A 57,671-nucleotide genomic window follows, 5' to 3' on the forward strand; every position below is an offset into this window, starting at 1 on the left:
AGCCTATAAAAACGCAATCTTTCCAGTTAAAAGAAAATGGATTTTAGAAAATGAAGCAAATGCTATGTTTGTCCCTTTGTGCACAAAAAATGTTTTTGTAAAATATTATTCCAATAAGTTTGACCAAGTTATGTTTTGGCAACAAAATGATATAGAAGATTATCAAGACTGTATAAAATCTACATTGAAATTTTACCTTAATTAAAAAAAACAAAATGAAAACCGGAGAAAAACTTACGCTTACCGATATATTTACAACCAAAGATTTATCTGTTCAAATACCAATTATACAAAGAGATTACGCACAAGGAAGAAACAATAAAAAAAGTATAAGAAATGAATTTTTAACTGTTTTGTTTAAAGCATTGCAAGATGATAAAATTGTTGATTTAGATTTTGTTTATGGATATTTAGAAAATTCTAAATTTATTCCATTAGACGGGCAACAACGTCTAACTACACTTTTTTTATTGCACTATTTTTTGGCAATAAAGGATAAAAAATTTGATTCATTTAAAACAATTTTCCAACAAGATAATATATCTAAATTTACATATCAAACTAGGCACAGTTCAAGAAGTTTTTTTGATAACCTTGCAACAAATGGAGAGGTGGATTTAAATGAGAAAATAACTATTTCAAAATTATTAGAAGACCAAAAATGGTATTTTTATGAATGGGAAAATGACCCTACAGTTACAGGTGCTCTTACTATGTTGGATGCTATTGAAGAAAAATTTAAAAACTCGTCTGGTTATTTTGAAAAACTTGTCAATAATAAATTAATCAGTTTTGAATTTCTCAATTTAGACGAATACAATCTTTCTGATGATCTTTATATCAAGATGAACGCTCGAGGTAAATCATTAACCTCTTTCGAGAATTTCAAAGCGAGATTTGAAAGTATTATTGAAAGCGTGGATTCTGATCTAAGAAAAGTATTTGTAAATTCTATTGACACTACTTGGTGTGATTTATTTTGGGAATTATCAAAAGTATATACGCCTGATAAGCCTGCTGTTGATCAATTATTTTTAAACTATTTTACTTTCATTACTGGGCTTTTATTCAATAAGGATGAAGAAGTTTCTTCAAATAATGAGTATGATTTTAATAATTTTGAAATCATAAACTTGATTTATTCTTCAAAAGACAACCTTAAATTCTTAATCGATTCTTTGAACCTAATTTCGGCTTCAAAAGATGATGTAAAAGAAATCAATTTATTTTTTGATAATATATTTACTAATGAAGCAGATAAAAATAAGGTTAATATTTTTGAAGAGGAAACTAATTTATTAACTAAACTTTTATTCAGCTTTAGTTCTATTACACATTTAGATAGGTTTTTGCTGTACTCAATCATCGAATTTCATTTAAAATTTGACTATCAAAAACTCTCAGTAAATAATGAAATTATTGAATTATCAAGATTAGTCAGAAATTTTGTTGTAGATATTAATCAAAAAGGAAATGATAATTCAAGAGATGATGTTGTTCCTAATATTCGTTTCTCTAATTACCCTGAAATTGTTGGTTTTATAGATAAAATCATCAGTAAAAAACCATTTGACCAATTTGTTCATAATACATCGAGTTCAAGTTATAGAAAAGAATTTGTTCAGAGAGAAATTGCAAAAATTACTTATATTAATCTGAATCCGCGGTTTAGAGAAGCTATCCAGTTGTTAGAGAATCATCCGAACTTAAAGGGAAATTTGTCAAGTTTTGATTTAATACTTCAGAGTAATTTAGATATTACCAACGTAGCAAATAATTTTGTGGAATTATGGAAAACAGTAGAAACAAATGATATTGTAAGATGTTTATTATCTTATGGTGATTATTCCGTTCACGTGGGAAAATGCTATTTTGGAGATTTATGGTATTTTGGAAATAAAAATAAGTGGGAAAGAATATTTTATGCAAATGATAAACTTCCAACAATCTTATTTGATTTATTTACCGATATCGAGAGTACGAAACAAAAAACCGTTAAAATAGCACTTCAAAAACTTAAAAAGAAAAACGTAGATGAGGAATGGAGAAAATTATTTATAAACTATCCTAAAATGTTAGTTTCAGACACTAATATTTATTCTTTTAGAGATGAAAAATATTATAAAATCGATGCTTTAGATAAATATACTTTGAGAGGATATCATATAAATTCTTTTGTAAATGCAGTTCTACACGATTCAAAACTTTTATCTAGTAAAAAAATAAAAAATAATGGTTGGGAAGTAGATACTAATGAAAGTGTTATTCAGCTGAAGAATTCAGCATATATGACACCAATTAATGACGGTTGGTTTATTAGTCATAACACAAAAGACATTATGAACTCTTTAAATGGATTATCTTTTAAAGAACTTGATAAAAAAGGTATTTTAATTACTCCATCAAAGAAAGAAAACATAATTGAAGTTGCAATTATGTTTTTGAATAATTATTACAAATAAAACATTAATGTTGTTTGGGAAATTTTTGTATTAAATTCTTTAGGGCAATTAGATGATTTTATTGGAAAGAAAATATTAAATAATTAATAATTAGAAATTGCTGTATTACCACTATAGATTGCATGTCAAAAGTAATGGTGCAAAAAATAAAAACAGAAACCAAAGATAATTCGCTACCGAGCCCACCAGCTTAAATTCTGTCAAGGTCAAGCCCTCCGGATTTTCAGAAAAACTTTTTACGTATAAAATCTACGCAAAAACTTTTTCCAAAAACCTTGACAGAATGCCACGCTCATTTTCAAAAGGCTTTCTTTTTTTCTTTTTTTTAGATTTTTTTTCTTCGTTTTCTTTAAAAATATTTCAACTGAGAAATTTCAGGTCGAACAGAAGGATAGATTCTTGGTTTGAATTCTAAAAAACCTGTTCAAATTTTGGACTTTTTACTTGCAGATTTGAGCAAAAATTTTTAGCTTTACTACGTAAAATTTAAATTAGGATTTTACCACTTTTTTGCCAATGTCCTATTTAGGGCCACTTACAAAGATGCTACAGCAAACGCTTATCAATAAAGCCATGAGGAATGGGTACAAAATCCCTCACTCTCCGCCAGGTTAGAAACCAAAATAAGCTAAAACGCTGTAAACATTGATGTTTACAGCGTTTTTTGTTTTAGCGCAGTATCAAAAAAAAATCAAAATAGGTCACGATTTATATGTCCTATTTCGTGTCCATTCGTAAAACTGGAAAATGGAACACAAAAAATCCGGAAAGATCAAATAACCGGAAAACTTAAATCAGAAAATGGAAAGTATTACTTAGAAATCATTTCATAGACCTTATATGCAATCATGATCAAGGGAAACGAATAGCTGTATCTTATTCAGATCGATTTCTCTTTGAAAACAAATATCAATCATCTATTGAGCATGTATCTTCTTTTTTTGATAAAGAAATCCTACAATAATCATCACGAGGGCGGGTAAGAAAAATAGTAACCCCTCATTTCCGACATATTTATTTACCAATAAAGCAACGGTACACAAAATCAGTCCTGACAAAAAATAATAATTTGCTACTCTGAAATTTTGATATGCAGGGTCATTTTTGTGGTAAGGGATAATTATAAAGCTGATATGAGATAGTATGGCTCCCGTTACAATATCAATTAAATGATGCTGATACGTGGTTAATGTAGAAAGTCCCAAAAGAATCAGCCAGGTCAGTAAGAAAACCCTCCATTTGGAAAGATCTTTGAACACAGACCAGAATATAAATGCAAAAGCAATATGCAGCGATGGCGACTGATTGAAGGGCGAATCAAAGGCTTCTAAAAACAGAAAAGGCAGCTTGAGCATACTATGCGAAACTTCAGGTTTTGCAAACGAAAAACGTAAAGGAACCGTAATAAAAAATAGTCCTGCTACCACAATGACAAAAAGCATTCTCCAGGTTAATATTTTCAACTGATTTTTATTTTGACATAAAAAAAATACCAGGCAGAAGAAAATACCGCTTGCCATATAAGGAATAATCGACAATGGCAGAAATGGAACCGATTTTTCGAAGTCAAAGGTGAATGACGGCACGTGGTCCAGGGAAGAGGCATACCAGGTCGTAAGCTTGTACACCGTTATGAATACAAAGGTACAGACACTTAATGCGAATGCCTGTTGCCGTATTTTCAATTGCTTTTCAGTCATTTTCCTTTCTTAAGATCCTGATTTTTAAAAACGAAAAGAGAAAACCAGCTTTTGAATACCTGTCCGGTTTTATTTTAAGAAGAAAAAATTTTCCTCTCTGATTATTCCCTATCCTGTTAGAAAAGTGTATTGTAACACAATTATTAAAAACCATACTAAATTCAATTTGCTGATACTTTATTATTTCTGTTGCCGCGGCTAGTACGTACTTCCAAATCGTCGAAACCGCTAAATACGTCTATCAACCACTATACCTCTTTTCCGTTTCGTATGATTTTTAACACAAAAAAATAAAAAAAACATTAAATAAGACATTTTTATCCGATTTAATAATACCTTTGCAAAAGGACATTAATATGCTAACAATGAAGAGAAAATACTTACTACTCATATCCTTATTATCGCTGTTTCTTAATGCGGGGCTGCTGTATGTGTTCTTTTACAGAGGCGATAAAGCAGTTGTAAGTGCGGACGGAAGAACGGAAATAAAGATGCCGGAAGAAAACCGGGCTTTTGTTATGAAAGAAATGCGCGGTTTCCTTGAAAGTGTACAGCAAATAAACGAAGGTATTGCTAAAAACGATCCGGAACTCATTGCCCAAGTCGGTAATCAGTCCGGAACATGTAAAGTGAACCAGGTTCCTCAGGGAATGATCAGATCCTTACCGTTTGAATTCAAACAAATGGGATTCGGAACTCACGAGCTCTTTGATGAGATGGCAAAAATGGCAAAAGAAAACTACAACCGCCAGCAGACACAGGAAAAACTCAATCAGCTGCTTAACAACTGCGTGGCATGTCATAAAACATTTAAAATAACTGCTGAATAATCTTTTACAATGTATAGTCATACCATTATTGCAGGTCTTTTATTCACGTCAGGAATAGCTCACGCGCAAATCGACAGTCTGAAAATGAATATGGACCTTAGAACCAGAGGTGAACTTGACAACGGTGTCAAAACCCTTATTGCAAAAGGAAAATCTGCTGAAACAACGGTTGTTTCACGGGCCCGTTTCGGAATTAATTATTATTACCAAAAGCTGGAAATATATATATCCGCGCAGGATGTAAGAACCTGGGGTGAAACCAACTCTGCTGCTGCAAAAAATCAGAATTTCACCTTACATGAAGCCTGGGCAAAATATCCGTTTTCTGAAAAATCTGCGGTCAAACTTGGAAGACAAACCTTGGCTTACGATAATGAGAGGCTGATTGGTGCCTTAGATTGGGCCATGCGGGGAAGAAGCTTTGATGCCTTGAAAGGAATATATACAATTAATCAGAACTCAAAGATTGAGGCTGTATTAACGTATAATAACGATGACAATGACACAAATGATCTTCCTGATAAGGAAATTTACAGCATTGCAGACGGCGGAGAAATAACAAAATCGCTACAGGTGATCCACTACCAGTTTTCCGGACACCATAAATTCCTGTTTTCTGCTATTGCCATGAATACTGTTTTACAGAATCCTTCCGGAACGCATTACGATATGATAACGGTTGGTATTAATTCTAAAAAATATGTTGATGGTATAGGATTTTTCGGATCTGCGTACTACCAAGCCGGCAAAAATACAGGCGGGCAGACCAAGAATGCATATGAGCTTTCTTTAAATGCAGATTTTACTGTTTTACCGACACTTCATCTGACAGCGGGCGCCGAATGGCTGTCGGGGAATAATTATAATACAGAGCAAGGAAAGAATCAGTCTTTCAGTCCGTTATATGGAACCAATCACCTGTACAATGGTCTTATGGACTATTTTTACTCCGGTACCAGTCATTTCAACACGTATGGTCTGAATGATTATTATCTCACTTCTACTCTGACCCTGAATTCAGATACAGATTTAAAAACCGCGCTTCACTCATTTACAACAAACGGAAAAGTAGAATATAACAAATCCGGAAACGATTTATCATCCTATCTGGGATCTGAGCTGGATTTGATTTTCACTAAAAAAATAGGAAAAATCATTACCGCTAATCTTGGCCATTCCTTTATGCTCGCAGGAAGTACGATGGAAGTACTGAAAAACAATCCTGACCCTAAAAAACTGCAGACCTGGACCTGGCTTGCATTTAAAATCAACCCTAATTTCAGGCTGAAATAATAATTGCTGAGGTTTGAGTAATCCGCACTCGTTCTTAAATTCATTATCTTTACATTCACAAACCATATGAATGCTGATATTTTCAAACACCTGCCAATATGCCATTAAAGCCTGTATCGTCCTCGCAGAAGAAAGAGGAAAAATAGGGATTCGGGATGTTTCTGAGAAAATCGGAACACCTGCTGCTTTTACGTCCAAAATCCTGCAGCATCTGGTAAAAAAAGACCTCATCTCTTCCGGAAAAGGAAAAGGCGGAGGTTTCTATATGACCGAGGAACAGTATGAAAAGCTCAGCATCAGGGATATTTATGAGCATTTCGAAGGCAGAGAAGTCCTGGATTCATGTCTGCTGGGGTTGAAAAAATGTGACGGAAATAATCCCTGCCCTATTCATCATCAGGCCGCTGAAATAAAGCAGAAAGTCGTCCTTATGTTTCAATATAAAATCAAGGACCTGAAAGATTTTGGGAGTGTTATGATGCAGGAATGATTTCTTTCAGGAACGAAGCAATAGATAGCATGATCAGCACAGAAACAAAAACAAGTGCAGAGGATGCATACGGAAAAGGGATATAATAAGCGGAAAGTGTACCCACCGATACTAAAATAATTTCATTAAAAACAATACCGAAAATCATAAGCATAATACTTTTTTGAAGCATTCTGCTGACTTTTACAGTGTACAACTCTACAGTCACCCAAATCAAAAAAAGACTTACTCCCATCAGCAGCACCAGATGAAGATAGGCAATAACGATATTAATATTGCCGAATACTATAGTACCTAATGCGGAAACTGTCGACAAAGTCTGGAGGATACATTTCAAAAAAAATGCGAATCCGGAAACAAACAAAAGAATTTTCTTTATAAAATCCTGGCTCTTAAATACATTTGTTTTTTTACACCACACCAGCAGCTTCATCATTCCCAATACCTGAAGAATAGAGATAAAGCTGAAGAATATCCGCCAGATGTCTTCCATTTCGATCCACAGTACGGAAAGACCATAACCGAATAAACAACTGGTGAACATAAGGTAAAAAATGTTTCTGTTGAGTTTTCCCGGGATGCAGATTTTATACTTCTTTAGTACGGTCAGAAACAGTCCGATACACGAAAATATAAAGAAGCCATTGTACTGATAATGCAGATAAAAATAGGTTGATGCCCTAAACAAGACATCATATTCATCTTTTTTTTCTGAAAAATACGCCAGTCCAAAAATTCCTATTGAAGAAAAGACTGCGAAAAAAGCACCTGCTTTCAGCCAGATGACTTCAGGGTTCCTGTTTTTTTTGGTGTCCATCATCAGAAATATAAAATAGGCAAAACCGGCAAACAAGACCACCGAAGAGAAAACAATGGAAAGCCAGAAATAGCCTCCGTAGAGAAAAGAAAACAGCATTCCGTAAGATCCCAGCTGGTTGAAGAACATCAGAATTTCATATTTTCTGATTTTAACTTTATTGATATGCTCGCTGAGGTACTTAGCAACAAAAATATAAATGGCCGCACTCACCCAACCGTAAAAAGCAAAATGGGAATGCGACTCCTGCATAAATGTATGGGAAATTCCCGGAAGAGAAAATGCCATTCCGTACCTCATCATCACACCGATAACCGATACAATAAAGAAATTAAACATGCAAAGCTTTATCCAAAATCCGGAATTTTTCATTATTCCGGGCTTTTGCTTATTGTTCTGCATTTCACTTTATCGCCTGTTTTTACAACCGAAACATCGAGATATTGTACCGCTCCGCAGCTGGCAGCTTCAAACTGTTTAGCTTTTTTGTCTGCGTATTCGTAGGTATATCCGATTCCCATTATAACCTTGTGACCATTGCACTGTCCCATAGCCAGATAAAGATATTCTCCCAATTCGGGCTTGATTATCGTATTCATTTTTATCCAATATTTAAGTTTACATATATTTAATTTTCAGGTCTTTGACAGCTGATTTTTATACACTCATTCAGCACAACTTTCATCGTATGATTTTTAATTTACTTCCAAAATTCGTCCTGATAGCTATCTTCCTCTTTTCGATGAAACTGCAGGAGATGTTCTCCAATGGTATCCAGCTCCTCTCCGGAAAGTTGCTCTTCCAGAAAAGGGAAAATCATTCGTTCTTCAAACCGGATGTGTTTATACAAAGCATCGGCAAAATCAGACAGTAATTCCCTGTTGCCCGAGTGAGTGATACTTTTAATCAGCTTCCTGATCTGCCTGTGTTCATCTTCCATCTGGCTCTGCAAAGACTCATTATTAACTTCAGGAAGCACAAAGTCTTCGATGTCAAAATGCCGGCTGAGATTTTTTCCCCAATAATCGGCGACATAATTTTTAATTCTTTCATATGGAATATCTTTTTTAATTCCTTGTCTGATTTTCCAGCAGCACAGCAATCCAAAGTGATGGTCACGGGATAGAGGCACTAAATTTTCGTTTCTTTTCATACAGATATTTTTTAAATTAACTCCTTATCTGCTCTGTTGTTAAAAGCAGGAAAAGAACCGCCGCTGCTTTGCAGCGGCAGTTCTATATCAGATGATAACTGATTATCGTTTTTCTTTTAATGACCAGCCTGTTTTTAGCCCGATAATGAAAATCACCAGCAGTAATTCACCGACTGCAAGCAGAATATCACCAGGTACGCGTAACCAACGTAAGGTTTTCATAAGATCAGTCTGCATAAATTCTGCAGAGCGTGCATACCAGTATCCTTCTTTAATGGAAGCGACAGATTGCATAATGCCTATCGGCAGCAGACTGATGGTCACCATCACCAGGAGCCCGATATTGGTAAGCCAAAATGCCCATCCAATTAGCTTATCGTTCCATTCCCTGTCGGGATATAAACCTCTCAGCATAAACATCATCAGACCGATTCCCAGAATTCCGTATACCCCAAAGAGGGCGGCGTGGCCGTGAACTGCCGTGGTATTCAGACCCTGAATGTAGTAAAGTGCAATCGGAGGATTAATGGCAAATCCGAAGATTCCGGCACCCAGAAAGTTCCAAAAACACATTGCGATAAAGCAGTAGATCGGCCATTTGTATGCTTTAATCCACTTGGTAGATTTGCTGAGCTGATAATTCTGCCAGGCTTCAAAGCCAATCAGTACCAGCGGAACAATCTCCAATGCGCTGAATGTTGCTCCCAATGCTAAAACAGCCGTTGGGGTTGCACTGAAATACAGATGGTGAAACGTTCCCAGAATACCACCGGCAAGAAAAATAATCGTAGAAAATAATACAGCGTGAGTTGCTGATTTCAGCCTTAATAATCCCAGCCTTGTAAAAAGAAAAGCTGCTACGACAGTAGCGAACACTTCAAAAAAGCCCTCTACCCAAAGATGAACCACCCACCATCTCCAGTATTCTGCGATAGCCATATGGGTTTGTCTTCCGTACATTAGCCCTGCTCCGTAAAACATCGCAATGGCTACTGATGAAAGGGTGAACAGCAATAGTAAATGCCTGTCTCCGTCTCTCTTTTTAAGTGCCGGAAGCAATGCCCGGATCATTAAAACCAGCCATAGAATAAGGCCAACCAGTAATAAAATCTGCCAGATTCTGCCTAATTCCACGTATTCATAACCGGAGTGGCCCCAAAGGAAATTATCAACATACCCCAGTTTCTGCATTACTCCCATCCATTGTCCTGCTAAAGAGCCAAAAACAACAATCAGCAGTGCCCCGAACAATATATTGACACCTAATACCTGATATTTGGGTTCGTATCCTGAAACAGCCGGCGCAATATACAATCCGGTAGCGAGCCAGGAAGTGGCAATCCAGAAAATAGCCAGCTGAACGTGCCAGCTTCTGGAAATGGACTGGGGAAGAATTTCATCAAGCGGAATTCCGTAAAAGGCATTTCCTTCCACTCCATAATGAGCCGTGACTACTCCGGCAAGCATCTGAACCAGAATAAGCAGTGCCACAACCCAGATATATTTTAATGTTGCTCTCATCGAAGCCGTAGGTTTCATATTTCTGAGCGGATCTTCCAGAGGCAGCATGTCCCTGTCATTGATTTCTTCTTCTTTATTTCTGGCGTGATACAATACCAGCAGGCCGACGCAGCCAAGAAGCAGCAGTACACTGAATCCGGACCAGAGGTGCAGCGATGGCGGCGGAACATTTCCTATGGTCTCATCGTGCGGCCAGTTGTTGGTATAGCTGACATCATCACCCGGACGGTCTGTGATGCAAACCCACGCCGCCCAGGAGAAAAAAGCATTCATTTTAGCCATTCTCTCCGCTGTTTTCACGGTATTTTTCGGAATAGCATACTGATCGCGCAGCTTGGCCATTTCAGGAGCATTCATGAAAATTTTAGCATAATATTCGGCTAATGCTGCCTGTACTTTTGCCCGTTCCGGGGAAATGACAATTGTATTTGTCGTCTCATCCAGTGTATTTTTCCGAAGTTCCTTTTTCAGAAGCACTTTGTATCTTGCCTGCTCATCGTCCGGTAAATCCTTATATACTTTACCGTCTTTTTTAGCAAGTTCTTCCAATAAAAGCAGTGATTCCCTGTGAAGATAATCGGCACTCCAGTCGGGTGCAATGTAGGCTCCGTGGCCCCAAATGCTGCCGACTGTCTGTCCTCCAATCGATTGCCATACATTTTGTCCGTCTTTGATGTCTTGCGCGGTCGTAACTGTTTTTCCTTCGGTAGTTATTACCTTATCGGGTATCGGCGGAATTTTCCGGTAGATTTCCACGCCGTAGAAAATCAGGACTATAAAGGAACCTATGATTACAGCGGCAAGCCAGGTCCATAATTTTTTAGGTGTCATATTTTTTTATTTTAATTCTTAGAATTGCTTACATGATCAAAGTGCTGATTCTGTGTTAAGAATTTCTCATTTTTACACACTTAATGATCAATGTTAAACAAACCGCGTGTTAATATGTTGCTGAAAATTCTTTTTCCAATTCGATGGCTTTCGGAAAGAGGATGTTATTCTCAAGATGAATATGTCGGTGAAGATCGTTTTCAAAGTCCTGAAGCATTGCAAAGGCTACTCTGTAGGTATTGCAGGCATCCGCAGGCGGTGTATAGTTATCGGTGAGTTCAGCAATTTCACTCAGGCGCTCGCCTTCTGCCGTGTGCTCGTGCTTCATCATATTGACGGGATTTTCCACGGTACCGAAATGGGGCTGCTGAATGGCGCTTCCGTCGATCTTTGCTTTAACCATATTTTTGATAAAAGGGAAAAGCATGAGCTCTTCTTTTTTCATATGGGCACCCAGATCCTGAGCGGAAGCGTAAAAAAGTTCTCTGATCCGGAACAGTTCCGGGTGACGTTCTCCGTGTACTTTGCAGAGTTTATCTAAAAACTGTAGAAGGACAGGCGTCTTTTCCGCTACATAGCGATGGTGTGTTTTCTCAATATAGTCTGCCAGCAAATCAAGCGGCCAGCTTTTAAAATCAATGGATGATGCAGCATTTTGCGGGAGATTTTCAATCTCTTTATAGATGTTTTGTGTATCCAGCTTTTTGGTTTCACAGGCATTTTCTATTGTTCTGTCCCCTTTGCAGCAAAAGTCGATACCATGTTTCTTGAAAATTGCTGCCGTTCTGAAATCTTCAGCAACGATCTCTCCTATAAAATCTGTTTTTATATTCATAATTAAATACTTTTTTATCTTTTATTATTATAAATTTTTTTATTTTTTTCACCTGTAAAACTACCCGGTATTAATTGGTTATGGCTAATCCTTTTAACCATTATTTTTTCATTGAAAGGATATATTTCACCATTTTTTGTGCATTCTCTTTACTGAGTCCTGCATGCGGTGTCATCGGAATTTCTCCCCAAACACCTTTTCCTCCGTCAATAACTTTCTGTGCAAGGTGATCTATATCAGCATCCGTATATTTTGCAGCAACATCCTGGTAAGCCGGACCTACTAATTTGGAATCTACTTTATGACAGGAGAGGCAGTCTGCCCCTTCCACAAGAGCTTTTCCTTCGGCTTCGGGAGATGCGGGTGCTGCTTTTGCGGCAACGGCGGCCGAGTCTACCGGTTTCGGCTCTTCCAGCATGGTATTGGATTCGGCAACAGGTACAGGATCGGGATCTTTTTTATCTGAACAGGAGATGATCGTGAGCGATAACAGCATTGCTGTCATAAATACATTTTTCATTGTTTAAAATTTTTAACGGGTTACAATTCTATTTGTTTTCTAATTTCTTTTACGATGGCATCATCATCCGTGTCCAGCCCTTCCTGCTGAAAAGCAAGTGTTCCTTTTTTAGAATAAACACTGATGATATTGGAGTGCGAAAATTCTATGGGAGAAATTTCTTTGTATTTCACTGCCATTATATTGGCAAGTTCACGGGTGTCGGCTTCATTGCTGCGAATGAAGGTCCACTTTTTGTCATCAAATCTGTTGACTGCGAGATAGGTTTTCATCACTTCCGGTGTATCGGTTTCCGGGTCAATGGAAATCAGCACGAAACTGATATCTTCCGGATTTGTTTTTCCCACTTTTTCTGAAATTGCTCTCATTTCGGCTGTCAGTCTCGGGCAGGCCGTTTTACAGGAAGTAAAAATCATTGCAGTAACAATCACTTTTCCTTTGAAGTCGGAAAAAGTAATGGCATTACCGTCCTGTTTCTGCCATTTTGAACTGACGTTATAAATGGAATCCGAGCTTATTTTTTCATTTTTTTTACTGCAGGATAACACTGTCATCGCAAGCAGAATGTATAGTATACTTTTCATTATTTAAAATTTTTATAATCTTTGGCACATCTGAAACCGAGATTGTTGAGACAGTAATTTGCTTTTAGGCTTCCTCTCAATGCATAGCGTACGAATGCAGCATAATTCCTGAGGTCTGATGAGGTAACTGCTGCTCCTGCACAAAAAAGATTCTCATTGGTAGTGTTATCTTTTCTCGATTCCCCGCTCATCATTACCGAATTAAAGTCGTAGGTCCATTCCCAAACCATACCGTACATATTGTAAATACCGTAATAATTGGGCTTTTCGTGTTTTACCAGCTGTCTGGTTTTGTCTTTTTTCTGATAAGATTTCAGCACATAGTCAGTAAACTGCGGGTTTTTTGACGCATTGCGCGAATTTTGATCGGCCAATCCAACGTATTCCCATTCATCAATGGTAGGAAGACGTTTTCCTACACTTTGCGCATAAGCTTCCGCTGCAAACCAGGATACATTGGTTACCGGCGCTTCGGGATCAAGGTTTTCAGGTATTTCATAATCGTTTTTCCAATGCTTCAGATAGGTACTGTCTGCATATAAACGCAGCACTTTGCTTCTTGTCCACTGTGGATTTTTCTTCAGGAATATGAGATACTCCGAATTTGTTACCGGACTGTCGTCCATATAAAAAGATTCTACTTTTATAATTCTCCCTGTATCTTTACCAATGAAAGCTTCATATGTCCCGCCCTGAATTTTTACCATTTTCTTAGCATCTGCCACAGGCTTCAGTACAAAAATCTGAGGTTTCGCATCAGGAATAATTTGGTTTTGTCCACAGGAAATTAATACGGCACCTGTAAACACGCTTAATATGCTGATCAGAACTTTCATCTCTCCGGAATTAAAACCTCAGTACACACTATTAACTATGGATTTTTTTTGTAAACAGCAGTATTTTCCGGCCCGGTCACTTTTATTTTGCCTAATGCGCCTTTATTGAAGGCCCTGAAGATCGCATGATCCACAATTACATATTCTCCCGGAACCGTTGCTTTGAACTCTACAATAGAAGCCCCGCCGGGAGGAATTACTGTTGTCTGCACATTTTCATTAATCCTGCTGCCTCCTTCCATATATACTCTGTCGAAAATTTCTCCGATGACATGGAAAGATGAAGTAAGATTGGGTCCGCCATTCCCTACGAAGAAACGAACGGTTTCCCCTACTTTTGCCTGCAATTCTCCATCTCCCAACAGGGCGCCCGTTTTTCCGTTAAAAACGACATATTCAGGATGTTCAGCAATTGCTTTATCCATATCAAACTCCTGCAAACCTTTGTCCCCGAATTTTCCTTTAGTATAGAAATCTCCCTGCATGATATAGAATTCTTTATCCACTTTCGGAAGCCCGTCTTCAGGTTCAATCAGGATGAGGCCGTACATTCCGTTGGCGATGTGCATTCCTACAGGTGCCGTTGCGCAGTGGTATACGTAAAGCCCCGGATTCAACGCTTTAAAATTGAATATTTTTTCTGTTCCCGGAGCAACAAAAGTAGCTTCTGCCCCTCCGCCGGGACCATTTACCGCATGAAGATCGATATTATGCGGAAATGTATTGTTTTCATTATTCTTTAGGTGAAGCTCGATCTCATCTCCCACTCTTGCGCGGATAAAGCTGCCCGGAACCGTTCCGTTGAAGGTCCAGAAGTGATATTGTGTTCCGTCTGCAAGGTCTCCTGTCTTTTCAATGGTCTCCAGCTTTACAATCACTTTTTTCGCAGCACGGCTGCCAACCGGTGCGGGAACATTTGGCGGTGCAACAGGCTGCTGTATTTCTATTGTTCCGTCTGTTTTTATTTTTTCAGTATCAGTATTTTTTTCGGAATTGTCGGAAGCATTTTGCCCACAGGAAATAAGGCTGATGAATGATGACAAAATAGCGGCGATGAACAGTGTCTTTCTCATGATGATTATTTATAGTAATTTTTAACTTATGGATTTTTATTATATAAATTATTTTTAATAAGATAAAAACACCTTTTAGTATTTTATTAAATTAATTTTTTTTATTTCTTGAGGAATGTAAGCTTTAAATCCAGATTTTCAACAAACAGCTGGATCTTAGATCCTTCAAGCATTATCTGTATGGCCTGCCTGATGTGTTTAAATTCATTATGAATTGGACAGGGATGATTTTCCGAGCATTCTTTTAATCCTAAGCCGCAACCGGAGAACAGCTTGTCACCATCAATCTCTCTCACAATATCAGCGACTGATAATCCTAAATTATTATCGTCCATATAAAAGCCGCCGTTTGGCCCTTTGGCTGATTGTACAAAGCCTTTCCTGCTTAAATCCTGAAGAATCTTTGCAATGAAATATTCCGGTGAATCAATCCCCGATGCAATATCTTTAATCCCTATCCTGCTTCCGTCTTTAGACTTCTGCGCGACATATATTAGTGCACGGATGGCATATTCACAGGTTTTGGAAAACATTCTGTTATTTTTATATGACAAAAGTAAAATAAGTTTTTTAAATAAAAGAGTAAAAGGTATTTTATTTAAATGATTATTGTCATGATTTTCGGTTCCGCTTATGACTCTTCTGTTTAATAATCCTGTAACCTCAACAAAAACAATCAGATATTGGTCTAAGTTTATGGATGTAACCTCCTTCTTGTAATTGCATCCGGTAATACTTCCGTTATTAATGGTGATAATTTAGTATCTAAACCTTAAATATTGATTAACATGCAGATCACTATTAAAGTTGATATCAAACAAAAGTGCTGCAATTTTCTTGCAGCACTTTCTGTATTGTATTTATTAGATTATAATACTTACTGAGCGATGATCGTATAGGTAAGTTCGGTTGTATATACTGTAGGATCCTGTCCTGCAATATAGTTATCGATGTAAGCATTTGCTCCTGCACCTTTGTATTCGATGCTGATTTTCTTATTGGCAGCTCCTATTGTGGAGGTTACCAAAGTTGTTGCGCTTGCAGAAAGGGTGGCTCCCTGTGCATATTGTGCTCCGTTTATAGGATCTGTACCTGCACTGGCTTTAAGCTGAATAGTGTTCGCCTTGATGTTTTTGCTTCCGCTTTGCAGAATAGCGTTTGCATTTTTAACCTTCACCTGAAATCCTCCGGTACTGAAGATGGTTAAATGATCTGCATTAAGGGAAGAAACTCCGTTTGCATAATCATCCTTCGTTACATAGTCTAAGTTTACAATTTTCTGAGCATTGTTTACCACCAAAGTCTGGATTGGTTTTAGCCTTACGTTTAACGTAACATTTTGTGCTCCGATTGTGATGAACCCTAATAAGGCAACAGAAGCAAACATACACTTTTTCATAAGTGATTATAATCTTTTTAATATTTAACTCTAAATTTGAAGGTGCAAATGTATAGACTTATAACGACACGGTTATTGTAAAAAATGACGAATCTTTTGTGTTTCTTTATGCTTAATAATAAGATAAATTTCAGTCCAATCGTTGTGAAAATTTCAAAATTACATTTCGTTATAATCAGAAAAATAACTCCACAAACAGCGACTTGTTTTCTTATAATTTAGAAATGCTTTATCTGCTGTTCATTTTGCATAGAAAGTTGACGATAATGTAGAAAAACATCCAAATTGTGAAAACAGAAGTCATCTATATACCTTTGTCATTCTTCACCAGATTCTTTCGATTGTATTGAGATGAATATAAATATCTTAAGGAATTATTATAGATAAATAAGGCCAGCATTACAGGGGTAACGCGGCTATATACTGCACAACGGTAAAGTCAGGCTTTATTAAAATTTGCAGCCGATTTATTTGTTTATCAGCTATTAAAGATATCCACAAAAACTTTTATTTATAAAACAAGCCTTACGCCACCCAATTCATCAACCCTGTAGCTGAACCTGTCACCCGGACTGCTAATGAACATGAAGTTTTTGGGAATATTCCATTTCTGGCTAAGTTCCTCTACAAGTTCGGGGGTAAACCGACCGACAAGAGTTATATATTCCATATCGACGTCCGGATATGCCCTATCCAGAACCTCGAAATCGGCCAGAAACTTAGGGTCGGGATTTTGCTCTTTTTCAAGAACAGTAACAATTTTCATTTTATTAGTCACTTCATTTTCATGAAGATACATCATTACTTTATTTAAGGTGGCAATATCATCCCCTTTTGAGAAGAACACAAAATTCTGCTCATAGAGTTTTTTAAGCTTCCTGTTCAGAAATCGTTGTCTTGTAACCGTATATTTCTTATATCCCCGGGATACAGATTCCAGCATATCGACCACAAAGTGCATAATATCTTTTCGCATCAGCATCGCAAGAATAATCAGCACAGAAGGAATAAAATATTGCAGGAAGGTTACCAAATACTGGGGTTTGGTCTTAATATTCCCATAGAGGGCAATAATAATGGCAAACAATGCGATGATCACAGCTCCGGGCCTCGCACTCTCAGGTCGCGGAAGGCGTGAGCGTCTCAGCTTCAACAAGATATTTCCTAAAGCAAACGAAGCCATCACTGTTAAAAAAGATAATGCGTATACTGCCGCTAAAGGTCCAAGCTGGCCACGGGTAACCAACAGCACCGAACAGCAGAGAAGAAAAAATAAAATGAGAATCCTGTACGTGCTTCCTCTCTTGTTTTCTTTCAGGAAATAATTGGGCAGGATTCGATCCAGAGTCATTCTTTTGATCAATCCGTTTACTCCCACAAAAGAGGTGAGAACCGCTCCGCTTAAAACAGAAACTGCATTGATCGAGATAATCGTAGCCAGCCAATTACCTCCCGTAAGTGTACCTACATAGCTTAGGAAAGAATTTTGATGTGATTCGACCTGTGATATAGGAATAATGCAGATGGCAAGAAACGCAATCACTGGATTTAAAATGGAAACAGCAATCCACATATTACGTAATGTTTTGGTAAATACACCTCTCTTCTGCTCCTCAACAAAATTAGATGAACTTTCAAAGCCTGAGATTCCCAGCATTGCGGCTGAAAATCCGAAAAAGATAGCTGTCATGATGCTTCCGTTCCGCACCGGCAAGTGGAAATTCTCCCTCAATATGGTAAAACCGTTCTCAAAAACAAAATATGCACATGAGCCGATAAGCAGGGCCATCGTCGTGAGATGAAAGATAAAAATGACTAGTGCAACAACTGCGCTCTCGGAGATTCCAAGAATGGTAAGTCCCAGAAATATCAATAACAGCACAAATGTAGCAATGTTTACATTGAAGTAAGGCAGGATGTGATGAAGATAATGCATCGCTTCACTGGAGGAGATCACCGCCGTGGCCATGTATGACAGTATTGTAAGACAGGCTGCCACAGATGCATTGCTCTTGGATGTTGTATTCAGCAATACATTGTAGGCCCCGCCATTCAGAGGAAGCGCACCCACAACTTCACCATAGATCTTTCTGAATAAGTACAATACCGCGGCTACCAGTAAAAGGGCGATCCAGGCATATTGGCCAGCCGAAACAATTGCCAAAGCCGAAACATATAAACAGGATGAAGTGATATCATTCCCGCAGATTGCGGTGGCATACCATTCGCCAAGTTTTTTTTGTAGACATTATCTTTAATTTATATTTTGATCTGTAATATTATAAATTAATTTATTGCCGATGCTATTTTTTATTTCAAAATTTTTATTTAAATTTTAATATGCAATGTTTTAAAAATCAAATTATTCCCTGAATGCTTTGGGTATTAAACGGAGCAGGTAAAATTGGCTGCCGTGGTATAATAACGGGAAATCACCACCAAAAATCGTAAATTTACAATTATGTACAAAGAAACGATGAGCAATAACTACAATCAGAAACCGATAGACAAGATCGTACAGCCTATGCAAAGATTTATTCAGCAGGAAAAGTCTGGAGGACTGTTGTTGGGAATCAGCGTTATACTGGCCCTTATTTTGGCAAATACACCTCTTTCTCATGGCTATCATGAAGTTCTGGAACAATCTTTTGGCTTCCAGTGGAACAATGAAACCTATTTTAATTATACCATTCACCACTGGATCAATGACGGTCTTATGTCCATATTTTTCTTTGTGGTCGGTTTGGAGCTGAAGCGGGAGATTATCGGTGGGGAGCTATCCAATGTCAGAAAAGCTCTATTACCTATTGTTGCCGCAGTCGGAGGTATGGTAATGCCGGCCCTTATTTATCTTCTTTTCAATCCTTCAGGTGAACCGCATCAAGGCTGGGGAATCCCGATGGCTACAGATATTGCTTTTGCTTTGGGGGTGCTTTACCTGCTGGGAAATAAAATACCGTTGGCTCTCAAGGTTTTTTTAACAGCCCTTGCTATTGTCGACGACCTTGGAGCAGTACTGGTTATCGCATTTTTCTACACCGCTGAAATTAATATGACATTTTTACTGGCAGGGCTTTTCATTCTTGCTTTAATGTATTTGGGAAATAAGCTTGGCGCACGATCCATTATCTTCTATGCAGTACTGGGAATCGGCGGGGTCTGGACCTGCTTTCTCGTATCGGGAGTTCACGCTACGATAGCCGCCGTACTGGCTGCATTTACGATCCCGGCTGATGTGAAGATTCGCGAAAGTGTTTTTATTGCCAAGATCAATTCTTACCTGGAAAGATTTAAAAATATTGATCCTGACCAAAATACGCCTACCCTCACCAATGAACAGCTTCATGTCCTGGAAAAAATGAACGAGGCTACTCTGGCCGCCACTCCTCCATTGCAGAGGCTGGAACATGCCATGCATCCCGCCGTCTCATTCCTGATTATTCCTATTTTCGCTATAGCGAATGCCGGCGTTTCGCTAAGCATTGATATAGAAAGTCTTTTTAACAATAATATTGCAGTAGGTACTGCTTTAGGCCTCTTACTGGGTAAAGTAATGGGAGTTGTAGGGTTCAGCGTTCTGTTTATCAAACTGAAAATTGCCAGAGTTCCTTCAGGAATGACGATCAAAAACCTTTTCGGACTTGGTTTTTTAGCCTCTATAGGATTTACGATGTCACTTTTTGTAACGTCACTGGCCTTCACCCATGAGGAATACCAGACTCAGGCAAAAATAGGTATATTTGCCGCATCACTTATCGGTGGACTTATAGGATATGTGATTCTCAACCGATCTGCAAAATAATAAAGATGATCAGAAATATATTCAATTTTATCACTCTTCACAATGGTGAGGAAAAAAAAGACAAGGTTCTTGAGAATGTAATTTCCAATATCTCTTTTCGGGGTTCAAATCTGTGGATTCTTGCCTGTGCCATTATTATTGCCTCTATTGGGCTTAACGTTAACTCGACAGCGGTTATCATCGGAGCGATGTTGATTTCACCGTTAATGGGACCCATCGTCGGTGCCGGGTTTGCTCTCGGAACTTACAACTTCTCATTGCTTAAAAAGTCTTTTAAGAATCTTCTGATTGCAACCTTTGTAAGCCTTACGGTTTCTGCGGTTTATTTTTATGTAAGTCCCTTTAAAGACGTCCAGTCTGAACTCTTGGCAAGAACAGCACCCAATATATATGATGTTTTGATTGCATTTTTCGGCGGATTGGTCGGTGTGATCGCCATTACAAGAGTTGAAAAGGGAAATCCTATTCCGGGAGTAGCCATTGCCACTGCATTGATGCCACCGCTCTGTACAGCAGGTTTTGGCTTGGCCACTTTTAATTTTTCATATTTCTTCGGAGCATTTTATCTATAAACCATTAATTGCTTTTTTATCTGTATCGCCACATTTTTTGTGGTAAAGTTTCTGCAATATCCGTCATCGCTTATTGAAAGCAAATATGAAAAAAGAATCAGATATGGAATTTCGATCTTAATTGTTGTTATGATTGTACCCAGTTTTTATCTGGCTTACAACCTTTATAACGAAAAGAAGTTTACAAAAACGGCTGAGCATTTTGTCCAAAAGGAATTTGAAAACAACGGCTATACGGTGATCTACAAAAAAATCAACTACAATGTCAGTCCGAAGACAATTGACCTGGCTTTTCTCAACAAGAAATTTACAGAAAAGGAAATTATTTCTTTTAATAAAATGCTTGCAGACAATGGTCTTCTGGATACCAAGCTTACCATAAGGCAGAATGATACCGATATCAAATCTGAGATCCTCAATGAAATCAATAAGTTTGACAGCAATATTTCCGAAAAAGATATTGCCATTTCCAAGCTAAGACAGGAACTTGATACATACAGGGTTGCTGACTCCACCCTTTTGCAGGAGATAAAAATCCTTTATCCCGACATCAGTAATGTTTCTTACGGGAAAATTGAGCAATATCCCCGCACAGACAGTGCAAAACTGCAGTTTACTTTACTGTATTCAGGTCGGGAAATTGACCAGAGACAACTTTCGCAGTGGCTGCAGAAAAGACTTCATGAAAAAAATGTCAGAATCATCAAAGATGAAACAGATTAAATCAACATCTGATTACTGTATGGAAAGGCTGTGTTAGAAATTTCTTTGTACTTTAAGATATATTTTAAATTTATTTCCGTACTTTCTGATTTTCATCTATTTAATATTTTCCAGTGAACTGTTATTGCTGTCAGTTTCAGATTTTTTAATGACACTCATGTCTCCGTTTGCTTCAATTACCACTGCAAACACTTCATCCATATTGCCTATTCCCTGCCTGCGAATGGCCGCAACAATCTCTTCCCTGGTGACCAACTCATTTTTCATAATATCATTTAGATAAGCCCCTTTGTAAAATAATAATTTGGGTGAAGCATTAAACATCTTCTCCATAAATTCTGACGTACGTGAAAGCTTGGCAAATAACAGCTGCAAGGCGATGATTAGCGACAATACGACCACACCTTCAGCAAGGTTAATCTGAGCAAGCATCATGTAGGCAAGAACAGATCCAAGCGTTACGGTCACCACAAAATCAAAAGCGTTGAACTTGGCGAGCGTACGCTTTCCTGATATTCTGATGAACACAAAAAGTGTTATAAAAGAAATGATCGTGAGCAATGTTACATGCCAGATGCCGTCCCAGCTTTCAAAAAATATATTGGTCATAATATTAAAGCCTATTATATTCTGAATATACCTGCAAACATCTCACCATGTTTAAAAACAAAATATTTAATTACCTTAAAACTACGGTATACCGTGAATCGTCCTAAAAAAGAATTTTTAATACATCATTCCCGTATTACCTATTTTGTTCTTTCACTAATCTATTGAAACGCTCGAAATTTTATAATCACTGTTCTTTTATTTAAAACGGTGATTGGCATCACTGCTGATAAACATGGTATTTTTTTCCTCGGAAACAATATCTACAAAACGTTCATAATGTTTTAATACATCCGAGATGAGCTCATTCTTTGTAAATAACTTGACGTCATATCCTTCCCTGTTGTCCCCGAAATAGGATTTCGGATAATATATAAGCTCTTTTTCCAAACCAGGTAAGTTATCTTCATTTAAAAGATATTCCGACACCATTTTCGATTCCTTTTTTACTCCATATTTAAAGTTGTTGATTACGCCATACCTGATCTCAATTTCTATACTTTGCGGACTGTTCTGAGAGTTGATCTTAGCTTCGATACCATTTTTGGAAAACTCCTCCGTCAGTTCTTAAAATGCCCGCTGAACTGTAGTTTTTATATATAATTCTGTCGACTTGGCATCATTGAATGATACGATTTGACGCAGCCGCTCTTTCCAGTGCTCCCCCGACCAGGGAACGGTAGTTGAGGAAAAGTCTTTTTCATAATAACCTTTGTCAATAACCAGTGCTTTGGTAAGGCTTACAATAAATAAAAGCATAATGATTGAAAAAGGCAACGCAGTGATGAGTGTCATACTTTGCAGAGCCGCCAAACCTCCGGCATTAAGGAGCATTAAAGCCAAGACTGCGAGAAGCGCTCCCCAGCCTACCGTCTGCCATTTTGGGGATACTCTGGCATTTTTGGTTGCGATGCTGTTCATCACGAAAATACCACTGTCTGCAGAAGTGACAAAGAAAATAATAATGATACCGATGACAAGAAAACTGATTACCTTTGTGAAAGGAAGGTATTCCAGAAACTGGAACATCAGACCATCCGGGTCGTTGGCCATTTTACTTAAATAGCCGTTAGCAATATTCATATCAAACCAGATCGCACTATTTCCAAAAACCGACATCCATATAAAGTTGAAAAGCGTGGGCAATATCAGTACGGCAGCTACAAACTCTCTTATTGTTCTTCCCTTCGAGATTCTTGCTATGAAAAGTCCTACATACGGAGACCATGAGATCCACCACGCCCAGTACAATATCGTCCAGTCGTGAAACCAGCTTTGGGTGTTTTCCTCGTATACATGAGTATTGAAAGTAAGACTGAAAAAGCTATTGATGTAGGTTCCTATTCCTTCCGTGAAGCTTCCTATCAGATAAACCGTTGGCCCGAATATCAGTACAAAAAGTAACAGCACTACTACTGCTGTGATATTGATATTGCTTAATATTCTGACGCCTTTGTCCAGTCCTGACACTGCAGAAAAGATTGCTAACGAGACCAACACAGTTACAATAAGAACCTGATAAGGAAAACTGGTTTCCGGTAAAATATGCAATGTCACCAGGCCGGAATTGATCTGTACAACACCAAACCCCAAGGTTGTGGTAATTCCGAAAAACGTGCTGCACAGCGCAAAAATATCAATAAGATTTCCCCATTTTCCTTTAATCTTATCTTTAAGCAAGGGATAAAAGCAGCTTCTTAAGGATAAAGGCAAACGGTAACGGTATGAAAAATATGCCAGTGCAAGCCCCACTACTCCGTAGATGGCCCATGCATGAATGCCCCAGTGGAAAAAGGTATACAGCTGCGCATTCTGAGCTCTCTGAACAGGTGTCCTGGAGGCAAAAATTTCATTGGAATAATGCTGCATCGGCTCGGCAACACTGAAGTACATTAACCCGATTCCCATCCCCGCAGCGAAAAGCATCGACAGCCATGAAAAGAAGCTGTAGTTCGGCTTACTGTCATTTCTCCCAAGCCGTATATTTCCGTATTTGCTGGTCATAATATAGATCAGAAATATGACAAACAGAGTCACCGACCAGACGTATACCCAATTGAGATTGATAAAGATGAAATTTTTAACAATATTCAGAAGATTCTCAGTTGCAGCCGGATATACTGCTGAGACCAAACAGACTCCAATGATAAAGATCAAACTCGGAATGGTAATTCCCCGTTTTAGGGTACTTCTTATTTTATTCATTGCGGTAAAGTTCATTCTTTAAAAATACAATGAAAAACTTTAAAAAGCTAAATTATCGAATTCAATGAATATAAAAATTCATCAGCCAAGTGATCTTATTCGGAAATGCAATAGTTGTTTAAATAAATAAGGAGGTAAAAAAATAGTCCTGTAAAAATCGTATATACTGTAAATCAATACAATTACAATTTAAACGGTATAACGGTCAGTATTGCAGATTAAACAGTGTTAATTCTTGTTATTTTTAAAGCCGTCAAAAACCTTTTCTTCCAAACGCTCAAGTCGTGATAAAATATCCGCAAACATATTTTTACTTCCTGTTGAAACATGCCCGATAATTCTGTAAAAAGGCAAATTTTCATTTTCATTTTTTTTACTATCACCTGCGAATTGCAGATAACCTTCACGATCCAAAAAAACACAATCTGCTGAAAAACCGGATGTCTCCACACTTAAAAACAACAAATCGCCGTCCTGATAAAAATTTTGCACATTTCGTCTGCTTTTATACTCGTAAATCAAATCAACGTTTGCTAATAATTTTTGCAAAACATCTTCCTGAACAATATTTCCATTCTTGTAACGACTGACAACAGGGGATTTTTCATTAATTTTATCCGATTCAAACATCAGATGGTCAATATCAGAAACACTTACCAACTGATTAACCTGTAATATTTCAGTTAACAGCTTATCCAGATTTAGGTTAAAATAATTGGCAACCTTCAGAATGGTCTCAATCTTAGGCTCAGCCCTTCCTTCTTCATAAGAACTTATAACTCCCCTGTTGAGATCAAACAAATCAGCAAAAGCCTTTTGACTTAAGCCCTTAACCTGCCTTATTTTCTTAATATTGGTTCCGAAAAAACTCATAAGCCTATTTTTTTAGCAAATATAAGAATTAAAATAAAATAATGCTAAAAATATTTGCAATTTTAAAATTTTGCTCTATATTTGTCTAACAAAATTTGAAGCAAACTTACGATCATGAGAAATCAAATATTCAGAACGGTTAAAGAATGGTTGTTAGATTATGAGTTCAACATCACATTGGAAGATGAAACTCAGAGAATTCTAATCATTGAAAAAGAATCCAGCGGAATAAAGAATATGATTCTGATTATTTCAGACTCTATACTTATTATGGAACAGTTTCTTTTTGAAATAAAAACCCCTTCGGAAGCCATTTATCGTTCACTGTTACGAAAAAACAGGGATATTGTGCACGGAGCATTCGCGCTGGACAATACCGGCAAGAGGGTTATTTTCCGCGATACCCTTCCTACTGATAATATGGCGCAGAATGAAGTCATTGCCTCCATCAACTCATTAGGGATTCTGGTGGGCGAATTCAGCAATGAAATGATCGAAATGAGTAAATAAATCACAAAAAAATTATTATGAACATTTTCGCAAGATTATTCAAAATAGGAAAAGCCGAGATCCATTCAGTGATCGAAGGTTTCGAAGATCCGATCAATATGACCGAACAGGGAATCAGGGAAATGAAAGAACAGCTCGCCAAAAGCGTTGAGGCACTCGCCCAGCTGAAAGCTCTGTCCATACGAAAGAAAAACGAATCGGAAACAGAAAAGCAAACCGCAAATGATTATTACAACAAAGCGGTGATTTTAGTCCAGAAAGCTGAAAACAGAGAACTTGAGGCTGCAGAAGCAGACCGGCTGGCAAAAGAAGCCCTGAAAAAGCAGAGTATTGCTCAGGAAAACGCTCTACACCTCGAAAAAGAGTATGAAAAACTACATGGCGAATGTGAAAAAATGCAGGCTAACATCAATAATCTGAGATCCGGCATTTCGAAATGGGAAAATGAGCTGCAGACGTTAAAAGCAAGAGTCCAGATCAGTGAAGCAACCAGGGATATCAATAAAAAAATGACCCTCATGGATACAGGAAGCACAGTAACCATGCTCGAAAAACTAAAAGAAAGAGCAGAACAGCAGGAAGCACTCGCAGAAGCATATTCTGATGTTTCAGGTGCCGGAAAAACAATTGATGATGAGATTGATGCGATCATAAAAAATAATGACAGACAGGCTGAAGAAGCTTTACAAAAATTAAAAGAAACACTTAAAAAAGACTAATATGACCTTTCAGGAATTTTTGCAGACAGCTTTTTCACCGGTGAACACCGTTTTGAGCATACTGCTGATTCTGGCTGTTCTATATTGGCTTTTCACTATTGTTACGGGCTTAGATATCGATGTCGGTTTAGATGCTGATATGGATGTAGACATAGATGCTCCGGATGGTCAGGTTCATGTTCCGGAAAATCCTTCTCCCTGGATTCAGTTTTTAACATTCCTGGATCTTGATATTGTCCCGGTTACGTATTTCCTGACGATATCGCTCTTCTTTACCTGGCTGGGTTCGTTTTACCTCGAAGTATTTGCTTCATGTCAGGTTTGGGTATCTGCGATGTTGGTTTTTCCGATATTTCTGGGAAGCATCTTATTAACAAAACTGCTTTTAAAACCATTGAATCCTTTTTTCAGGGAAATCAATCATAAAGGAGAAAAACCGCATGATTTTCTGGGCCGTACGGGAAGATTGAAATCTACGATTCACGGAAACAAAATCGGAATTCTAGAAGTTTTTATCGGCAGTGATCCGATGACCCTGATGGTAAAAAGCAAAGACGGCGAGAAAATAGAATACGGAGAAACGGTATTTATCGTAGACGAAGACCCCAATAGAAAATATTTCTATGTAGCCACAGAAATACGCTTTTAAATCATATTCTGGATTACTTTTCCGATGGTGATCAGTCATTGTGAACATGCTTTATGCATATATAATTAATAAAAAAACACATTTCAAATAATTAAACTTTAAAACTATGAATTTACCATTAATTGCAGGGATAATTGTTGCTGTAGTAGCTTCAGTTGGATTAATATTCTGGATTCTGTCTATGTACAAAAAAACAGTACAGGGAATCGTTATTCTCAGAACCGGATATGGAGGAACAAAGGTATTTTTTAATGCAGGAATCGTAATTCCTATCATCCACAGGATGGAATCTATGGACATTTCTGTAAAAAAGCTGGAAATAGCCAGAGAAGGCAAAGCAGGCCTGATCTGTAAAGACAATATGCGGGCAGACATTCAGGTGGCTTTTTTTATCAGGGTTAATAAATCGGTTGATGATATTGTCAATGTTGGCCAGACGATCGGCTGCCAGAGAGCTTCGGATATTCACACCCTGAGAGAGCTTTTTGAAGCTAAATTTTCAGAAGCGCTAAAGACAGTTGGTAAAAAATTTGAATTCATCGAACTGTACGAAGCAAGAAGCGAGTTCCGCCAGGAAATCCTTGATATTATCGGAACAGATCTTAATGGCTACGTTCTGGATGACTGTGCGATTGACTACCTGGAGCAGACTTCCATTGACAGTTTAGATAAAGACAATATTCTGGATTCTGAAGGGATTAAAAAAATCACCGAATTAACGGCAACACAAAACATTAAAGCCAATCAGGTTCGCAGAGACGAAGAGAAAACAATTACAAAACAGAACGTTGAGGCCCGTGAAGCGATTTTAGAACTGGAAAAACAGCTGGCTGAAAAAGAAGAATCTCAAAAAAGAGAAGTCGCCAATATTAAAGCCCGAGAAAATGCAGAAATATTAAAAGTAAATGAAGAAGAAAGACTAAAATACGAAACCATTCGTATTGCAACGGAAGAAAAACTTCAGATCGCTGAAGAAAATAAGCTGAGACAGGTGGTGATTGCCGCTAAAAATAAAGAACGTGCCGATTTGGTAGAGACTGAAAGAGTACAAAAGGACAAAATGCTGGAAGCAACCGAAAGAGAAAGAATTGTTTCTCTGGCTCAGATTGAAAAAGAAAAAGCCATCGAGCTGGAAAAGAAAAATATTCAGGATGCGATCCGCGAGCGCCTGACTATGGAAAAAACCGTTGTGGAAGAACAGCAGGGAATTAAAGATCTTGAAGCGTTCAAAACAGCCGACAGAAATAAGCAGGTGGAAATCACCCTGGCAACACAGGAAGCTGAAAAGAAACTGATCGAAGAAACAAGAGCTGCAGAAGCCAGAAAATTGGCGGCGGAAAAAGACGCTCAGAAATATGTAATTGAAGCTCAAGCTAAAAGAGATGCCGCTGAAAAAGAAGCTGAAGCCCGTAAAATCATCGCCGATGCGAAAGCAAAAGAGGAAGCAACGGTAGGTTTGTCTGAAGCTCAGGTTCTTCACGCAAAAGCAGATGCCGCAGAAAGACAGGGTATTGTAGAAGCTGTTGTGATTGAGAAAAAAGCTGATGCCATTAAAAAAGAAGGAATTGCCCAGGCTGAAGTCATCAAAGAAAAAGCACTGGCCGAAGCCGCAGGAATCACCGAAAAAGCTGAAGCGATGAAGAAACTGAACGACGCAGGAAAAGACCATGAAGAATTCAGACTGACACTGGCTAAAGAAAAAGAAGTGGAACTGGCTCAGATTGCTATTCAGAAAGATATTGCACAGGCACAGGCCGGCGTTCTGGCCGAAGCTTTCAAATCTGCAAAAATTGACATTGTAGGCGGAGACAACACATTCTTTGACAACGTTATTCGCCAGGTTTCTGCAGGTAAAGGTCTGGATAAATTTATCAACCACAGCGAAAATGCAACATTGGTTAAGGAAAACCTTTTGGGCGACGGCGAAAATATCATTGGGAAAGTAATGGGAATGGTTGATAAATACAACATTTCTTCCGAAGACATCAAAAACATGAGCATTGCAGGACTTATTTTTAAACTGAACAGCGTTGCCAACCAGCAGGAAAGAGGACTGCTCGACAGAGCATTGGATATGGCAAAAAGCCTGGGAATAGATCACAAACCGGTACAATAAAATAATAACCATCCTTATATATGATAAACTCTCATTGTCTGATTCTATTAATCCTTTGAGAGTTTTTTCTAATAGTATTTTTATTGAATAAGTAATTCAATAGAAACGGTGGTTTTAATCCGTTCAAAATAAAAGTATTATTAAAGCTTGCTGAGTATTAAACCTTTGCAAACGAAAGAATATATTTCATAACAGAATGATGAATAAGATCAATGATCTATCATCATTTATCAAACCTATAAAAACCTATGTCAGAACAATTAAATTCAGGGACATACGAAATCATACAAAGCCGTCTGAATGAGCAGAAAAACAACCTCATTCAAAAGCTTCAGCAGCTGAACGAAAACCGTAAAGAGATTTTCGGCGGAGTAGATTTTTCACTTATCGCCAACGAAAGAATTTCTACGGACCACAACTGCGTGGCCAAAGATATTTTTTCGCTGAAAAATGCTTTGATCTTCGGTTCCAATGCGCATCTGGGTTTACAGACAGAAATCAACATTACAGATGTTTTTTCAATATATACGATCAATAACAACCGTTTTGAACCTCAGGATTCTTCTCTCATTTCGGATGCAACTTTTATTGAAGAATTCAAAAACCTGTATAAGTACTACAGAAATACTTTTTTCGTGCGCTTTCACTTTACCGAAAACTATCTGTATATGGTTTTCCAGCTTTCTGAAAGCACGTCGGACATCAAAGCATTTAAATGGCTCATTAAAGACAGCCAGCTGACTTATATCGATTCAAGGAGCGCTTCAGAAGTTTCTTATCCGCCTCAACATGGCTTTGCATGGACAAAAGCAACAAGAGACATGCAGCGAAGCGGAAAATTTCCCCATATTTCTTTGGCTGATAAAGTTTTTGTGGAATCGATTCACGGAGATCTTACCATAAAAATCGAAGACAATACCGATACCGGAAAAGGGATTTACTCCGAAGATGTTGTTCATAAAGATCAGAACCTCGATGATGCGGAAATTCACTTCTGTGATCTTGATAATCTGGTTTTATTTAAAATTAAACCTTACCAGGAAACAGAAAGATATTTCATTTACAATCATAAAGAAAAAACAGTTTCAAGAGTTGATACTTTGAAATATTCTGCGGTTTTGCTTCCGGAAAATCAGGGTGTTTTGTTCTCGAACGGTTATGCTTTGCAGACGGGAGGTCTGAAGGTAATTTCTCAGGATGCCAACCGGCTTCATTATCTGAAAACCATTCAGGAACCGAATGGCGAAAATTTCATGTATGTTTTCTATGATGATAAAACCAATAATTATCAGCTGATTTCATACAACATTATTACCCAGACGATTGAAACACCGATTCGCTGCAGCGGATATTCTCTGTTAAATGAAGGAAAACTTGTTTATCTAAGAGAAAGTATAGAAACGACAAAACATCATTTAGCTCAAATCTGGCAGACACCGTATTCTAAAGAATTACAGCCGAATACCGAAAAGTCAGGCACGCTCCTTTACAAAATCGGCAATAAAGATATTGTAAGAGTAATGGCGGAAAGTCAGGAGCTGATTACGCTTTTAAACAAAAAAGACTCCTACAGTGGACTGTATGACGATATCGTTAAGCTTTCCACAACCATTCTGGATGCGTATTACTTTTTGGGTGATGATGAAGTTGAAAATCTCGATCAGCCTTTAAAGGAAATCAGGAATATCGCACATTCTGCCATCAATGAATATGAAAAAGTAATTGAGCAGAAAAAAAGCACCGGTGAAGCGGTCGAAAAGCTGAAAGCTGCCTGTGAGAAAATTTTGGATGATACCAAAAGAATCAACTATTCGCAGCTGACAGATTATATTGATATGCTTTCGCGAATCAGAGCTTTGCGGGGAGAAATTACAGGGGCAAGGGATTTGAAATATGTGGATGTTGCAACTCTCGATTCTTTAGAAAAATCTTTAACGGAAAGGTCGGAAGAACTCTCCGGTGCGTGTGTCAATTTCCTTCTTCAGGATGATGCGCTACTTCCCTATCAAAACAGAGCACAGCAGATTTCCGAAAACATCATCAACTTACAGAAAGCTATTGATGCGAAATCTATTGAGGAAGAAATCAATAATCTCTCGGGACAGCTTGAGCTTCTGGTGGATATTGTTAATAATTTAAAGATCGAAGACACTTCACAGTCCACACAGATCATTGAAAATATTTCGGTGATTTTTGCGAGATTAAATCAGGAACGATTAGAGCTTTCAAAAAGGAAAAGAGAAATTTCGGGGAAAGAGTTGTCTGCGGATTTTCAGGCGCAGATGACCTTGTTTGACCAATCGGTGATTAATTTTCTCGAATTGTCTCAGACGCCGGAAAAATGCGATGAATATCTGACCAAACTTTCCATCCAGCTGGAGGAAATGGCAACAAAGTTTGTTGACTTTGAAGAATTTATCCGGAAGATTGAAGAAAAAAGAGAAGAAGTTTACGGTCATTTCCAGAATAAAAGAGTTCAGCTAACCGAATCCAGGAACAAGCGTACGCAAAGTTTGTATGATTCTGCACAACGGATTTTAAAATCAGTTCAGACCAAATCCGAGTCATTCGACTCTGAAAATGAAATCAACGGCTATTTTGCGACCGATTTAATGGTTGAGAAAGTTCGGGATATTGCGAGGCAGCTCATGGAAATGGAGGATTCTGCGAAAGCAGAAGAAATCCAGACTTTGTTGAAAACTTCTCAGCAGGAAGCGGTAAGAAAACTAAAAGATAAAAAGGAAATCTATGCGGACGGAGACAATATAATTGCTTTGGGCGATTATAAATTTGCAGTGAACCGTCAGAAATTAGACCTGACTCTGGTGATGAGAAATGCACAGTATTATTATCATCTTACAGGAACTGCATTTTATGAACCGTTACATTTTAAAGCCATTTCAGATTATAAAGAAGTCTGGAATCAGGAGTACATCTCAGAGAATTCTATGGTAAAACGTTTTGAATATCTGGCATGGAATGTTTTTTCGGACAATAAAAATATCAATACTGAAGAGCAAAACCGAACTGCCATTCAGCAGTTTATGACAGAACATTTTGGAGAAGGTCTGGTAAAAGGAATTCACGATGAAGATGCGTTAACCGTTGTTTCAAAACTTCAGCAGATGCATAATGAATTGGGACTGATGCAGTTTACTCCGCAGGAAAGAGCTTTGGCGAAACTGTTTTGGTATTTCATGGATGAGGAGAGAAAAGACTATTATCAGAAGCAGTTTGAAGCAGTTGATTTAATTTCAAAGTCGTTTGCAACAGACAAAGGTTTCCAACATCTCAATCAGGAACTGTCGAATGAAATACAAGTATTCGCTCAAAACAATCATTTTTTTGATGAAGTAAATAAGTTGAATGCAGCAATTTATCTTAAAAAAGAAAATAAAACGGCATTTCTGATTTCGGAGAAAGCGGGTGTGCTCTATGAATTATTTTTGAAAGATTTAAAAGAAAAAGGAAAAGATTTAGAATTTACCGACCAGCTGAATGCGCTGAAACATTATCCTGCAGCCTGTTTTTCAATTGCAGAAAGTGCTTTGAATGCATTCCTGTTTAATTCAGAATCAAATTTTGAAGATGATATTAATAAAGAAGCAGCCGTATTTTTTGTAACGCAGGGTTTTGATGCTAAAAATATCCTGCATATTTCTTATGAAACAACCCTGAAAGGATTGAAGTCACTGGAAAAAGATGCTGATTATGTATTAAATTATTATGAATTTACCTCCCGCTTATCTCATTTTAATGAAACCGTAGTTCCTAAGTATAAAAAGCTTCAGGAGATGAAGGCAAAATGGGTAAACGACAAGAAAAAAGCTTTGAAAATCGACACTTTCAAGTCTCAGGTTTTAAGTTCTTTTGTGAGAAACAGATTGATTAATGATGTGTATTTTCCACTGATTGGGGCTAATCTTGCCAAGCAGCTGGGAACCGTAGGAAATGACAAGCGTACCGACAGAATGGGAATGCTGCTGTTGGTTTCGCCGCCGGGTTATGGTAAAACAACATTGATGGAATACATGGCAGACCGGATGGGACTGGTTTTCATGAAAATCAACGGTCCGTCAATCGGCCACGATATTGTATCTACCGATCCGGAAGAAGCGAAAAATGCAGGCGCAAAACAGGAACTTGAGAAACTTAATCTCGCTTTTGAAATGGGTGACAATGTGATGTTATACCTTGATGACATCCAGCATTGTAATCCTGAGTTTTTACAGAAATTCATTTCACTGGCAGACGGACAGAGAAAAATTGAAGGAATTTACAATGGTGAAAGCAAAACCTATGATTTAAGGTCTAAACGGTTTTGTCTTGTCATGGCCGGAAATCCATACACGGAAAGTGGTGAAAAATTCAGGATTCCCGACATGCTGGCCAACCGTTCCGACACTTATAATTTAGGTGAAATTTCGGGCAGTAAAACGGAATTGTTTGATTTAAGCTTGATTGAAAATGCTTTAATGTCGAACGATTATCTTACCCGGCTGACCCATTCCGGAATGGAAAATCTTTATCATCTGTACGAAAGCATCCAGTCCGGTTCCGCGAATGTGGATCTGGCAGGGAACTTCAGTTCAAATGAAATTTCTGATTTCAGAAAAGTGCTTGAGAATACGCTGAAAGTCAGGGATATTGTTTTGAAAGTTAATAAACAGTATATTGCTTCTGCTGCCATGTCGGATGAATACAGAAATGAGCCTGCTTTTAAGCTTCAGGGTTCTTACCGGAATATGAATAAGCTGATTTCCGGAATCCAGCCTATCCTGAATGATGAAGAAGTCAATCAGATAGTTTTAAATCACTATCAGAATGAATCTCAGACTTTAACCACCGGAGCTGAAGCAAACATGCTGAAGCTAAAAGAATTAATGAATCTCATTTCAGAAGATGAAAATTTCCGTTGGGAAGAGATCAAAAAGACATTCATTAAAAACAAAACCATAAAAGGTCTGGGTGAAAATGACCGGATGACCCAGGTGATTGCTCTGCTTGCCCAGTTCAGTGAAGGCCTTGAAGGAATAAAAGATGTTTTGAGAAATAACGAGTAAATATTATAAAATTAACTGCACCTCTGTGCAGTTAGTTTTTCTTTATGAGCTTGCTGTCACAATTTATTATCATTTTAAATTTAATTATTTTTACATACTATACCAATAATATGGAACTATTTATATTATTTTCCAGCTTAATTACGCTGGCTGCTTTTTTTTCTTATCTGAATGTAAAATTCTTCAGAATTCCTTCGGGGATCAGCCTCATGCTGATGGGTGTCATTGCTGCAATGGGCGTTATTGTTGCCGGCTATTTTTCCACAGGATTTACTGAAATTATCAGAGAAAAATTATTGCTGATCGATTTTTCTGAGTTCCTGCTGGGCATTTTGCTGAGTTTTCTGCTATTTGCGGGATCATTGCATGTATCGATTCCCGACCTTCGCGAATCGGCAAAAAGCATCATCAGCTTTGCAAAGTTGGGAACCCTCATCTCAACAGCTGCTGTAGGCTTTGCATTATTTTATATTTTACCGATTTTTAACCAGGATATACCTCTTATTTACTGTCTGCTGTTTGGGGCACTGATCTCACCTACCGATCCGATCGCCGTGATGGGCATCCTAAAAAAGGCCGGACTTTCCAAGAAAATCGAAACCAATATTGTGGGAGAATCTCTTTTTAATGATGGTATCGGAGTGGTTATTTTTGCAACATTAATGAAAATAGCCGTTGCAGGAACCGGGAGTTTCGGAACCGTGGAAAAGAGCTGGCGATGAGTGACATTACACGTGATTATCTGGGGAAATTTTGGGAAGTTACCGATGAAGTGCTCAATGCTGTTTTATTTATGTTAATAGGTCTGGAAATTGTTGTTGTAGCATTTGATATTAATTATCTGATCATCGGAGTGATTATGGCATTCGTGATTATCTGGCACGTTTCTTTTCACTTTATTTTCCATCTTTGCTTTTCAGCTTCAAAAAATCATTGGGTACCAAATCTTTGCTTATCATGACATGGGGAGGTCTCCGTGGAGGAATATCAGTCGCTCTGTCATTGTCTCTGCCGCCAAGTCCCTTTAAAAACATTATTGTATCCATTACCTTTGTAATCGTGATTTTCTCGATTATCATTCAGGGTATAACTGTTGAAAAAGTGATTAAAAAACTTAGCAATTAAGCAAATTTTTTCAGCAGATCTTTTTTCTTGTGAATATATATGTAAACTTCTGTAATCATACCAGAAAGCTCTAAGTATCGGTGCTTGTTTATCTTATGGCCGTTCAGATAATCTTTATAGAAATAAACTTGTTTCCGACAGATTAAAAATCAAGACAATAAAAAACGCTGTAATTATTTTACAGCGTTTTTTATTGATTCCATACATTAATTCCTTTTCTTAATGTAGTCAGTTATATGATCAATAGGAATCAGATCCAATATATCATTAACATCAATTGTTTTATGTTCTTCCAGAATGCTTTTTACTGCTTTGGCCGCTCCGGGATAGGTTGTCAGCCGCTCTAAAAGACCGTAAACGTTAACCATCTTTTTATGTGTATTTTCAGAGTCGCCGCCAAACCAGGAGCCGTTAAAATGATGGCTTACATAGTTTTTTGGCAAATCCTGTGAAAAATAAACAGACGGATACAATGTGACACCGTGTTTTAGCTCCTGAATGGTATCGCTGTAGCGGTCTGCACCATAATCTTTTTCCAGCATTTCTGAAAAAATATCAGTATTGATACGTTCTTCAAAACCATTCTGCTTATTGTAATAGTCTACGAAATCTTTAGCCAATTGATGCTTCGGTTCAGCCATCCAGAATGCTGAATATGGCACACCTTTAACCTCAAAACCACAAACTGCTTTTTCGTCGAGGAATTCATCCAGAGGCAGCTTCAGCTCCATATCGGTATCCATATAGATGCCGCCGTGTTCATACATTACTTTAGATCGTATATAATCGGAAACAAAAGCCCACTTTTTCTGTGCAAATGCTTCTTTAACATAATTATTGTCATCCAGGGGAGCATTGCTTTCGTTCCATTCAATAATTTCATAATCGGGATGAATCTTTTTCCATGTAGCGATGCAGTGTTCTGCTAATTCATCCTTCGGCTGGCCTCCAAACCAGCAGTAGTGTATTTTCTTTGGTATCATAACTGAATATTTATTAGAATTGGTGTTTGGATTTATAGTTATACAAACATCAAACCTTTATGCAAATCGCGAGGATAAAATCTGCTTTAAAATTGATTTTTACCAACTGCAGTTTAATTTTTTGCTAATTCTGCTAATTCAATATCCGATAGGTATGATATTCGATGCAGCTTTCTATAATAATATTTATATCTTATGCAGCATAATTCTGATCAACGATACCAGCCAAAAGCCTATGTTGAAATTTCCACACCCGAATGGGTGAAAAACGCAACACTTTACGAGCTGAATATAAGACAGTTTTCTGAGGAAGGCACTTTTGAGGCAGTGAAACAACAGCTGGCAAGGCTTAAGAAACTGGGAGTTGATATTATTTGGCTGATGCCTGTTCATCCTATAGGAGAGCTTCACCGTAAAGGAAGTTTGGGAAGCTATTATTCTGTTAAAGATTATTTTGACGTTAATCCTGAATTTGGTACTAAAGAAGATTTTAAAAAGCTGGTGCAGGCGATTCATGACGAAGGAATGTTTGTCATTCTGGACTGGGTGGCCAATCATACAAGCTGGGACAATAATCTTGTTACAGAGCATCCGGAATGGTATACCAGATCAAGAAAAGATACCTTTCAGTCCACAAGATGGCGGGATTATGATGATATCATCGAATTGGATTACAGACATCCGGAACTGCGCCAATATATGACCGATGCTTTAAAATACTGGGTCAGAGAATTTGATATTGACGGATACCGGTGCGATATTGCGAGTTTTGTACCTATTGATTTTTGGGAAAATGTAAGATCGGAACTCGATAACCTGAAATCCGTTTTTATGCTGGCTGAAGCCGAAGACAGGGATCTGCACAGACGGGCATTCGACGCTACATATAACTGGAATTTATGGAATATTCTCCACCAGATTGCCGTCAACCATTACAGTGTCAAAACGCTTACCGAAGCGTATCTTGCGGAACATGTATCTGTTTTTCCAAAAGAGGCGATAAGAATGAACTTTATCGATAATCATGATAAAAATTCCTGGGAAGGAACGCCTTACAGTAATTTTGGAGATGCACTCAATGCAGTGACCGTTTTTACTTTTCTGATGGACGGAATCCCTCTGGTTTATAACGGACAGGAAGCAGGTCTTAACCGCTCACTTGATTTTTTTGAAAAAGATCCTATAATCTGGCAGGAGCACGATAATGCGAAACTATATTCCACGATTTTTGATTTGAAACACCGGAACCAGGCTTTGTGGAACGGACGCTTTGGTGGAGAAATCGTAAGAATCATGAATGATAAGATGGATCAGGTCATTTCATTCGTAAGAGAGAAAAACGGACATAAAGTACTGGTATTTATCAACCTTAGCACAGACCATGTGCTGGCACAGTTTGACACGTCTTTTGACAAAGGTTCTTATATCAATCTTTTCTCAGGGACTGAACAGCTGGTCGATGACACTCTGGTGATTGATATGGTAGGCTGGGATTATGTTGTACTCCATCATACCAATTAAAAAAGCAGGCTGCTTTTAAGCAGCCTGTTTCATTTTATGAATTCTCAGGAATTACTATTTGCAATATTCTGGATTTATTGTGCTGAAGATGACATTTTATATTTAAATCTGTTTTAAAAAAATCTGTCTTTTCCAAGAGATTCTGGTAGTAATTAATACCTTCCAACAGGTTTGTTTTAAAATTGTTCCACTTTTTTATCTGACCTGCCGTTATCTTCCCGGAAAACTCTTCTATATCTTTTTTAAGATAATCAATATACATTTTCATCTCGTTAATAAAGACATTGGGCCTGTTTTTATGGGAGATAATATTAGTCTTTCCGTAAATATGTTTTATCATTTCTGAAAGCGATACTTCCTTATCAAAATACGCCAGATTCGGACCGGGACAGATCACAACGCCTTGCTTTTCGCCTTTTATTTCAAGGCCGTTTTCCAGGTATGCCGCATTTACTAAGCCTACACAAAGACATGCTTTTTCGGTTATATTATCCTTTTTTCTCTGATAAATTTCGGAAGACAGCTCATGTTTTACATCTTCCAGTTCATGCAATTTGATTTCCTGGTATTTTTTAGATGCAGTACATATTCCTTCCGGTGAGTATTCTTTGCTTAGAGCCAGCAGTTTTTTAGGACACGAACTTCCGTACCGGTTTTTCGACTGTTTCTGATGCCTGATGATTTCATTGGAAGAGCCTTTTACGGTGTTAAAAGGCACACCCAAAGGAGACAGATTGCTGATGTAAAAATCTTTTTCTTTTGATTCCAAAAGAAGCTTTCTGGTCTCAAGATCCACAGAAGTAGCTTCCGGTACCAGCAGGAAAGGCGAACCCCAACCGATACTGTCGACATTGTAGGCATTCAGAAGAAATTCATGCTCTTCAGCTGTTCCTACTCCACCCTGAACTGTTATTTTCATATCCAGAGGCTGAGAAACAGGAGATTTGCCTTTCTGTTCCAGGGCCTTATTCATCAAAGGATGTGAAGATTCAATGAGCTCATGCTTTTTATTTTTAAATTCTTCCAAAATCGGTCCTAATAAAAGTCCCTCCGTTGCGAAAGCATGTCCGCCGCAATTCAGTCCTGATTCTATTCTGTATTCCGAAACCCAGAGCCCTTTTTTAGCTAAAAAGTTCCCCTGAATCATCGCCGAACGGAAATCGCTGACCTTCAGAATGATTTTCTTTTTGATGTTTCCCTGCTCATCGGGATAGAAATCTTCAAATTCTTCAATATAGCTGTACAGTCTCGGATTCATCCCTGCAGACAGTACCATTGATGAAGACAGTCTGCTTTTTGCAAATCCGCGAAGGGACGCATGCGCATCGTTATAGATCACCGGCAGTTGCTCTTTATTTTTAAAATTATCTTTGTCAACTTTTGTCATGATGTTGACGTCGATATTTCCCGGAGAAAGGTGTTTTTCAATAAAACTTTTAATTGAGGAAGTAATTCCTTCTTTTTGAGTAAGAAAATGCTCCAGTCCGGCTCTCAGCTCGGAAGTGTTGGGAAGCATATCTACAAAATGGGACAGTGCCGTTTTATTTTTTGAAATTTCTTCTTTAAAGGCTTCAAATTTTTCGGTCACGATATCATCCAGCATATTAAGATAAGCGGTGATTCTTTTAGCACGGTAATCTTCAACCCTGGTAGAAATACTTGCGTAATTCAGGTTGAACTTGCTGCTGTAAAAATTTTTCATTTTTTCTATAATCTCATCATCAATTATAGAAACTACGGATGAAATTCCGTACTGTGCGACACGGATAGGACTGTCTATCGTATACGCCAATCCCATGACGGGAATATGGAAATTGTGTAAAGGTTTTTTGATCATTTTTTTATATTGATTAAAATAAATGCTTACCTCTAAATTCCCATCAACTATTCACTGGTACAAAAGTATCAGTTTAAAATTAATTATGCATACAATAACAGGTTAATTTCTTCGATAATGTTTAAAATCATTCAGAATCCGGAAAACAGTTTCGGGCAAATCGAAGATTTGCCCGAAACTGTTTATAATAAATATAACTTATATGACATTAATCTTCATCCGAGGACTTTAACTTAAGAAACATAAAAGCCAATCCTAATCCAAGCCCGGCCATTACAGCCAATCCCGTTTTCTTAGAGGGAACAGGAAGCATCGTATCACCGTAAATACGGTGTGGTTCGGGAGAAGGTTCCAGAATATTACCCGAATCAGAAGGAGCATTTTTCAGCTTCATCATCAGCCGCATTCCTGCGGAAGCAGTATTGATAACGGGTTTTGGAAATAGCTGATAAATTCCGGTGAGAAGCCTGGAAGTAATATCGGGAAATAATTCCTTTTGCGGATTTTTAGCCAGCTGTACAAACGCAGCAGCCGTATCTCGGGGATCTGCAGCAAAAGGTGGGATTTTAAAATCCAGACCGGAATACTTTGCCGAATGCATATTTCCCGTAGAACGCTGAATTTGCGGATAGAGGTTGCAGATATGTACGTTTTGAAAATCTGAAATTTCACCGTGAAGACATTCCATCATTCCGCGGATTCCGAATTTCGTGGCAGAATATACCGCACTATAAGGAGCCGGCATAAACCCGCCGATGGATATGTTATTGATTAAAATACCTTCTTCCTGTTTTTTAAAAATCGGCAAAACACTGTATGCACCGTGCATATACCCGAAAAGATTGGTTTTGATAACCTGTTCGTTCAGATCCATAGGAATTTCTTCAAATTTCCCGCTTGCCATTACCCCTGCATTATTGATCCAGATATCTATTCTTCCGTTGAATTGTAATGCTTTATTGGCAAGGTTCTGCACATCCGCAGCAATGGAAACATCGGTGGCGATGCCCAGTGCCGGAACGCCCAGATCGTGGCATAAAGAGACTGTCTCGTCAAGTGCTTCTTGTCCGCGCGCTGCCACTACAACATTGCAGCCTTCAAGAGCGAATGCTTCGGCGGCGGCTCTTCCTACTCCGCTGCTTCCTCCGGTGATGACCACTGTTTTACCTCTGAGACTTTGCTGAATTTCATTATTGGATTTCATTTTGCAATTGGTTTTGGTTAATGCTGTAATATCCACCTATTATTATGCCACAGGTATTGATGCGGATATTGGTATTGATAAAAAATAATCCCCAATATTAATTGAGGATTATTTTTATTCGTCGAAAATTACTCTTCCGTCAAACGGTTCGCTCCAGCAGATGAAAATACGATCGTTGTGCCGTTTCATTTGTGCCTGAAGGTTTTCGTACTCACCATCTTCCTTTTGTCTTTCAACTACCAGATCCGCCCCTTCTCCAACATCTCCTTTACGGAATTCTACCTGATAGAGATCTGATCCTTCATCTTTAAAGAATTCTTCTTTTCTGAAATTTCTATGTGCCATAACTTTTATTTTTTAATCATAAAGAATAAACCGTGCCAACAGCATTTAAATTTACATAAGAATCGTAAGAGTTCAGATTGAAGCATTTCATAAGCAAGTTAATTTTCCAATAAGGTTGTATAGAAAAGCTGAGACTTATATTTTTTCTTAAATTATCTTAAAAAATATTAAAAAGACACCTCTGTAGAACTAAGTGGCATAATATTTTAATATAGATAAATACTCATGTTTAATTTGAGTTTTCATGGTTATTAGTTTTTATCCTCAGTTTTCTGAGGATTTTTTATTTTAATACATTCAGTGATGAAAATATGATAATTTTACCATAATTAAATAAAAAGAACAACTTATTTTCTAAGCTGTTCCTGTTTATTTTCGTACAAATAATGTTACTTACATTACGTAGGCTCCTTTGTTTTGAAATACATTAATTCCTTCAATTTTATTCTTCTGGGTATTGTAAATCATTTCAACCGTAAAATGCGAGACTTCATAAAGGACATATTTCAGCGTATTAATAGTTCTTTCGTTCATAACACGTCCTTCATTCATCACTAAGCTGAATTGATCCTGATTAGGCATATTTTTAAAATCGTAATAAGAAATATTCATAGCTGATGTTTTTAATACTTTGGTTATCAATACACAATTTCTTTGCCAAATTATGTTAAGTGCATGCATTTTTTTTTATTTAAGCACAATAACCTTAAAAATATTTTCATAAAAGCATATTCCCGCCTATATTTCACGGATCAGCCTGAACGTAAGATTGATTCTTGGGCTCATTTTCCTTGTAGATTTGGCAATACGGTGCTCCCAGTTTACCTGCAGATTACCTTTCATGATCAACAGCGAACCGTTTTCTAATGCGAGACTGTACTTTTTCTGATGATCATCAACCTTTCTGAAATCGAAATTCCTGACCTGTCCTAAACTGACAGAAGCAATAACCGGCCGATTTCCTAACTCGCTTTCCTTATCCCGATGCCACGCTACCGAATCATTACCGTCCCGGTACAGATTAAGAAGTACCGAATTAAATGTATATCCTGATAATGTCTCAATTTTTTCTTTCAGATGAATCAGTTCCTGAGACCATTCATTGACCCGGAAGTCATTGTTTCCCAAGTGATACATTTTGCTGCTGTCGCCATACCACGCGGTCAGTCTAGGCGTAACAACCACTTTATCATACATTTTCTGTGTATTCTGCTTCCATGGCGTCTCATTCAGCAGTTTATCAAAGAGTTCTGAAGCTTCCTTTTCAGATAGGAAATCTTTGGTATATTCCAGAAGTTCTTCGGGAAAATGGTAATATTCATCTGACTCAAACAGGCTCAGCTGGCTCATTTATTTTTCTTTTAAATCTTTGGTGACTTGCTTTTCAGCATTTTTGGCTTTTTCTTCCTGAGTTTCTTTTTCTTTACGCTGCTGTCTTTTCGACTTTTTCTCAGCTCTTCTCTCCTGGCGAATCACCTTATTGAGCTTCCTGTTGTATGCCGCATCCAGAATTCCCTGTCCTTTTTTACTGAAAATTTTAATTTTCGGCTTTTCATGGGTCCCGGTAACAACAATCGGGAAACCGATCAGTCCGCCGGTAAGAATTCCTATCCTTACCCTGAGATCAAGCAGTCCGTTGAAGCTGGTCGTTCCGCTGATGCTCGGTCTTAAAATAGAAACCCGGAACGTAAACTTATCGACATGGATCAGGTTATTTTTAATATGGGTTTCAATATTTACCCCTTTCATATCAGGATTATTGAAGGCTTTTGCACCAATATTGTCACCGACTGCGGAAAGCATTTTTAAGTTTTTCACTTCCACATCCCGAAGGTTGACGATACCGCCGCCTTCAAGAGAAGGATAAATCGGTTTCATATTTCTGTCAAAATCACCTTTCAGTTTATAATCAATAGAAACAATTCCTTTTACATTTTTTGCTGCCGTTGCCATCTCACGCACCATATCGATCTCTTTATAAGCCCGCTGTACATTGAAATCCAGTACTTTTAGCGCAACATCATAGTTGGCGGTAAGCGGAGATTCATTCTGATAACGGGCATCAATATTCATTTTGCTTCCGATGATATCGAATGATGTATTTTTGAGATACACCTGCCCTTTCTCCACAGAGGCTTGTCCTATCACGTGGTTTAATCCTAATCCTTTAAATTCCACTTTCCGGATATTCGTCCGCAGGGAGACATCAAGGTTTTTAGGAATAATGACTACCCCGCTGCTTTTAGGATTTTCTACTTTTGCATACTCCACTTCAATTGATTTTTTTGAATTATCGCCGTTTTTTAAAGCCATAAATTCATCAATAAGCACATAATTGGAATTTAAATTAAACTGTCCATGCAATGTTCCTTTTCTTTCGATAAAATAATTGATTGTATTGAGAAGATAACCATTCAGCGCAAAATCTGATTTTCCATATGTTGCAAGAAATTTACTGAACCACATCTTCTCATTTTGAAACCGGAAATTTCCCTCTCTGATAAAAAATGATTTCGGTAAAAATTCTGTAGTTGCTTTTATATTTTTTAAAATTAAATTCCCTTTATTATCAAGCTTACTGTATTGTCCGGTTGTGGCGTAGCTTTGCCTTCCGTTCAGCGAAAGGTCGGCCATGATCAGTCCGCTCACATCAAATCCTTTTTTGGCAAAAACACGGTATATTCGTCCGACATTTAAGGTACCTTTTGCGCGGACTTTATACAGTACATCTTCAAAATTCTGAAGATCTGCATTTACAAAAACAGGATTGCCCTCGAAATCAAATTTGAAAGGATCCAGTTTTACACCCAGGCTTTTAAAAGTGCCGTCTGTATTGATAATATTGGCTACAATATTGATATTCTGTATAGGATTCGGATAATATTTCGTTTTCAGCCAGCCATTTTTAAGGTTGAGATAACCGTTGGTTTTCGGAAACAATTTCTTATCAAGACTAAAAACTCCGTTGGCTTTAATATTGGTATCCATTAAACCTCGAATATCGATGTCTTTCAACCCTAACGCCTGATCAAGGATCTGAAGATCCACAGCGCCTTTAATATCGGCATTTACCCGCATTTCATTCAATCCTTTTGTTTTCACAACTGCCTTAAAACTGTTTTGTGGACCGAGATCAAATCCCAGGTTTTTAAGATCAATCGCCAACTGATTGGTATCGAGCGAAGGAAGATCAACATTAAGATCCATATTAAGATTATTCATCGGGACCGGTGCTTTTCCGTTGGAAACAAAGCCGTCTCTTACCATTAATCTTGCTTTAAGTCTTGGCTTCAGGTTTTTCTGTTCACTAAAGCGGCCTTTCAGGTTGAAAAAGAGATCGCTTTTCCCTTCGATTTTAGTGTCTTTCGCCCAGTCCAGGTATTGTGGAGGAAGAACCGAGATCATATCACGAATGGTGGTATTTTCCGAGGCTGCGTTTACGTCGAGATTATATCCGTCTTTCAGAATGCTTAAAAAACCGGTAAATTTTAGCGGAAGATCATTAATTCTTAATTCGTTTTTTCTCAGTACAAATGTTAACGCATTGGTATTGATCCTTGTAATAAGATCTGCGTGCAATGTTTTTTGTTTTGCGTAATAAGTCCTGTTCAGGCTGAAATCCAGCTTATCTATATCAAGATCGGTTTCAAGGTCGAAAATATCTTCACTTAATCCACCGCGTCCTGTGTAATTAAGCCCTTTTGCATCTACCAAAACCCTTGCGGAATGGTCTCTGTAGGTAATATTCCAGTTTTTCAGCTTTATAAGATCAAGCTTTATAGATGTGCCTGATGCCGTTGTATCTTTAGGTTTTTGGGTAGGTTTTGAAACGTATACATTGTAATTGGCCTCTCCTTTACTGTTGACAAAAACATTTCCGTAAGCGTCCGTCACGTAGATTTCGTCAATTTTCACCTCCCGATCGAATATCAGGTTTTTAAGATTGATCCCCACCGATACTTCTCTTGCGGCCAGCAATGTGTCTTCCTGAAAGGGTTTTGATCCTTTCAATAAAAAATCGTCTACCGAAACGGTAAGCGACGGGAAATGTCTGAAAAAAGTAAGGTGTGTTTTTCGGTAATCAAGTTTTCCTGCAAGATGCTGGTTGGCAAATATTTTCACCTGCTTCGAGATGGTTCCCGGAAATAAAATCGGTATGATAAACATTAAAAAAAGAATGGATGCTATCGAAATACCCATCCACTTCAGAATCTTTAAAACTATTTTTTTAAACCTTTCCATCAGCCTTCAATTTTGAGCTTAATAAATTACACTTATCTAAAATCAAGCCATTGCCATTGAATTTATTCTACCATAAACCTAAAAATGTTTCCTTATTAAACAAAATATCTACTGATGGCATAATTTATTCATTAGCCAAAAGCAAAAAATATCAATATGAACTTTAAAGAAGCAAAGCAGCATAAAAAAGAGTCGCTGGAAAACGCCGACGATACGGTACTGAATCTTTTCCATGTGGTAATCACACCCGCAAACACGGACGAAAGTGCAAAATTTATTGAAGATTTTCTGAAATCGCCGGAATCTTTCGATGATGAAAGCTGTCAAGAATACTGCTCCGACGGAGAGTATGAAGTGGTAAGCTTTAAAAAAGATACAGAAAGCAATTAATTTTATTAATCTTCTGAAGAAATCAGTTTTTCAAGCTGAACTATAAATCCTGCCTGTGCGGGATTTATTTTTTGTTTTGCTTCTTCGGAACGAAACCATTCCCAACGGTCGACTTCCTGGATCTCCATGGTTTTCCCTGACCTCGGCGGCCAGTTGATTGTGATCATGTTACTGCTTAATCCGGTTGTTTCAAGATTTTTTTCTAACGCCCATGCAAAAACTTTTTTACCCGCTTTCTGAGTAATCGCTTCCAGTTCAATAAAATTACCGTCTACTGATTTACCGGTCTCCTCAAAAAATTCGGTTTTCGCGCGCTCCAGAAGACTTTCACCTTCCAAAACTTCTCCTTTGGGAATTGACCAGGCTCCCAAATCTTTATTCTTCCAGAACGGACCTCCCGGATGAACGAGAAAATAATAAATGTGATCTCCCGTTTTTTTAAACAGTAAAATTCCTGCGCTTGTTTTCATTGTAATTACCAGGTATTAAGCCCGCCTTCCAGGGCTTTTGTATATTTTCGTTTATCGAATGAATAGAGATCCGGCGCTTTGTGGGCGCCACCCTTTCTTTGTTCGTCAAGCTTCTTCAGAATTCCGAGATTCATGATTTTTCTGTAAAAATTTCCCCGGTTGAGCTCTTTTCCCAGAATCACCTCATATAATTTCTGTAATTCAGGAAGCGTAAACTTTTCAGGAAGCAGATTGTACCCAATTGGTTTATGTGAAATCTTTTCTCTCAACGTCAGAAGGGCTTTTTCTATAATTTCCCTGTGGTCCATTGCCAGTTCGATCTCCGGTAGCCGGCTCAGACAGATCCATTCACAGGTTTCGCTGTACGCGTCTGCGATCAGTTTAAATCGCGAAGGATTGCAAAGCGCATAATATCCTACTGTAACAAACCGCTGCTTATGGAACAGGGTATGATCAAAATCTTCAAAATAAAATTCACTCCTGTTCTTTTTGCCAAAGACACCAAATTCTTCAAGATAGATATTCGTAATTCCTGCCCTTTCCTTTAAGATTCGGATCACCGCTTCATCCAGATCTTCGTCTTTACCGATATACCCGCCGGGCAGAAGCCACTGATGACGGTAATTCATTTTAAGAAGAAGAACCTTGAGTTCATTCCGGTCGAATCCGAAAATTACGGGATCGGCAGAAAGATGCGGCAAGAAATCTTCTTTCACCTCTTCCGACTTATTTAATATATGCTGTCTGGAATCCATTGGGAAATAGGGGAATTTTATATAACAAATCTAATAAAAATTCTGACAGCACTGAGAATCTGTGGCATTAACTTCAGCCCGGACCGCAAAATTTAAACAAAAGAAATTTTTCATGATAAGTTTAATGTCTCAAATTAAGATTTTAGCAGTAAAATAGGTATCTTTAACCACTTTTTTAAATAAATGAATGTTATGATCAATGATGTAAAGGCCAAAAGCAGGAATTATACCGTTCCTCTGATTACCATCACTCTGTTGTTTTTCATGTGGGGGTTCATCACTTGTATGAACGATATCCTGATCCCTTATCTGAAACAGCTGTTTAATTTGTCGTTCTTCGAATCAATGCTGGTACAGTTCTGTTTCTTCGGGGCGTATTTTATCGGTTCCCTGATTTACTTTTTAATTTCAACCACACAGGGCGACCCAATTGATAAAGTAGGCTATAAAAAAGGAATTCTCTTCGGGATCTTCCTTGCGGCATTAGGCTGCGTGCTGTTTTACCCTGCAGCAAGCTTTGCTTCTTACGGGTTATTTTTAGGTGCGTTATTTATTTTAGGCCTCGGATTCACCGTTCTCCAGATTACAGCCAATGCGTATGTATCATTGCTCGGTCCGGAAGAATCTGCATCCAGCAGGCTGAATATGACGCAGGCTTTCAACGCGTTCGGGACGACAATTGCCCCGGTTTTGGGCGGCCATTTGATTTTCGAATTATTTTCCGCGCCGGACGGTTCTTTTTCTGCGGCGGCAACCAAAATTCCTTATCTTATCTTTGCAGGTATTCTTCTTTTAGTAGCATTATTAATCTCAAGAGTAAAGCTTCCTGATTTCCAGGTAAAAGGGGAAGAGATCGTAAAAGGCTTCGGCGCTCTGCAGCATAGCCACCTGAAATTCGGAGTTCTGGCGATGTTCTGTTATGTAGGCGGAGAAGTTGCCGTGGGAAGTTTTATCATCAGCTTCCTGGAACAGCCTCAGGTGATGAATTTATCTGAAGTAGTGAGTAAAAATTACCTTTCATTATATTGGGGAGGCGCCATGATCGGACGTTTCTTAGGCGCTATTTCCCTGAACCAGTCGATCAGCCAGGGTAAAAAAGCATTGTATATGCTGGGTGCGGCGGCAGCTGTATTTCTGGTAATCTTCAGCATTGTAGATCTTACTTTTGCACAGATCAGCTTCTTCCTGGTATTTATTGCCCTTAATTTTATTGCATTCTTTATCGGGAAAGCAGCTCCGGCAAGAACATTATCTATTTTTGCGGCGGTGAATGTCGTTTTATTAATCTCAGCCATGCTGAATCATGGTGAAATGGCAATGTACAGTATTTTGGGAATCGGAATTTTCAATTCTATTATGTTCTCGAATATTTATACGCTGGCGATTTCAGGTTTGGGAAAATATACAAGCCAGGGTTCTTCGTTAGTCGTGATGGCCATTTTGGGTGGAGCGATTGTTCCTATTTTCCAGGGTTATCTGGCGGATGTATTCGGCGTTCAGCATTCGTTTATTATTCCTGTGTTCTGTTATATTGTGATCCTTATTTTCGGGGCTTACTGCACGAAATATCTGAGCCATGTGAAGCAGGATGCGGAGGCGAAATCGGGACATTAAGATGAAATTTTTATAATATTAAAACCTGCCGTGATGGCAGGTTTTGTTTTTTAAGGAGCTTAATCCGGCTATCCACTCTATCTTTTTTCGGCGGCGGGAGCTCCGCTCCCGCCGCCGAAAAAAGGATGCCGTTTCTATCCGGGCTAGAATTCGGTTTTCCAGATTAATATCAGGGACGTTTGAAGATTATTACATTCTGAAATACCTGTTTTTAATTTCCATCAACTGCATTATGTTTCCCGCAAGCCTGTTTGTAACTTCCTGCAATTGCATTTTATTTCCTGCAACCTGCTGGAGACTTCCTGCAACTGCATTTTGTTTCCTGCAACCTGTTGGAGACTTCCTGCAACTGCATTATGTTTCCCGCAAACCTGTTTGTAATTTCCTGCAATTGCATTTTATTTCCTGCAACCTGCTGGAGACTTCCTGCAACTGCATTATGTTTCCCGCAAACCTGTTTGTAACTTCCTGCAACTGCATTATTTTCAGGCATCACTCATTTCTCTTTAAAATCAATAATTTCGTAATCTTCCGGCAACTGACCGTTCAGCGTGTTATTTATTATTGTTGTAAAAAAGCATCTCCGAACAGGAAATGCTTTACAAGTAAAACTAATATGATATTATATCTGTTATAAATCTGAAATAGAAGATTACGCCTCTACTTCAACCATAGGTGCATCTTCAGATTTTTTAAACATTTGAAAAAGAAAAATATTCCATAAAATAAGTTCATAACCATAGACGGTATCTTCAACAGGAATCGTTAACATCCGGATACCCATAAATTCTTCAGGATTGTAGTTAACGATGGGAGATTCCAGTCCGGTTCCGGTAAGTATTCCGTTGACCATCAGAAAACCGGGCATCAGAAGAAGGTAAACAAAGGAAACTTTGCCGATCCATCTTACTTTCAGTAAGAATTTTAGGATAAAAAGACTACAGGCTGTCGACAGGAAGGTCATAAAAGTATAAATCCTGTCTTTGAACCAAAACGCAATGCCCAGAGCGATAACAATACTAACGATAACAAAAATTTTCTCCGGAACCGGCTTCCAGTCGAGCTTAAAAAATTTATCCAGACAGAAATATGTAAACAGGCATGAAAAAGGAATGCAAATAAAGAAAAGCAATTCCTCAAGCGGAAGTCCGGCAACTCGTATCCCTACAAGATATTGATCATTGAACCACCATACTCCTATTTTCGTAAACCAGGCATCCCAAACTACGAATACAGCTCCAACAATTAATGAAGCTGCGATAAATGCACCAAAATGCCTGTTGAATTTAATCTTATGATGAAAAGAAAAAATAAAACAGATAATGACCGTGAAAAAATTAATAAGAAGATAAGTGTACTGCTCCATTTATTTGTTTTTACTGAAGTACATTTTAAAATATTTAACGGGCACCCAAAGAAAACCGAAACACTCTCCTTTTTCTTTTCCGATGTGCTTATGATGTTGCTTATGCGCTCTTCTGATCGCAAGAAGATATGGGTTTTGTGTGTCCCGTAAAAGTTTTATTCTCTGATGGATAAAAATATCGTGTACAAAAAAATAGGCCATCCCGTAAAGGGCAATTCCTATCGCGATGTAAAACCAGTGATTAAAATCCTGAACTGTTCCGTAATACATTAAAATAATAGTAGGAACCGCAAAAATCACAAAAAAATAGTCGTTCTTTTCCATGTGGCCGTCGTTGCTGTGGTCATGATGGTCTTTATGCAGCGCCCATAAAAAGCCGTGCATAATATATTTGTGCGTGAGCCAGGTAATGCCCTCCATCACGAAAAAGGTAACTAGTATAATGAGAAAATTCATTTTTAATAATATTTAATAATCTTAGAATAAAGAAGTTTTATACTGAACGTAGCAGCTCATCATCAGGGAGATCTTGGCTCCATTGGAAATCCTTATTCTTCCGTTCATGATATTCTGGGCAGATCTTCTTTTAATTTTTCTGAATAATGACCTGTAATAACGGTAGGCAAGATAAACACCGAACCTTGAAGAAGGCGGAAGCATTTTAATACCGATTAACGCCTGCCTGAATTCTTCTTCAATTTCTTTTTCAATGGACGCTTTTACATTATTGTCGAAAAGGGTCATATCCAGTCCTGGAAAATAAACTCTTCCCAATGTATAATAATCATCCTTCATGTCTCTCAGGAAGTTTACCTTCTGAAAGGCTGAGCCCAGTATCATTGCATACGGTTTAAGTTTTTCATACTGCTCTTTATCACCGTTTACGAAAATCTGGAGACACATCAACCCTACTACTTCTGCAGAGCCCAGTATATATTCTTTGTAAAGATCGGAATTATAATCAATTTTCTGAAGATCCATTTCCATACTTTTCAGAAACTGGTGAATGAGTGCTTCATCGATATGATATTTATGTACGGTCTCCTGAAAGGACTGATGGATAGGATTTAAAGAAATTCGGTCTTCTAATGCCTGAAATGTTTCTTCTTTAAATTTGCGCAGCAGTTTCTCCTTATCGTAATCATGAAAGCTGTCTACGATTTCATCAGCCAGGCGTACGTATCCGTAAATGGCATAAATAGGATTTCTGATAGCAGAAGACAGAGCCAGAATTCCCATTGAAAAACTGGTACTGTATTGTCTGGTTGTCTCTTTACTGACTTTGTAAGAAAGTTCGTCAAATAATTTTTTCATAGCAATCAATTTTTTGTGGCTTCTGTTGCAGCTATTTTTCCTGAGATGATGGATGGCGGTACTCCCGGTCCCGGTACGGTAAGCTGCCCCGTATAGAATAAATTTTTTACTTTTTTGTTTTTAAGTGATGGTTTCAGCACAGCGGTCTGAGACAATGTATTGGCAAGACCGTAAGCATTTCCCTGGTACGCATTATAATCTTCTTTAAAATCTTTAATGCAGTAACTTTTTTTATAGTCTATTTTTAGCAGAAGATCGTTTGCCCCGGTGTGCTTTTCGAGCCTGTTAATCATTTCCATAAAATATCGTTCTCTTATTTCTTCGGAATCTTCAATTCCGGGTGCCACAGGCATCAGGAGAAAAACATTCTCACAGTTTTCAGGCGCAACGGAAGGATCTGTTTTTGAAGGACAGCACGCATAGAACAATGGTCTTGTAGGCCATTTTTTGTCGGTGTATATTTCCTGGGTATGAAGATCGAGATCATTTTCAAAAAATAAAGTATGATGCTTAAGGTTAGGAATTTTCTCTTTAAATCCCAGATAATAGATCAGGCAAGAAGGAGCAAAAACGCGCTTTTCCCAGTATTTTTCATCATAATTTCTGAATTCTTCGGATAAAAGTTTTGTTTCCGTGTGATGATAATCTGACGATGCTATGATAACATCAAAGTCGATCTGTTTCTGATTAACCGTTAATGAAGAGGCTTTTTTCTGATCTACATTGATTTTCTGAACATCGGCATTAACGTAAAAACGGGTTCCCTGCTCTTCTGCAATATCTTTCATCGCATCGATAATTTTTGAAAAGCCGCCCATCGGATACCATGTCCCTAACTTATATCCTCCGTAATTCATTAAACTGTACAACGCAGGAATATCCTTTGGCGCAGCTCCCAGAAAAATAACAGGGAACTCCATTAAAACAATCAGTTTAGGATTATTGAAATATTTTCTTACAAAACGCTGAAAATTGGTAAGAAGATCCAGCTTCATTGCACTTTTGGCTATTTTGGGAGAAACAAATTCAAACCAAGAATGGCAGGGCTTATTGACAAAATCCTGCATTCCGACTTCATATTTGTATTGTGCATCCTTCATGAATTCGTCGAGCTTTTTTCCGGCTCCGGGCTCCGTTTTTTCAAACAGCGCTTTCATTTCTTCATAGTTATGAGGAATATTCATGGTACCGTCTGAAAACACCATTTCAAATTGCGGATCTAAAGGAACCAGGGTATAGAAATCAGTGGCTTTTTTACCAAAATCATTAAAAAAAGATTCTATGATATCGGGCATCCAGTACCAGCTTGGCCCCATGTCGAAGGTATAGCCGTTTTCTGTTTTGAAATGTCTCGCCCTGCCGCCAATGCCACCGTTTTTTTCAAAAAGGTGAACTTCATGACCTTCTTTTGATGCGTACGCAGCAGCCGAGAGCCCTGAAAATCCTGATCCTATTACCGCAATTTTCTTTTTCATAGTTAGTTTTTAAATGAATATTCTTCGTATACTTTTTTGATAAGATCCTTATTTTCAATATTTTTTGAGAAAATAGGATAATGAAACCGGTCTAATTTATTAAGAATTCTGATAAGTTCCATCTTTTCGTTATAAGTAAGATTTCCGGAAACAATATCTGTAGCCTGCCGAATCTTCGTCATCTGCCCTTCCAGTGCGGTTCTTCCTTTTTCAGAGATGTTTATCAATTTGTTTCTTTTGTCAATATCGGAATCAGTCTGTTCAATCCAGCCTTGCTTCAACAGCCGGGTAATGATGAGCATTCCGACAGGCTTATCATGAATATTTCTTTTGATAAGCTCCATTTTTGTCATCTGTCCGAAAACTTTAAGATTAATAAGGTAAATAAAATCTTCCTGTGTAACGAAATCCGACTCTGAAATGGCAGATTTCGAGTAGTTCCTGGCATATCTGTTCAGATGGACAATCAAAGTACTGATGGCACTTTCCGGAGACCTTCCGTTCTCTTTCCCTTCCCAGTACGGCTCTTCTGTTTTTATTTTAGAAAGATGTAATGTATTACCAATCCATTCCATAAAGCCTTTAATATCACCGGTGTAATGCTGATTAAGGTTCTCTTTTTCAAACTGTTCCAACAGGTCAAGCAATTCTTTAGTCAGTTTATAATTCATGATGTTGAATTTAAAATATAAATATACTAAAATTTATTTATTTAGTATCATAATATACTATTAACATTTTTTATGCCAAACATTATTTTTTCTTAAATTTTCAAAAAGTGCCTGATTAAGGCATGTTTATTGTAACCTACAAAGGACACCAATTAAAAATTTTAATATGAACAATGCAAACACAGTATCAGTACTTAATGATTTACTGAACATCACGAACGACAGAATTGAAGGATTTTCTAAAGTGGAAGACAAAGTATGGGACACGCACTCTGCTTTGAAAAATGATTATGACCAAATGGTATCACAATCTCAGACGATGAAAGCAGATCTTATCAGATTGATTAATGAGAAAGGCGGTGAGGCAGATAATTCAACAAGTACGGCAGGAGCTGTGCACAGAGCTTGGATTGATGTTAAAAATTCATTTACCGGAAATAAGGACGAATCTACGCTTGAAAATGTTGTATTCGGAGAGAAAGCAGCTATCAACGCTTATCAGGATGCATTAGACAGCGGAGATCTTTGTCCTGAAAGTTCTCAGGTAGTTTCCGATCATCTTCATCATTTGAAATCTTCTTATGCAAGATTTGAAAATCTGGAAGAATTAAATTAATCTCTACTTTTAGTAGTGTTAGAAATAAGAGAACTCTTTTAGGGTCCTCTTATTTTTTTGTTTTAATGTTTAGAAATTTCAAACGTTTTAAAATGAAATTTAAATTCTTATTCATGCAATTTTAAAGATTAATTTTTTTAAACATTAAGAAGTTAAGTTTAATAAAGCTTTTTAAAGTGAAGAATCATTACATTGATTTTATTTAGATTATTAAGTTGCCTTTCCAAATCTTAATTTCTAAATGCTTGATAAGAACTTAGTTTCTGCTTTTGTAGTGTATGGTAGAAAGATTTTTAAGTATTTCTGCACTTTGTTCCGGAGTAATATCACGCTGAGCTTCTGCAAGCATTTCGTAGCCGACCATGAATTTTTTAACCTCAGCATTACGGAGAAGCGGCGGATAAAAATGCATATGAAAATGCCACTCGGGATGCTCCAGCCCATCGGTTGGCGACTGGTGGATTCCTGCGGAATATGGAAACGAAATTTCAAAAAGATTATCGTATTTAGCGGTAAGATCTTTTATCATTTCTGCCAGATCATATTTTTCTGATTTCGAAAACTCAAGAATATTTCCTGCTTTTCTCTTGCTGATAATCATAGTTTCGTAAGGCCATGTCGCCCAAAACGGAACCAAAGCAACAAAACTTTCATTTTCAAGAATGATTCTTTCATCTGCCTCAAGTTCTTTTTTAAGATAATCTTCCAACAGTGATGTTCCGAATTTTTCAAAATAGTTCTTAAGATTTTGCTGGGTTTTTACCACGGCAGTCGGAATCGACGACTGAGCCCAGATCTGCCCGTGAGGATGAGGATTGCTGCAGCCCATGATCTGCCCTTTATTTTCGAAAATCTGTACATGATTAATGAATTCCTTACTTCCGAGTTCATCATACTGCTGCTGCCAGACGTCAATTACCTTTTTAATGTCTGTCTTTTCCATTTCCGGCAGGGTAAGACTATGGTTTTCAGAAAAACAAATTACCCTGTTAATTCCTCTTTCGGGTTTCATTGAAAAAAAATCTGAACTGTTATCAGAAAAATCCACCTTATCGCTGAGCAAAGATCCGAAATCATTGTTGAATACGTAAACTCCTTTGTAATTCGGATTTCTTTCGCCATTTGCCCGGACATTTCCCGGACACAGGTAACACCTGGAATCATAAGCTGGGAGCTCTTCTGGTGCTGTTTTTTCAGTCTGTCCCTGCCACGGCCTGTTGGCACGCTGCGGAGAAACCAGAATCCATTCGTCCAGAAGTGGGTTGTATCTTCTGTGGGGGTGTTTTTTACTGTCAAATGCTAAATTCATTGCTCGTATATTCTTTTATTCCTTCGGAAATTTTAACCTGGTACACTTTCATCTGAATATTAAATTCAGCTTCGTATTTTTCACGGATTGTATGGATCACTTCTTCTACCTGATCTTCTTTAATAAGATTGATGCTGCAGCCGCCAAATCCGCCCCCCATGATCCTTGCTCCGAGAACACCTTTTTCCTGTAAGGTCTGCTCCACAAGAAAATCGAGTTCATCACAGCTTACTTCAAATTTTCCGGAAAGTCCAGAATGGGTTTCTGTAAGCAGTTTTCCCAGACGTTCGGCATTATTTTCAGAAAGCGCCAAAGCGGCCTGCTCTACCCTACTGATTTCTTCCAACAGGTACAGACATCTTTTGTACGGGATTTCACCTATTTCATCACGTACTTCGTCAAGCATTTCCACATTAAAATCCCTGAATTTTACAATATGCGGAAATTTTTTCCATAATGCTTTTTTTCCGGTGTCTACATCTTTACGCCTGTCATTGTAACCGGAGGTGAGGTGGGTATGCTTGACACAGCTGTCAAATAGAACCAGGCTGTAGCCTTTAAGATCCGCGTTGAAATACTGATGATCCAGCGAATGACAGTCGAGCATCATCACCTTTCCGTCTTTTCCGAAAACGGATGCAAACTGATCCATGATTCCACATTTTACGCCCACAAAAGTATGTTCGGCCTTCTGACCGATTACTGCCAGTTCTTTCTTTGAAAAAGCGAGATCAAAAAGTTGATTAAGAATAAAGGCAAAACCACATTCCAGCGCGGCTGATGAAGATAAACCGGAACCCATAGGAATCGTGCTGCTGAAAGCAATATTCAATCCTCCTATTGTTTTTCCTTCTTCCTGTATTGCATTAAAAACACCAAGCAGATAATTGGCCCAGGTTTGTGAAACAGGTAATTGTTTTTCATGAACGTTAAAACTGAAATGATCATTAAAATCTCTGGCAAAAAAGGTACAGATATTTGAATCTTCCAATTTTTCCACTGCAAAGCATATATATTTATCAATGGCTGCAGGCAACACAAAACCATCGCTGTAATCTACATGTTCACCGATAATATTTATTCTTCCGGGAGCAAGGAAAATATGTTGAGGCTCTGAGTGAAAGGCTGTGCGAAATGCCTCTCTGGTATCAGTAAGTAATAGTTCCGTCATCGAAATACCGCTGGTTTAAACTTTAAAAGTGTTAAATTTACACGTATATTTTCAATTAACCTTATTTAAATATGAGATTTAACATTATATTTTAATTACGTTTCCGTTATTCCATGAAATAATTAAATTCTTTCCTGTATTGTGACGGACTTTTCTTAATATATTCTTTAAAAGTTTTGTTAAAATAGCTGAAGTTATTAAACCCTGATTCAAAACATACTTCGGTAATGCTTAAAGGCTGTTCTGCAAGCAGCTTCAAAGAATGGGTAATCCGGTATTCATTGACAAACTGGGTAAATGTTTTATTGGTAATTTTTTTGAAATAGCGGCAGAAAGACGGGACTTTCATATTGGCAAGATCTGCAATTTCTTCCAGCGTGATCTGTTCTTTAAAATGGTCTTTCACATAATTGAATATATGGTTGATCCTCTCATTGTCTTCCACCTGGGTCTGCAGATAATATTTTCCGGCATTCAGTATCCTGTAATCCTGTGTTGTGGCAAGCTCATCCAATATTTCCAGGAAGTTGAGCAGTTTGTTGAGCGATGACATCTCGTGCATGTCAGCAATCTTTTTACCCACTGTTTTTTTGATGTTTTCATTAAAAACAATTCCGGCTTTCGATTTTTCAAGTAAAGCAGAGATTCTATGCATTTCGGGAGTTTCCCATATATTTTCCCCTAAAAAATCGGGCTTGAACTGGATCACCATTTCGTAATCGTTGTTGGTATTTTCGTTGGTAAGGCCACAATGCGGAAGGTTGCTCCCGATCAATACAAGGTCTCCATCTGAGAAATAAGAAATATTACTCCCGATCTGCCTCTTCCCGGAACCTTTACAGACAAATATAAGCTCCACTTCCGGATGATAATGCCAGACATGGGATTTTATATTTTCATTACGCTGAAACTTCAGACTGGTAAAGCTGCTGCCGATGTTCGGTTTTATGGCTTCAAATGAAGGATTCGAATGTTTCATATTGTCTGTAAATATTATATGTAAAATTAACAATTAATATTTGATTAACATAACAATACGGTTAATATTGTACATATATAAGAAAATTGTATTGTAGAA

53 protein-coding genes and 1 pseudogene (1 of these 54 running past the window's edge) are annotated in these 57,671 nt (G+C 37.9%); 19 read left to right on the top strand and 35 right to left on the bottom strand.

Going from position 1 to position 57,671, the window contains the following annotated elements:
• Positions 1-205, top strand: the 3' end of a protein-coding gene (locus tag ACYT6F_RS15780) for a DUF262 domain-containing protein (protein WP_472598582.1). It extends 1,517 nt beyond the left edge of the window; 205 of the gene's 1,722 nt are visible here — the last part of the coding sequence; the start codon falls outside the window, past its left edge; its stop codon occupies positions 203-205.
• Positions 206-215: 10 nt separating this feature from the next.
• Positions 216-2,462: a DUF262 domain-containing protein gene (locus tag ACYT6F_RS15785; RefSeq protein ID WP_472598583.1), complete on the top strand. Its 2,247-nt coding sequence runs from the start codon at positions 216-218 to the stop codon at positions 2,460-2,462.
• A 917-nt stretch (positions 2,463-3,379) separates the two neighbouring features.
• On the opposite strand, the gene ACYT6F_RS15790 is transcribed toward ACYT6F_RS15785, so the two are convergent.
• Positions 3,380-4,162: a phosphatase PAP2 family protein gene (locus ACYT6F_RS15790; RefSeq protein WP_472598584.1), complete on the bottom strand. Its 783-nt coding sequence runs from the start codon at positions 4,160-4,162 to the stop codon at positions 3,380-3,382.
• Between the two features lie 365 nt (positions 4,163-4,527).
• On the opposite strand from ACYT6F_RS15790, the gene ACYT6F_RS15795 reads away from it, so the two are divergent.
• The 3 genes from ACYT6F_RS15795 to ACYT6F_RS15805 all read left to right on the top strand — a co-directional run bounded on the left by ACYT6F_RS15795 (position 4,528) and on the right by ACYT6F_RS15805 (position 6,775).
• Positions 4,528-4,992: a hypothetical protein gene (locus tag ACYT6F_RS15795; protein WP_472598585.1), complete on the top strand. Its 465-nt coding sequence runs from the start codon at positions 4,528-4,530 to the stop codon at positions 4,990-4,992.
• Positions 4,993-5,001: 9 nt separating this feature from the next.
• Positions 5,002-6,285: an alginate export family protein gene (locus ACYT6F_RS15800; RefSeq protein ID WP_472598586.1), complete on the top strand. Its 1,284-nt coding sequence runs from the start codon at positions 5,002-5,004 to the stop codon at positions 6,283-6,285.
• A 70-nt stretch (positions 6,286-6,355) separates the two neighbouring features.
• Complete coding sequence (locus ACYT6F_RS15805) at positions 6,356-6,775, top strand: RrF2 family transcriptional regulator (protein WP_472598587.1); 420 nt, start codon at positions 6,356-6,358, stop codon at positions 6,773-6,775.
• On the opposite strand, the gene ACYT6F_RS15810 is transcribed toward ACYT6F_RS15805, so the two are convergent.
• The 12 genes from ACYT6F_RS15810 to ACYT6F_RS15865 form a co-directional block, all read right to left on the bottom strand.
• Positions 6,759-7,964: a hypothetical protein gene (locus ACYT6F_RS15810; RefSeq protein WP_472598588.1), complete on the bottom strand. Its 1,206-nt coding sequence runs from the start codon at positions 7,962-7,964 to the stop codon at positions 6,759-6,761. The genes ACYT6F_RS15805 and ACYT6F_RS15810 overlap by 17 nt on opposite strands.
• Complete coding sequence (locus ACYT6F_RS15815) at positions 7,964-8,191, bottom strand: hypothetical protein (protein ID WP_472598589.1); 228 nt, start codon at positions 8,189-8,191, stop codon at positions 7,964-7,966. The genes ACYT6F_RS15810 and ACYT6F_RS15815 overlap by 1 nt, the downstream gene beginning before the upstream one ends.
• Positions 8,192-8,292: 101 nt before the next feature.
• On the bottom strand, positions 8,293-8,745 hold the full coding sequence (locus ACYT6F_RS15820; RefSeq protein WP_472598590.1) for a hemerythrin domain-containing protein: 453 nt from the start codon (positions 8,743-8,745) through the stop codon (positions 8,293-8,295).
• A 102-nt stretch (positions 8,746-8,847) separates the two neighbouring features.
• Positions 8,848-11,097: a nitric-oxide reductase large subunit gene (locus ACYT6F_RS15825; protein ID WP_472598591.1), complete on the bottom strand. Its 2,250-nt coding sequence runs from the start codon at positions 11,095-11,097 to the stop codon at positions 8,848-8,850.
• Positions 11,098-11,206: 109 nt separating this feature from the next.
• Positions 11,207-11,932: an iron-sulfur cluster repair di-iron protein gene (ric, locus tag ACYT6F_RS15830; RefSeq protein WP_472598592.1), complete on the bottom strand. Its 726-nt coding sequence runs from the start codon at positions 11,930-11,932 to the stop codon at positions 11,207-11,209.
• A gap of 100 nt (positions 11,933-12,032) precedes the next feature.
• The gene (locus ACYT6F_RS15835; protein WP_472598593.1) at positions 12,033-12,452 is read right to left on the bottom strand and encodes a c-type cytochrome; all 420 of its coding nucleotides are present in this window, start codon (positions 12,450-12,452) and stop codon (positions 12,033-12,035) included.
• Between the two features lie 20 nt (positions 12,453-12,472).
• Positions 12,473-13,036, bottom strand: coding sequence for an SCO family protein (locus ACYT6F_RS15840; protein WP_472598594.1), 564 nt, complete (start codon positions 13,034-13,036; stop codon positions 12,473-12,475).
• Positions 13,036-13,872 (bottom strand): formylglycine-generating enzyme family protein, encoded by an 837-nt coding sequence (locus ACYT6F_RS15845; protein ID WP_472598595.1) that lies wholly within the window; start codon positions 13,870-13,872, stop codon positions 13,036-13,038. Before ACYT6F_RS15845 ends, ACYT6F_RS15840 begins: the two co-directional genes overlap by 1 nt.
• 35 nt (positions 13,873-13,907) lie before the next feature.
• The gene (gene nirK, locus ACYT6F_RS15850) at positions 13,908-14,945 is read right to left on the bottom strand and encodes a copper-containing nitrite reductase (protein ID WP_472598596.1); all 1,038 of its coding nucleotides are present in this window, start codon (positions 14,943-14,945) and stop codon (positions 13,908-13,910) included.
• Positions 14,946-15,046: 101 nt separating this feature from the next.
• Positions 15,047-15,478 carry an RrF2 family transcriptional regulator gene (locus tag ACYT6F_RS15855; RefSeq protein WP_472598597.1) on the bottom strand — a complete coding sequence of 144 codons (432 nt, stop codon included), beginning with the start codon at positions 15,476-15,478 and terminating at the stop codon, positions 15,047-15,049.
• A gap of 344 nt (positions 15,479-15,822) precedes the next feature.
• Positions 15,823-16,344, bottom strand: a complete 522-nt coding sequence (locus tag ACYT6F_RS15860) for a hypothetical protein (RefSeq protein WP_472598598.1) — start codon at positions 16,342-16,344, stop codon at positions 15,823-15,825.
• A gap of 511 nt (positions 16,345-16,855) precedes the next feature.
• The gene (locus tag ACYT6F_RS15865; protein WP_472601130.1) at positions 16,856-18,553 is read right to left on the bottom strand and encodes an APC family permease; all 1,698 of its coding nucleotides are present in this window, start codon (positions 18,551-18,553) and stop codon (positions 16,856-16,858) included.
• Positions 18,554-18,805: 252 nt separating this feature from the next.
• Between ACYT6F_RS15865 and nhaA the strand changes: the two genes are divergently transcribed.
• Positions 18,806-20,146 carry a Na+/H+ antiporter NhaA gene (nhaA, locus tag ACYT6F_RS15870; RefSeq protein WP_472598599.1) on the top strand — a complete coding sequence of 447 codons (1,341 nt, stop codon included), beginning with the start codon at positions 18,806-18,808 and terminating at the stop codon, positions 20,144-20,146.
• Between the two features lie 5 nt (positions 20,147-20,151).
• Positions 20,152-21,441 (top strand): annotated as a pseudogene (locus ACYT6F_RS15875) (DUF389 domain-containing protein).
• A gap of 96 nt (positions 21,442-21,537) precedes the next feature.
• On the opposite strand, the gene ACYT6F_RS15880 reads toward ACYT6F_RS15875, so the two are convergent.
• The 4 genes from ACYT6F_RS15880 to ACYT6F_RS15895 form a co-directional block, all read right to left on the bottom strand.
• On the bottom strand, positions 21,538-22,050 hold the full coding sequence (locus ACYT6F_RS15880; protein ID WP_472598600.1) for a DUF421 domain-containing protein: 513 nt from the start codon (positions 22,048-22,050) through the stop codon (positions 21,538-21,540).
• 198 nt (positions 22,051-22,248) lie between these two features.
• Complete coding sequence (locus ACYT6F_RS15885; RefSeq protein ID WP_472598601.1) at positions 22,249-22,482, bottom strand: hypothetical protein; 234 nt, start codon at positions 22,480-22,482, stop codon at positions 22,249-22,251.
• Positions 22,483-22,617: 135 nt separating this feature from the next.
• Positions 22,618-24,255 carry a BCCT family transporter gene (locus tag ACYT6F_RS15890; protein ID WP_472598602.1) on the bottom strand — a complete coding sequence of 546 codons (1,638 nt, stop codon included), beginning with the start codon at positions 24,253-24,255 and terminating at the stop codon, positions 22,618-22,620.
• A 228-nt stretch (positions 24,256-24,483) separates the two neighbouring features.
• Positions 24,484-25,128, bottom strand: a complete 645-nt coding sequence (locus tag ACYT6F_RS15895; protein ID WP_472598603.1) for a helix-turn-helix domain-containing protein — start codon at positions 25,126-25,128, stop codon at positions 24,484-24,486.
• A gap of 114 nt (positions 25,129-25,242) precedes the next feature.
• Here ACYT6F_RS15895 and ACYT6F_RS15900 point away from each other — a divergent pair, with 114 nt between their 5' ends.
• The 8 genes from ACYT6F_RS15900 (at position 25,243) to ACYT6F_RS15935 (ending at position 35,310) form a co-directional block, all read left to right on the top strand.
• Positions 25,243-25,638, top strand: a complete 396-nt coding sequence (locus tag ACYT6F_RS15900) for a YbjN domain-containing protein (RefSeq protein WP_169229680.1) — start codon at positions 25,243-25,245, stop codon at positions 25,636-25,638.
• 17 nt (positions 25,639-25,655) lie between these two features.
• Positions 25,656-26,357, top strand: coding sequence for a PspA/IM30 family protein (locus ACYT6F_RS15905; protein ID WP_472598604.1), 702 nt, complete (start codon positions 25,656-25,658; stop codon positions 26,355-26,357).
• Between the two features lies 1 nt (position 26,358).
• Entirely contained in the window at positions 26,359-27,006 is a 648-nt protein-coding gene (locus tag ACYT6F_RS15910; protein ID WP_472598605.1) for a hypothetical protein, read from the top strand.
• A 106-nt stretch (positions 27,007-27,112) separates the two neighbouring features.
• On the top strand, positions 27,113-29,122 hold the full coding sequence (locus tag ACYT6F_RS15915) for a flotillin family protein (RefSeq protein WP_472598606.1): 2,010 nt from the start codon (positions 27,113-27,115) through the stop codon (positions 29,120-29,122).
• 248 nt (positions 29,123-29,370) lie between these two features.
• Entirely contained in the window at positions 29,371-34,185 is a 4,815-nt protein-coding gene (locus ACYT6F_RS15920) for a DNA repair ATPase (RefSeq protein WP_472598607.1), read from the top strand.
• Positions 34,186-34,295: 110 nt separating this feature from the next.
• On the top strand, positions 34,296-34,907 hold the full coding sequence (locus ACYT6F_RS15925) for a cation:proton antiporter domain-containing protein (protein WP_472598608.1): 612 nt from the start codon (positions 34,296-34,298) through the stop codon (positions 34,905-34,907).
• Positions 34,904-35,146 (top strand): hypothetical protein, encoded by a 243-nt coding sequence (locus ACYT6F_RS15930; protein ID WP_472598609.1) that lies wholly within the window; start codon positions 34,904-34,906, stop codon positions 35,144-35,146. Before ACYT6F_RS15925 ends, ACYT6F_RS15930 begins: the two co-directional genes overlap by 4 nt.
• Positions 35,119-35,310 carry a cation:proton antiporter domain-containing protein gene (locus tag ACYT6F_RS15935; RefSeq protein WP_472598610.1) on the top strand — a complete coding sequence of 64 codons (192 nt, stop codon included), beginning with the start codon at positions 35,119-35,121 and terminating at the stop codon, positions 35,308-35,310. Before ACYT6F_RS15930 ends, ACYT6F_RS15935 begins: the two co-directional genes overlap by 28 nt.
• 206 nt (positions 35,311-35,516) lie before the next feature.
• Here the strand turns inward: ACYT6F_RS15935 and ACYT6F_RS15940 are convergent, their stop codons facing one another.
• Positions 35,517-36,293, bottom strand: a complete 777-nt coding sequence (locus ACYT6F_RS15940) for a glycosyltransferase family 32 protein (RefSeq protein ID WP_472598611.1) — start codon at positions 36,291-36,293, stop codon at positions 35,517-35,519.
• 195 nt (positions 36,294-36,488) lie between these two features.
• Between ACYT6F_RS15940 and ACYT6F_RS15945 the strand changes: the two genes are divergently transcribed.
• Entirely contained in the window at positions 36,489-37,814 is a 1,326-nt protein-coding gene (locus tag ACYT6F_RS15945) for an alpha-amylase family glycosyl hydrolase (RefSeq protein WP_472598612.1), read from the top strand.
• A gap of 34 nt (positions 37,815-37,848) precedes the next feature.
• Here ACYT6F_RS15945 and ACYT6F_RS15950 read toward each other — a convergent pair whose 3' ends face one another.
• The 6 genes from ACYT6F_RS15950 to ACYT6F_RS15975 form a co-directional block, all read right to left on the bottom strand.
• On the bottom strand, positions 37,849-39,651 hold the full coding sequence (locus ACYT6F_RS15950) for a hypothetical protein (protein ID WP_472598613.1): 1,803 nt from the start codon (positions 39,649-39,651) through the stop codon (positions 37,849-37,851).
• A 208-nt stretch (positions 39,652-39,859) separates the two neighbouring features.
• Complete coding sequence (locus ACYT6F_RS15955; protein WP_472598614.1) at positions 39,860-40,855, bottom strand: SDR family oxidoreductase; 996 nt, start codon at positions 40,853-40,855, stop codon at positions 39,860-39,862.
• Between the two features lie 114 nt (positions 40,856-40,969).
• Entirely contained in the window at positions 40,970-41,200 is a 231-nt protein-coding gene (locus ACYT6F_RS15960) for a glutathione synthase (RefSeq protein ID WP_472598615.1), read from the bottom strand.
• A gap of 393 nt (positions 41,201-41,593) precedes the next feature.
• Positions 41,594-41,812: a hypothetical protein gene (locus ACYT6F_RS15965; RefSeq protein WP_169230360.1), complete on the bottom strand. Its 219-nt coding sequence runs from the start codon at positions 41,810-41,812 to the stop codon at positions 41,594-41,596.
• Between the two features lie 126 nt (positions 41,813-41,938).
• Positions 41,939-42,550 carry an alpha-ketoglutarate-dependent dioxygenase AlkB family protein gene (locus tag ACYT6F_RS15970; RefSeq protein WP_472598616.1) on the bottom strand — a complete coding sequence of 204 codons (612 nt, stop codon included), beginning with the start codon at positions 42,548-42,550 and terminating at the stop codon, positions 41,939-41,941.
• A complete protein-coding gene (locus ACYT6F_RS15975) occupies positions 42,551-45,442 on the bottom strand; it encodes an AsmA family protein (protein ID WP_472598617.1) in 2,892 nt (963 codons plus the stop codon).
• Between the two features lie 156 nt (positions 45,443-45,598).
• Here ACYT6F_RS15975 and ACYT6F_RS15980 point away from each other — a divergent pair, with 156 nt between their 5' ends.
• Entirely contained in the window at positions 45,599-45,832 is a 234-nt protein-coding gene (locus tag ACYT6F_RS15980; RefSeq protein WP_472598618.1) for a hypothetical protein, read from the top strand.
• Positions 45,833-45,837: 5 nt separating this feature from the next.
• On the opposite strand, the gene ACYT6F_RS15985 is transcribed toward ACYT6F_RS15980, so the two are convergent.
• Together ACYT6F_RS15985 and ACYT6F_RS15990 are read right to left on the bottom strand one after the other, a co-directional pair.
• Positions 45,838-46,302, bottom strand: coding sequence for an NUDIX hydrolase (locus ACYT6F_RS15985; RefSeq protein ID WP_472598619.1), 465 nt, complete (start codon positions 46,300-46,302; stop codon positions 45,838-45,840).
• Positions 46,303-46,307: 5 nt separating this feature from the next.
• Positions 46,308-47,057, bottom strand: a complete 750-nt coding sequence (locus tag ACYT6F_RS15990; RefSeq protein WP_472598620.1) for an NUDIX hydrolase — start codon at positions 47,055-47,057, stop codon at positions 46,308-46,310.
• Positions 47,058-47,240: 183 nt separating this feature from the next.
• Here ACYT6F_RS15990 and ACYT6F_RS15995 point away from each other — a divergent pair, with 183 nt between their 5' ends.
• Positions 47,241-48,671 carry a sugar MFS transporter gene (locus ACYT6F_RS15995; RefSeq protein WP_472598621.1) on the top strand — a complete coding sequence of 477 codons (1,431 nt, stop codon included), beginning with the start codon at positions 47,241-47,243 and terminating at the stop codon, positions 48,669-48,671.
• Between the two features lie 274 nt (positions 48,672-48,945).
• Here ACYT6F_RS15995 and ACYT6F_RS16000 read toward each other — a convergent pair whose 3' ends face one another.
• The 6 genes from ACYT6F_RS16000 to ACYT6F_RS16025 form a co-directional block, all read right to left on the bottom strand.
• The gene (locus ACYT6F_RS16000; RefSeq protein ID WP_472598622.1) at positions 48,946-49,164 is read right to left on the bottom strand and encodes a hypothetical protein; all 219 of its coding nucleotides are present in this window, start codon (positions 49,162-49,164) and stop codon (positions 48,946-48,948) included.
• Between the two features lie 159 nt (positions 49,165-49,323).
• Positions 49,324-50,037 carry a lycopene cyclase domain-containing protein gene (locus ACYT6F_RS16005; protein WP_472598623.1) on the bottom strand — a complete coding sequence of 238 codons (714 nt, stop codon included), beginning with the start codon at positions 50,035-50,037 and terminating at the stop codon, positions 49,324-49,326.
• A complete protein-coding gene (locus ACYT6F_RS16010) occupies positions 50,038-50,493 on the bottom strand; it encodes a sterol desaturase family protein (RefSeq protein WP_472598624.1) in 456 nt (151 codons plus the stop codon).
• Between the two features lie 21 nt (positions 50,494-50,514).
• On the bottom strand, positions 50,515-51,351 hold the full coding sequence (locus tag ACYT6F_RS16015; protein ID WP_472598625.1) for a phytoene/squalene synthase family protein: 837 nt from the start codon (positions 51,349-51,351) through the stop codon (positions 50,515-50,517).
• A 5-nt stretch (positions 51,352-51,356) separates the two neighbouring features.
• Complete coding sequence (locus ACYT6F_RS16020) at positions 51,357-52,826, bottom strand: phytoene desaturase family protein (RefSeq protein ID WP_472598626.1); 1,470 nt, start codon at positions 52,824-52,826, stop codon at positions 51,357-51,359.
• A gap of 2 nt (positions 52,827-52,828) precedes the next feature.
• A complete protein-coding gene (locus tag ACYT6F_RS16025; protein WP_472598627.1) occupies positions 52,829-53,497 on the bottom strand; it encodes a MarR family winged helix-turn-helix transcriptional regulator in 669 nt (222 codons plus the stop codon).
• Between the two features lie 166 nt (positions 53,498-53,663).
• Between ACYT6F_RS16025 and ACYT6F_RS16030 the strand changes: the two genes are divergently transcribed.
• Positions 53,664-54,113, top strand: a complete 450-nt coding sequence (locus ACYT6F_RS16030) for a PA2169 family four-helix-bundle protein (RefSeq protein ID WP_472598628.1) — start codon at positions 53,664-53,666, stop codon at positions 54,111-54,113.
• Positions 54,114-54,369: 256 nt separating this feature from the next.
• On the opposite strand, the gene ACYT6F_RS16035 is transcribed toward ACYT6F_RS16030, so the two are convergent.
• The 3 genes from ACYT6F_RS16035 to ACYT6F_RS16045 form a co-directional block, all read right to left on the bottom strand.
• Positions 54,370-55,422, bottom strand: a complete 1,053-nt coding sequence (locus tag ACYT6F_RS16035; protein ID WP_472598629.1) for a UDP-glucose--hexose-1-phosphate uridylyltransferase — start codon at positions 55,420-55,422, stop codon at positions 54,370-54,372.
• Positions 55,406-56,593 (bottom strand): galactokinase, encoded by a 1,188-nt coding sequence (gene galK, locus ACYT6F_RS16040; protein WP_472598630.1) that lies wholly within the window; start codon positions 56,591-56,593, stop codon positions 55,406-55,408. The genes ACYT6F_RS16035 and galK overlap by 17 nt, the downstream gene beginning before the upstream one ends.
• Before the next feature lie 106 nt (positions 56,594-56,699).
• A complete protein-coding gene (locus ACYT6F_RS16045) occupies positions 56,700-57,572 on the bottom strand; it encodes an AraC family transcriptional regulator (RefSeq protein ID WP_472598631.1) in 873 nt (290 codons plus the stop codon).
• Between the last annotated feature and the right edge of the window lie 99 nt (positions 57,573-57,671).

Source organism: Chryseobacterium sp. NG-CE01 (assembly GCF_055695505.1).

What these genes read in the sequence shown, in the direction of transcription:
- ACYT6F_RS15785 (WP_472598583.1), top strand. Translation starts at nt 216, where the DNA reads ATGAAAACCGGAGAAAAACTTACGCTTACCGATATATTTACAACCAAA.
- ACYT6F_RS15790 (WP_472598584.1), bottom strand. Translation starts at nt 4,162, where the DNA reads ATGACTGAAAAGCAATTGAAAATACGGCAACAGGCATTCGCATTAAGT.
- ACYT6F_RS15795 (WP_472598585.1), top strand. Translation starts at nt 4,528, where the DNA reads ATGAAGAGAAAATACTTACTACTCATATCCTTATTATCGCTGTTTCTT.
- ACYT6F_RS15800 (WP_472598586.1), top strand. Translation starts at nt 5,002, where the DNA reads ATGTATAGTCATACCATTATTGCAGGTCTTTTATTCACGTCAGGAATA.
- ACYT6F_RS15805 (WP_472598587.1), top strand. Translation starts at nt 6,356, where the DNA reads ATGCTGATATTTTCAAACACCTGCCAATATGCCATTAAAGCCTGTATC.
- ACYT6F_RS15810 (WP_472598588.1), bottom strand. Translation starts at nt 7,964, where the DNA reads ATGAAAAATTCCGGATTTTGGATAAAGCTTTGCATGTTTAATTTCTTT.
- ACYT6F_RS15815 (WP_472598589.1), bottom strand. Translation starts at nt 8,191, where the DNA reads ATGAATACGATAATCAAGCCCGAATTGGGAGAATATCTTTATCTGGCT.
- ACYT6F_RS15820 (WP_472598590.1), bottom strand. Translation starts at nt 8,745, where the DNA reads ATGAAAAGAAACGAAAATTTAGTGCCTCTATCCCGTGACCATCACTTT.
- ACYT6F_RS15825 (WP_472598591.1), bottom strand. Translation starts at nt 11,097, where the DNA reads ATGACACCTAAAAAATTATGGACCTGGCTTGCCGCTGTAATCATAGGT.
- ric (WP_472598592.1), bottom strand. Translation starts at nt 11,932, where the DNA reads ATGAATATAAAAACAGATTTTATAGGAGAGATCGTTGCTGAAGATTTC.
- ACYT6F_RS15835 (WP_472598593.1), bottom strand. Translation starts at nt 12,452, where the DNA reads ATGAAAAATGTATTTATGACAGCAATGCTGTTATCGCTCACGATCATC.
- ACYT6F_RS15840 (WP_472598594.1), bottom strand. Translation starts at nt 13,036, where the DNA reads ATGAAAAGTATACTATACATTCTGCTTGCGATGACAGTGTTATCCTGC.
- ACYT6F_RS15845 (WP_472598595.1), bottom strand. Translation starts at nt 13,872, where the DNA reads ATGAAAGTTCTGATCAGCATATTAAGCGTGTTTACAGGTGCCGTATTA.
- nirK (WP_472598596.1), bottom strand. Translation starts at nt 14,945, where the DNA reads ATGAGAAAGACACTGTTCATCGCCGCTATTTTGTCATCATTCATCAGC.
- ACYT6F_RS15855 (WP_472598597.1), bottom strand. Translation starts at nt 15,478, where the DNA reads ATGTTTTCCAAAACCTGTGAATATGCCATCCGTGCACTAATATATGTC.
- ACYT6F_RS15860 (WP_472598598.1), bottom strand. Translation starts at nt 16,344, where the DNA reads ATGAAAAAGTGTATGTTTGCTTCTGTTGCCTTATTAGGGTTCATCACA.
- nhaA (WP_472598599.1), top strand. Translation starts at nt 18,806, where the DNA reads ATGTACAAAGAAACGATGAGCAATAACTACAATCAGAAACCGATAGAC.
- ACYT6F_RS15880 (WP_472598600.1), bottom strand. Translation starts at nt 22,050, where the DNA reads ATGACCAATATATTTTTTGAAAGCTGGGACGGCATCTGGCATGTAACA.
- ACYT6F_RS15885 (WP_472598601.1), bottom strand. Translation starts at nt 22,482, where the DNA reads ATGGTGTCGGAATATCTTTTAAATGAAGATAACTTACCTGGTTTGGAA.
- ACYT6F_RS15890 (WP_472598602.1), bottom strand. Translation starts at nt 24,255, where the DNA reads ATGAATAAAATAAGAAGTACCCTAAAACGGGGAATTACCATTCCGAGT.
- ACYT6F_RS15895 (WP_472598603.1), bottom strand. Translation starts at nt 25,128, where the DNA reads ATGAGTTTTTTCGGAACCAATATTAAGAAAATAAGGCAGGTTAAGGGC.
- ACYT6F_RS15900 (WP_169229680.1), top strand. Translation starts at nt 25,243, where the DNA reads ATGAGAAATCAAATATTCAGAACGGTTAAAGAATGGTTGTTAGATTAT.
- ACYT6F_RS15905 (WP_472598604.1), top strand. Translation starts at nt 25,656, where the DNA reads ATGAACATTTTCGCAAGATTATTCAAAATAGGAAAAGCCGAGATCCAT.
- ACYT6F_RS15910 (WP_472598605.1), top strand. Translation starts at nt 26,359, where the DNA reads ATGACCTTTCAGGAATTTTTGCAGACAGCTTTTTCACCGGTGAACACC.
- ACYT6F_RS15915 (WP_472598606.1), top strand. Translation starts at nt 27,113, where the DNA reads ATGAATTTACCATTAATTGCAGGGATAATTGTTGCTGTAGTAGCTTCA.
- ACYT6F_RS15920 (WP_472598607.1), top strand. Translation starts at nt 29,371, where the DNA reads ATGTCAGAACAATTAAATTCAGGGACATACGAAATCATACAAAGCCGT.
- ACYT6F_RS15925 (WP_472598608.1), top strand. Translation starts at nt 34,296, where the DNA reads ATGGAACTATTTATATTATTTTCCAGCTTAATTACGCTGGCTGCTTTT.
- ACYT6F_RS15930 (WP_472598609.1), top strand. Translation starts at nt 34,904, where the DNA reads ATGAGTGACATTACACGTGATTATCTGGGGAAATTTTGGGAAGTTACC.
- ACYT6F_RS15940 (WP_472598611.1), bottom strand. Translation starts at nt 36,293, where the DNA reads ATGATACCAAAGAAAATACACTACTGCTGGTTTGGAGGCCAGCCGAAG.
- ACYT6F_RS15945 (WP_472598612.1), top strand. Translation starts at nt 36,489, where the DNA reads ATGCAGCATAATTCTGATCAACGATACCAGCCAAAAGCCTATGTTGAA.
- ACYT6F_RS15950 (WP_472598613.1), bottom strand. Translation starts at nt 39,651, where the DNA reads ATGATCAAAAAACCTTTACACAATTTCCATATTCCCGTCATGGGATTG.
- ACYT6F_RS15955 (WP_472598614.1), bottom strand. Translation starts at nt 40,855, where the DNA reads ATGAAATCCAATAATGAAATTCAGCAAAGTCTCAGAGGTAAAACAGTG.
- ACYT6F_RS15960 (WP_472598615.1), bottom strand. Translation starts at nt 41,200, where the DNA reads ATGGCACATAGAAATTTCAGAAAAGAAGAATTCTTTAAAGATGAAGGA.
- ACYT6F_RS15965 (WP_169230360.1), bottom strand. Translation starts at nt 41,812, where the DNA reads ATGAATATTTCTTATTACGATTTTAAAAATATGCCTAATCAGGATCAA.
- ACYT6F_RS15970 (WP_472598616.1), bottom strand. Translation starts at nt 42,550, where the DNA reads ATGAGCCAGCTGAGCCTGTTTGAGTCAGATGAATATTACCATTTTCCC.
- ACYT6F_RS15975 (WP_472598617.1), bottom strand. Translation starts at nt 45,442, where the DNA reads ATGGAAAGGTTTAAAAAAATAGTTTTAAAGATTCTGAAGTGGATGGGT.
- ACYT6F_RS15980 (WP_472598618.1), top strand. Translation starts at nt 45,599, where the DNA reads ATGAACTTTAAAGAAGCAAAGCAGCATAAAAAAGAGTCGCTGGAAAAC.
- ACYT6F_RS15985 (WP_472598619.1), bottom strand. Translation starts at nt 46,302, where the DNA reads ATGAAAACAAGCGCAGGAATTTTACTGTTTAAAAAAACGGGAGATCAC.
- ACYT6F_RS15990 (WP_472598620.1), bottom strand. Translation starts at nt 47,057, where the DNA reads ATGGATTCCAGACAGCATATATTAAATAAGTCGGAAGAGGTGAAAGAA.
- ACYT6F_RS15995 (WP_472598621.1), top strand. Translation starts at nt 47,241, where the DNA reads ATGAATGTTATGATCAATGATGTAAAGGCCAAAAGCAGGAATTATACC.
- ACYT6F_RS16000 (WP_472598622.1), bottom strand. Translation starts at nt 49,164, where the DNA reads ATGCCTGAAAATAATGCAGTTGCAGGAAGTTACAAACAGGTTTGCGGG.
- ACYT6F_RS16005 (WP_472598623.1), bottom strand. Translation starts at nt 50,037, where the DNA reads ATGGAGCAGTACACTTATCTTCTTATTAATTTTTTCACGGTCATTATC.
- ACYT6F_RS16010 (WP_472598624.1), bottom strand. Translation starts at nt 50,493, where the DNA reads ATGAATTTTCTCATTATACTAGTTACCTTTTTCGTGATGGAGGGCATT.
- ACYT6F_RS16015 (WP_472598625.1), bottom strand. Translation starts at nt 51,351, where the DNA reads ATGAAAAAATTATTTGACGAACTTTCTTACAAAGTCAGTAAAGAGACA.
- ACYT6F_RS16020 (WP_472598626.1), bottom strand. Translation starts at nt 52,826, where the DNA reads ATGAAAAAGAAAATTGCGGTAATAGGATCAGGATTTTCAGGGCTCTCG.
- ACYT6F_RS16025 (WP_472598627.1), bottom strand. Translation starts at nt 53,497, where the DNA reads ATGAATTATAAACTGACTAAAGAATTGCTTGACCTGTTGGAACAGTTT.
- ACYT6F_RS16030 (WP_472598628.1), top strand. Translation starts at nt 53,664, where the DNA reads ATGAACAATGCAAACACAGTATCAGTACTTAATGATTTACTGAACATC.
- ACYT6F_RS16035 (WP_472598629.1), bottom strand. Translation starts at nt 55,422, where the DNA reads ATGAATTTAGCATTTGACAGTAAAAAACACCCCCACAGAAGATACAAC.
- galK (WP_472598630.1), bottom strand. Translation starts at nt 56,593, where the DNA reads ATGACGGAACTATTACTTACTGATACCAGAGAGGCATTTCGCACAGCC.
- ACYT6F_RS16045 (WP_472598631.1), bottom strand. Translation starts at nt 57,572, where the DNA reads ATGAAACATTCGAATCCTTCATTTGAAGCCATAAAACCGAACATCGGC.